The 50,883-nt window shown below is 71.8% G+C and carries 47 protein-coding genes (1 of these 47 only partly in view); 24 read left to right on the forward strand and 23 right to left on the reverse strand.

Annotated elements, in window-relative coordinates; genetic code table 11:
* Positions 1-142: the 5' end (the start) of an anthranilate phosphoribosyltransferase gene (trpD, locus tag ACFWBN_RS18390; RefSeq protein WP_385177807.1), read on the reverse strand. Its footprint begins 947 nt before the window's first position; 142 of the gene's 1,089 nt are visible here — the first part of the coding sequence; it begins with the start codon at positions 140-142; its stop codon lies off the left edge, out of view.
* A gap of 236 nt (positions 143-378) precedes the next feature.
* On the opposite strand from trpD, the gene ACFWBN_RS18395 reads away from it, so the two are divergent.
* Positions 379-1,722 carry a PLP-dependent aminotransferase family protein gene (locus ACFWBN_RS18395; protein ID WP_385177809.1) on the forward strand — a complete coding sequence of 448 codons (1,344 nt, stop codon included), beginning with the start codon at positions 379-381 and terminating at the stop codon, positions 1,720-1,722.
* On the opposite strand, the gene ACFWBN_RS18400 is transcribed toward ACFWBN_RS18395, so the two are convergent.
* Positions 1,700-2,284 carry an anthranilate synthase component II gene (locus tag ACFWBN_RS18400; RefSeq protein WP_385177811.1) on the reverse strand — a complete coding sequence of 195 codons (585 nt, stop codon included), beginning with the start codon at positions 2,282-2,284 and terminating at the stop codon, positions 1,700-1,702. The genes ACFWBN_RS18395 and ACFWBN_RS18400 overlap by 23 nt on opposite strands.
* Complete coding sequence (locus ACFWBN_RS18405) at positions 2,281-3,717, reverse strand: anthranilate synthase component I family protein (protein WP_385177813.1); 1,437 nt, start codon at positions 3,715-3,717, stop codon at positions 2,281-2,283. The genes ACFWBN_RS18400 and ACFWBN_RS18405 overlap by 4 nt, the downstream gene beginning before the upstream one ends.
* A 189-nt stretch (positions 3,718-3,906) precedes the next feature.
* Between ACFWBN_RS18405 and ACFWBN_RS18410 the strand changes: the two genes are divergently transcribed.
* Genes ACFWBN_RS18410 through ACFWBN_RS18425 form a run of 4 tightly spaced genes read left to right on the forward strand, consistent with a single transcriptional unit; the run spans position 3,907 to position 8,606 of the window.
* Entirely contained in the window at positions 3,907-5,232 is a 1,326-nt protein-coding gene (locus tag ACFWBN_RS18410) for a class II 3-deoxy-7-phosphoheptulonate synthase (RefSeq protein ID WP_385177818.1), read from the forward strand.
* Between the two features lie 29 nt (positions 5,233-5,261).
* Positions 5,262-6,416, forward strand: a complete 1,155-nt coding sequence (locus tag ACFWBN_RS18415) for an NAD(P)/FAD-dependent oxidoreductase (RefSeq protein ID WP_385177820.1) — start codon at positions 5,262-5,264, stop codon at positions 6,414-6,416.
* Positions 6,417-6,448: 32 nt separating this feature from the next.
* Positions 6,449-7,378 (forward strand): hypothetical protein, encoded by a 930-nt coding sequence (locus tag ACFWBN_RS18420; protein ID WP_385177822.1) that lies wholly within the window; start codon positions 6,449-6,451, stop codon positions 7,376-7,378.
* Between the two features lie 49 nt (positions 7,379-7,427).
* Positions 7,428-8,606, forward strand: a complete 1,179-nt coding sequence (locus ACFWBN_RS18425) for a cytochrome P450 (RefSeq protein WP_385177824.1) — start codon at positions 7,428-7,430, stop codon at positions 8,604-8,606.
* A 77-nt stretch (positions 8,607-8,683) separates the two neighbouring features.
* Here the strand turns inward: ACFWBN_RS18425 and ACFWBN_RS18430 are convergent, their stop codons facing one another.
* Complete coding sequence (locus ACFWBN_RS18430; RefSeq protein WP_385177826.1) at positions 8,684-9,433, reverse strand: DUF4344 domain-containing metallopeptidase; 750 nt, start codon at positions 9,431-9,433, stop codon at positions 8,684-8,686.
* Between the two features lie 282 nt (positions 9,434-9,715).
* Here ACFWBN_RS18430 and ACFWBN_RS18435 point away from each other — a divergent pair, with 282 nt between their 5' ends.
* The gene (locus ACFWBN_RS18435; RefSeq protein ID WP_385177828.1) at positions 9,716-12,925 is read left to right on the forward strand and encodes a tetratricopeptide repeat protein; all 3,210 of its coding nucleotides are present in this window, start codon (positions 9,716-9,718) and stop codon (positions 12,923-12,925) included.
* 237 nt (positions 12,926-13,162) lie between these two features.
* On the opposite strand, the gene ACFWBN_RS18440 is transcribed toward ACFWBN_RS18435, so the two are convergent.
* Together ACFWBN_RS18440 and mca are read right to left on the reverse strand one after the other, a co-directional pair.
* Entirely contained in the window at positions 13,163-13,387 is a 225-nt protein-coding gene (locus ACFWBN_RS18440) for a hypothetical protein (RefSeq protein WP_385177830.1), read from the reverse strand.
* Between the two features lie 2 nt (positions 13,388-13,389).
* Complete coding sequence (gene mca / locus ACFWBN_RS18445) at positions 13,390-14,271, reverse strand: mycothiol conjugate amidase Mca (RefSeq protein ID WP_385177832.1); 882 nt, start codon at positions 14,269-14,271, stop codon at positions 13,390-13,392.
* Positions 14,272-14,391: 120 nt separating this feature from the next.
* On the opposite strand from mca, the gene ACFWBN_RS18450 reads away from it, so the two are divergent.
* The 3 genes from ACFWBN_RS18450 (at position 14,392) to greA (ending at position 16,747) form a co-directional block, all read left to right on the forward strand.
* Positions 14,392-14,805 (forward strand): DUF4307 domain-containing protein, encoded by a 414-nt coding sequence (locus ACFWBN_RS18450; protein WP_385177834.1) that lies wholly within the window; start codon positions 14,392-14,394, stop codon positions 14,803-14,805.
* Between the two features lie 104 nt (positions 14,806-14,909).
* Positions 14,910-16,103, forward strand: coding sequence for a hypothetical protein (locus tag ACFWBN_RS18455; protein WP_385177836.1), 1,194 nt, complete (start codon positions 14,910-14,912; stop codon positions 16,101-16,103).
* A gap of 146 nt (positions 16,104-16,249) precedes the next feature.
* Complete coding sequence (greA, locus tag ACFWBN_RS18460; protein WP_385177838.1) at positions 16,250-16,747, forward strand: transcription elongation factor GreA; 498 nt, start codon at positions 16,250-16,252, stop codon at positions 16,745-16,747.
* Between the two features lie 83 nt (positions 16,748-16,830).
* Here the strand turns inward: greA and ACFWBN_RS18465 are convergent, their stop codons facing one another.
* The 3 genes from ACFWBN_RS18465 to ilvA form a co-directional block, all read right to left on the reverse strand.
* A complete protein-coding gene (locus tag ACFWBN_RS18465; RefSeq protein WP_385177840.1) occupies positions 16,831-17,697 on the reverse strand; it encodes an ABC transporter permease in 867 nt (288 codons plus the stop codon).
* Positions 17,694-18,716 (reverse strand): ATP-binding cassette domain-containing protein, encoded by a 1,023-nt coding sequence (locus ACFWBN_RS18470; protein ID WP_385177842.1) that lies wholly within the window; start codon positions 18,714-18,716, stop codon positions 17,694-17,696. The genes ACFWBN_RS18465 and ACFWBN_RS18470 overlap by 4 nt, the downstream gene beginning before the upstream one ends.
* A gap of 192 nt (positions 18,717-18,908) precedes the next feature.
* Positions 18,909-20,141 carry a threonine ammonia-lyase gene (gene ilvA, locus ACFWBN_RS18475; RefSeq protein WP_385177845.1) on the reverse strand — a complete coding sequence of 411 codons (1,233 nt, stop codon included), beginning with the start codon at positions 20,139-20,141 and terminating at the stop codon, positions 18,909-18,911.
* A 252-nt stretch (positions 20,142-20,393) separates the two neighbouring features.
* On the opposite strand from ilvA, the gene ACFWBN_RS18480 reads away from it, so the two are divergent.
* Genes ACFWBN_RS18480 through ACFWBN_RS18490 form a run of 3 tightly spaced genes read left to right on the forward strand, consistent with a single transcriptional unit; the run spans position 20,394 to position 21,655 of the window.
* Positions 20,394-20,915, forward strand: coding sequence for a MarR family winged helix-turn-helix transcriptional regulator (locus ACFWBN_RS18480; RefSeq protein WP_385177847.1), 522 nt, complete (start codon positions 20,394-20,396; stop codon positions 20,913-20,915).
* 57 nt (positions 20,916-20,972) lie between these two features.
* Positions 20,973-21,404: a sigma factor-like helix-turn-helix DNA-binding protein gene (locus tag ACFWBN_RS18485; protein ID WP_385177849.1), complete on the forward strand. Its 432-nt coding sequence runs from the start codon at positions 20,973-20,975 to the stop codon at positions 21,402-21,404.
* Entirely contained in the window at positions 21,401-21,655 is a 255-nt protein-coding gene (locus ACFWBN_RS18490) for a hypothetical protein (RefSeq protein WP_385177851.1), read from the forward strand. The genes ACFWBN_RS18485 and ACFWBN_RS18490 overlap by 4 nt, the downstream gene beginning before the upstream one ends.
* A gap of 126 nt (positions 21,656-21,781) precedes the next feature.
* Here ACFWBN_RS18490 and ACFWBN_RS18495 read toward each other — a convergent pair whose 3' ends face one another.
* Entirely contained in the window at positions 21,782-22,939 is a 1,158-nt protein-coding gene (locus ACFWBN_RS18495) for a cystathionine gamma-synthase (protein ID WP_385177853.1), read from the reverse strand.
* A gap of 87 nt (positions 22,940-23,026) precedes the next feature.
* On the opposite strand from ACFWBN_RS18495, the gene ACFWBN_RS18500 reads away from it, so the two are divergent.
* Entirely contained in the window at positions 23,027-24,139 is a 1,113-nt protein-coding gene (locus ACFWBN_RS18500) for a hypothetical protein (RefSeq protein WP_385177855.1), read from the forward strand.
* A gap of 109 nt (positions 24,140-24,248) precedes the next feature.
* Complete coding sequence (msrA, locus tag ACFWBN_RS18505) at positions 24,249-24,911, forward strand: peptide-methionine (S)-S-oxide reductase MsrA (RefSeq protein ID WP_385177857.1); 663 nt, start codon at positions 24,249-24,251, stop codon at positions 24,909-24,911.
* Positions 24,912-24,942: 31 nt separating this feature from the next.
* Here the strand turns inward: msrA and ACFWBN_RS18510 are convergent, their stop codons facing one another.
* Both ACFWBN_RS18510 and ACFWBN_RS18515 read right to left on the reverse strand, forming a co-directional pair.
* Positions 24,943-27,114: a sulfatase-like hydrolase/transferase gene (locus ACFWBN_RS18510; protein ID WP_385177859.1), complete on the reverse strand. Its 2,172-nt coding sequence runs from the start codon at positions 27,112-27,114 to the stop codon at positions 24,943-24,945.
* Positions 27,115-27,252: 138 nt separating this feature from the next.
* A complete protein-coding gene (locus ACFWBN_RS18515; RefSeq protein ID WP_385177861.1) occupies positions 27,253-28,299 on the reverse strand; it encodes an NAD(P)-dependent alcohol dehydrogenase in 1,047 nt (348 codons plus the stop codon).
* 214 nt (positions 28,300-28,513) lie between these two features.
* Between ACFWBN_RS18515 and ACFWBN_RS18520 the strand changes: the two genes are divergently transcribed.
* Positions 28,514-29,401 carry a helix-turn-helix domain-containing protein gene (locus ACFWBN_RS18520; RefSeq protein WP_385177863.1) on the forward strand — a complete coding sequence of 296 codons (888 nt, stop codon included), beginning with the start codon at positions 28,514-28,516 and terminating at the stop codon, positions 29,399-29,401.
* On the opposite strand, the gene ACFWBN_RS18525 is transcribed toward ACFWBN_RS18520, so the two are convergent.
* The 3 genes from ACFWBN_RS18525 to ACFWBN_RS18535 form a co-directional block, all read right to left on the reverse strand.
* Positions 29,398-30,357: a GNAT family N-acetyltransferase gene (locus tag ACFWBN_RS18525; RefSeq protein WP_385177865.1), complete on the reverse strand. Its 960-nt coding sequence runs from the start codon at positions 30,355-30,357 to the stop codon at positions 29,398-29,400. The genes ACFWBN_RS18520 and ACFWBN_RS18525 overlap by 4 nt on opposite strands.
* A gap of 139 nt (positions 30,358-30,496) precedes the next feature.
* Positions 30,497-31,765, reverse strand: a complete 1,269-nt coding sequence (locus ACFWBN_RS18530) for an Ig-like domain-containing protein (protein WP_385177867.1) — start codon at positions 31,763-31,765, stop codon at positions 30,497-30,499.
* 133 nt (positions 31,766-31,898) lie between these two features.
* Positions 31,899-32,201 (reverse strand): hypothetical protein, encoded by a 303-nt coding sequence (locus ACFWBN_RS18535; RefSeq protein ID WP_385177869.1) that lies wholly within the window; start codon positions 32,199-32,201, stop codon positions 31,899-31,901.
* Between the two features lie 146 nt (positions 32,202-32,347).
* On the opposite strand from ACFWBN_RS18535, the gene ACFWBN_RS18540 reads away from it, so the two are divergent.
* The gene (locus tag ACFWBN_RS18540) at positions 32,348-32,671 is read left to right on the forward strand and encodes a hypothetical protein (RefSeq protein WP_385177871.1); all 324 of its coding nucleotides are present in this window, start codon (positions 32,348-32,350) and stop codon (positions 32,669-32,671) included.
* Positions 32,672-32,742: 71 nt separating this feature from the next.
* On the opposite strand, the gene hutH is transcribed toward ACFWBN_RS18540, so the two are convergent.
* The 5 genes from hutH to ACFWBN_RS18565 form a co-directional block, all read right to left on the reverse strand.
* On the reverse strand, positions 32,743-34,284 hold the full coding sequence (gene hutH, locus ACFWBN_RS18545; RefSeq protein ID WP_385177917.1) for a histidine ammonia-lyase: 1,542 nt from the start codon (positions 34,282-34,284) through the stop codon (positions 32,743-32,745).
* Positions 34,285-34,640: 356 nt separating this feature from the next.
* Positions 34,641-35,756: a diguanylate cyclase domain-containing protein gene (locus ACFWBN_RS18550; protein WP_385177874.1), complete on the reverse strand. Its 1,116-nt coding sequence runs from the start codon at positions 35,754-35,756 to the stop codon at positions 34,641-34,643.
* 107 nt (positions 35,757-35,863) lie between these two features.
* On the reverse strand, positions 35,864-36,697 hold the full coding sequence (locus tag ACFWBN_RS18555; protein ID WP_385177876.1) for an enoyl-CoA hydratase/isomerase family protein: 834 nt from the start codon (positions 36,695-36,697) through the stop codon (positions 35,864-35,866).
* Positions 36,698-36,724: 27 nt separating this feature from the next.
* Positions 36,725-37,879, reverse strand: coding sequence for an adenylate/guanylate cyclase domain-containing protein (locus tag ACFWBN_RS18560; protein WP_385177878.1), 1,155 nt, complete (start codon positions 37,877-37,879; stop codon positions 36,725-36,727).
* Positions 37,880-38,092: 213 nt separating this feature from the next.
* On the reverse strand, positions 38,093-38,959 hold the full coding sequence (locus tag ACFWBN_RS18565) for a biotin--[acetyl-CoA-carboxylase] ligase (protein WP_385177880.1): 867 nt from the start codon (positions 38,957-38,959) through the stop codon (positions 38,093-38,095).
* Positions 38,960-39,101: 142 nt separating this feature from the next.
* Here ACFWBN_RS18565 and ACFWBN_RS18570 point away from each other — a divergent pair, with 142 nt between their 5' ends.
* The 4 genes from ACFWBN_RS18570 (at position 39,102) to ACFWBN_RS18585 (ending at position 41,801) form a co-directional block, all read left to right on the forward strand.
* Positions 39,102-40,688: an acyl-CoA carboxylase subunit beta gene (locus tag ACFWBN_RS18570; RefSeq protein WP_385177882.1), complete on the forward strand. Its 1,587-nt coding sequence runs from the start codon at positions 39,102-39,104 to the stop codon at positions 40,686-40,688.
* An 18-nt stretch (positions 40,689-40,706) separates the two neighbouring features.
* Entirely contained in the window at positions 40,707-40,916 is a 210-nt protein-coding gene (locus ACFWBN_RS18575; protein WP_385177884.1) for an acyl-CoA carboxylase epsilon subunit, read from the forward strand.
* A gap of 112 nt (positions 40,917-41,028) precedes the next feature.
* Complete coding sequence (gene mmpB, locus ACFWBN_RS18580; protein ID WP_285440800.1) at positions 41,029-41,160, forward strand: morphogenic membrane protein MmpB; 132 nt, start codon at positions 41,029-41,031, stop codon at positions 41,158-41,160.
* 20 nt (positions 41,161-41,180) lie between these two features.
* Positions 41,181-41,801 (forward strand): Maf family protein, encoded by a 621-nt coding sequence (locus tag ACFWBN_RS18585; protein WP_385177886.1) that lies wholly within the window; start codon positions 41,181-41,183, stop codon positions 41,799-41,801.
* Here ACFWBN_RS18585 and ACFWBN_RS18590 read toward each other — a convergent pair.
* Positions 41,782-42,255, reverse strand: coding sequence for a hypothetical protein (locus ACFWBN_RS18590; RefSeq protein ID WP_385177888.1), 474 nt, complete (start codon positions 42,253-42,255; stop codon positions 41,782-41,784). The two genes, ACFWBN_RS18585 and ACFWBN_RS18590, sit on opposite strands and share 20 nt — an antisense overlap.
* A gap of 375 nt (positions 42,256-42,630) precedes the next feature.
* Here ACFWBN_RS18590 and ACFWBN_RS18595 point away from each other — a divergent pair, with 375 nt between their 5' ends.
* Positions 42,631-44,394, forward strand: coding sequence for an acetyl/propionyl/methylcrotonyl-CoA carboxylase subunit alpha (locus ACFWBN_RS18595; protein ID WP_385177890.1), 1,764 nt, complete (start codon positions 42,631-42,633; stop codon positions 44,392-44,394).
* Between the two features lie 250 nt (positions 44,395-44,644).
* On the opposite strand, the gene ACFWBN_RS18600 is transcribed toward ACFWBN_RS18595, so the two are convergent.
* Both ACFWBN_RS18600 and ACFWBN_RS18605 read right to left on the reverse strand, forming a co-directional pair.
* Positions 44,645-45,595, reverse strand: coding sequence for a DeoR/GlpR family DNA-binding transcription regulator (locus ACFWBN_RS18600; RefSeq protein WP_385177892.1), 951 nt, complete (start codon positions 45,593-45,595; stop codon positions 44,645-44,647).
* A 175-nt stretch (positions 45,596-45,770) separates the two neighbouring features.
* Entirely contained in the window at positions 45,771-47,210 is a 1,440-nt protein-coding gene (locus ACFWBN_RS18605) for an NAD(P)H-quinone dehydrogenase (RefSeq protein WP_385177894.1), read from the reverse strand.
* A gap of 173 nt (positions 47,211-47,383) precedes the next feature.
* Here ACFWBN_RS18605 and ACFWBN_RS18610 point away from each other — a divergent pair, with 173 nt between their 5' ends.
* The 3 genes from ACFWBN_RS18610 to ACFWBN_RS18620 all read left to right on the forward strand — a co-directional run bounded on the left by ACFWBN_RS18610 (position 47,384) and on the right by ACFWBN_RS18620 (position 50,439).
* Positions 47,384-47,821 (forward strand): gamma-glutamylcyclotransferase, encoded by a 438-nt coding sequence (locus tag ACFWBN_RS18610; RefSeq protein WP_215148387.1) that lies wholly within the window; start codon positions 47,384-47,386, stop codon positions 47,819-47,821.
* Between the two features lie 124 nt (positions 47,822-47,945).
* Positions 47,946-48,752: a purine-nucleoside phosphorylase gene (locus ACFWBN_RS18615; RefSeq protein ID WP_360876639.1), complete on the forward strand. Its 807-nt coding sequence runs from the start codon at positions 47,946-47,948 to the stop codon at positions 48,750-48,752.
* Positions 48,753-48,786: 34 nt separating this feature from the next.
* On the forward strand, positions 48,787-50,439 hold the full coding sequence (locus tag ACFWBN_RS18620) for a phospho-sugar mutase (protein WP_385177897.1): 1,653 nt from the start codon (positions 48,787-48,789) through the stop codon (positions 50,437-50,439).
* The last annotated feature ends 444 nt before the right edge of the window (positions 50,440-50,883 follow it).

A 50,883-nucleotide genomic window follows, 5' to 3' on the forward strand; every position in this document is an offset into this window, starting at 1 on the left:
CATCGTCGGCGGCGCCACGCATGACCTCGCCCATGGCCCACTCCGTGTCGACTCCGGTGAGGTCGCGGCGGTCCGTGAGCGCCGAAAGAATACCCGCCCATCGTTTCCGAGTTGTGTCGGATGCGGTTGCCTGGCCGGTCATCGCTACTCCTTCACTGGTTATTCGTATGGAGCGTCGCAGCCGACAACGGCTTCGGACAAGTCCATTCCACTCTTTCGCGAGCAGACCAATTCCGCGCTGAAGAGAAAGCCGTCCCCGACCGAGGGTCCGCACCCAAGAAGTCGGATCTGCCGCGGGGATTTCGCGCCGGCCTAAAGGCCGGCCCCAACGGGGGAAGAATGCTACCTATCGCCATAAACCGGAAACTGCCGCTGTCCATGACCACGCAGATTCAGGCGGCCATCCGAGACCGGATAAAGGACGGGACCCTGCATCCGGGTGTCCGACTGCCATCGAGCCGGAACCTGGCCGGAGATCTCGGAGTCTCGCGCAGTGTCGTGGTCCAGGCCTACGAGGAGCTGGTCGCCGGAGGATATCTGCGGTCCACTCAGGGCTCGGGCACCACGGTGGCGACCCACCTGCCGCACCCCAACCGAGGCGCGGTCAAACCGGCCCGGCGCGCGGAGGCCCGCTACGACCTACGGGCCGACGCGACGAGCTCGGCGCTGTTCCCGTCCCGTGAGTGGCTGCGGGCCTACGAGTACGTGGGGCAGTCGATCGGCGGCGCCGGCCCCCGGCCGTATCCCCTCGGCATCCCGGAACTCCGGGAGGAACTCGCGGCCTACCTCGGCCGTTCGCGGGGGGTCCTGACGACCGCCGCCGAGGTCGCCATCACCTCGGACTTCGACCACACCGTCGACGTGGTGTGCCGTGTCCTGCACGACCTCGGGGTCGACCACATCGCCGTGGAGAGCCCCGGCGCGCCCTGGAAGGTCAGGATCGCCGAGCGGGCGGGGCTGCGGGTCAGCGGAATCCCCGTGGACGACGACGGCATCGACGTGGACGCCCTCGCCCGGTCCGGGGCGCGCGCCGTGCTGGTCACCCCGGTGTCGCAGGTGCCGACGGGCTCCGTGCTGTCGCCGGGGCGCCGGGACGCCCTGCTGCGCTGGGCGGCCGACGTGGACGGTTGGGTGATCGAGTACGACCGGGACGGGCATTTGTGGTTCGGCGTCAGCAGCGGTCCCCTCGCCCTCCAGCGGCACCGCCCGGAGCGGGTGATCTACGTCGGGACGACCGGGGCCATGCTCGGCTCGTGCATACAGCTCGGCTGGGTGGCGGCGCCCGACGTGGTGGCGGAGCGGCTCGGCCGGACACCGTTGGGCGTCCCGGACCCGCTCACTCAGCTGACGTTCGCCCACTTCATCTCGTCCGGCATGCTGGACCAGCACATCCGGGAGATCCGGACCGTCCTGCGCGCACGGCGCGCGGCGCTGCGGGACGCCGTCGAAAACAGCCTGCCGGGCGCCAAGATGACCGGCGAGCCGACGGGCATCCACGCCTACGTCCAGTTACCCCAGGGCGTCGACGACGTCCGCCTCGCCGCCCTCGCTCGGGCGAATTCGGTTCTCGTACATCCCGGCAGGCACTTCCAGTTCGGCCGCCGGTCGCCCTCGTCCGGGGTGGTGCTCGGCTACGGCGCGGTGCGCCGCAGCCTGCTCGCGGAGGCGGTCGGTGTGCTCGCCCGGGCCATGCGCCAGGTCACCGGGAAGCCGGTGTCCTGACGCCGGCCAGGAAGTTCGCCAACATGGTGAGGCCGTCGCCGGTGCTGATGCTCTCCGGGTGGAACTGCACACCTTCGACCGGCAGTTCGCGGTGGCGCAGTCCCATCGGGTAGCCGTCGTCGGTCGACCGTGCCGTGCACAGGAGTTCCGCGGGCAAGGGGTCGGCCACGACGATCGAGTGGTACCGGGTGACCGTCTGCCGGTCCGGCAGGCCGGCGAACACGCCCAGGCCGTCGTGGTCGATCACGCTCGTGCGGCCGTGCATGAGGTTGTCCGCGAGCCGGACCTCGCCGCCGAACGCCAACGCGATGGCCTGATGCCCGAGGCACACGCCGAGCAGCGGTACGTCACCGGCGAAGTGGCGTACCAGCTGCACGTGGCCGGAGTCGGCGGGGTGACCGGGCCCCGGTCCGAGGACCACGGCGTCCGGTCGCCACGCGGACAGCTCCTGTGCCGTGCGCGTACCGGAACGGACGACCTCGGTCTCCGCCCCCAGTTCGCGCAGGTACTGGTCGATGACGTGGACGAAACTGTCGAGGGCGTCCAACACCAGCACTCTCATGCCGGCTCCTTCCCGGTGAGCGCCCAGTGGGCGGCCCCCATCTTGGCCAGGGTCTCGTCCCACTCCCGCTCCGGCTCGGACAGGGCGACCACTCCCGCGCAACTCTGCGTGGCGTAGCGGTGGTCGCCCGGGGTGGGTTCGTGGTGCGTGATGGTCCGGATGCAGAGGGCGAACTCGGCCCACCCCTGGACGTCCACCAGACCGACGGCGCCCGCGTAGAGGCCGCGGCGCTCGGCCTCGATCTCGTCGATGATCTCCATGGCGCGCAGCTTCGGCGCCCCCGTCATGGTCCCGGCGGGGAACGTGGCACACAGCACGTCCCAGACGTCCCGGCCTGCGTCCAGTGTGCCGGTCACCGTGGACACCAGGTGGAACACGTGCGAGAACGCCTCGACCGCCATCAGGTCCGCCACCTCGAGGGTGCCGGGGCGGCAGACCCTGCCGATGTCGTTGCGGCACAGATCGACGAGCATCACGTGCTCCGCCTGCTCCTTGATGTCGGCCTGCAGTTCCTTGACCCGCCGCTCGTTGTCCGCTCCGGTCGGGTCCCGGCGCGTGGTCCCCGCGATGGGCCGCATGGTGATGTGGTCCTCGTCGAGCCGGAAGAGCAGCTCCGGGCTCGCGCCGATGAGTGTCGTCCCGGACTGTGTGAGCAGGTACATGTACGGCGACGGGTTGCGGTCGCTCAGGCGCCGGTAGACCTCTTCCGGCGTCAGTTCGCTGCGGACGTCGATGCGGTGACCCACCTGGATCTGGTAGATGTCCCCCACCCGGATGTGGTCCAGGCAGCGTTCCACCCAGCCCAGGAACGTCTCCCGGTCGACGGTGTCGTGCACCGCGAGCGGGACGGGCGCGGGCGGCACGGCGAGGTCGGTACCGGGGATGTCGCGCAGCGCCTCGTGCGGCAGCGGTTCGGGCAGTCCGGGACCCGTGGCGCGGAGCAGGACCGGCGGTCCGCCCTCGCGGCCGAACCGCAGGGTGTGCTGGAACAGGGTGAGGGTCAGGTCCGGCACGTCCGGTGGGGTGCGCCGCGGCGGCAGCTCCTCCATGTACGCGGCCGCGTCGTAGCCGACCGTGGTGAGGAAGCCGAAGGTGAATCCGCGGAGGTCGGTATGCACCCGGAACAGGCGCGTGGCCCGGCGGAGCATGTCCCAGGGGTCGGTCGTCGTCGGGCCGCAGCGGGCCCGCAGCAGGTCGGCCACCGGACCGCTGCCGCGCACGGTGACCCGGTCTCCGGTCACCGAGATCTCGGCGAGCCGGCCGAAGCCCACCACGGTGCCGATGCCCGCATGGGACCGGTCCGGGTGCAGGTCGTCGAGCAGGAAGGCCTCCTCGGCGCCGAGCCTTCGACACAATTCGGCATGCACGGCCAGTGCGTTCGCGGTTGTCTCCACGGGAATCGCAGTCACGGTAACGTCCAGTAATTCCGTCATCGCAGAGATGGCACACCTCCATTGTCAGCCGCAAAAGTAAACAAAATCTGAACACCCCAGATCGCCGGCGCTGCTCTGGAACTATGTCATCGGCCCGGACATGGTTGGCCAGACCAATGGCCACTCCATCGACCGGACCACTTGCGGAATTCATTGCGCCCCGCACGGAGACCGTGTTGGTCTGCGTTCATGACGAATTCCGACCTGCTCGTCTCCTGGCGCGACGCACCCGCGACGCACCAACCGAATTGGACGGACCGCGCCGCTCTGGAGGACGTGGTGGCCCGGCTGTCCGCCGCGCCCGGCCTGGTCACCCCCAGCGCATGCGACGGTCTGCGGTCGCGGCTCGCGGCGGCGGCCAGCGGCGAGGCGTTCGTACTGCAGGGCGGCGACTGCGCGGAGACGTTCGACGGCGTGACACCGGAAGCGGTCCGCAACAAGATCAAGACGTTGCTTCAGATGGCCGTCGTCTTCACCTACGCGGCCGCGACGCCGGTCGTGAAGATCGGCCGGATAGCGGGGCAGTACGCCAAGCCGCGGTCCAGTCCCTTCGAGACCCGGGGCGACGTCACGCTCCCGGTGTACCGGGGCGACGCGGTGAACGGCTTCGCGTTCGACCCACTGGCCCGGGTGCCGGACCCGGCCCGGCTCTGGCGGATGTACGAGGCCTCGCGGTCCACCCTGGACATCATGGCGGGCTGTGCGCGCGACGGTTACGCGGGGCTCGACCAACTGCACCGGTGGAACCGGGACTTCGTGGCGAGCTCACCGGCGGGCGCCCGCTACGAGGAAGTGGCCTACGAGATCGACCACGCGCTGCGGTTCATGCGCGCCTGCGGCGTCCAGCTCGACATGCTGCGTTCGGCCGACGTCTTCGCCAGCCACGAGGGCCTGCTGCTGGATTACGAGGACGCTCTCACCCGCCCCGACCCCGACGGCATCAGTTATGCCACCAGCGGGCACATGCTCTGGGCCGGCGAGCGCACCCGCGCCCCCGACGGCGCGCACATCGGCTACTTGAGGAGCATCTCCAACCCCGTCGGGGTCAAGCTCGGGCCGACGACGACGCCGCAGGAGGTCCGCTCCTACATCGACCTGCTCGACCCGGAGCGGCAGCCGGGCCGGTTGACCTTCATCACCAGGATGGGCGCGCGCGAGGTCCGCGACCGGCTGCCCGGCCTGATCCGCGCCGCGCGGGGCACCGGCGGCACACCGCTGTGGATCTGCGATCCCATGCACGGCAACACGTACGTGGAGCGGAGCGGCCGCAAGACCCGGCGCCTCGCCGACATCCTCGACGAAGTGCGCGGCTTCCTCGAGGTCCACCGTGCCCTTGGCACCCACCCCGGCGGCATTCACATCGAGTTGACCGGCGAAGACGTCACCGAGTGCATCGGCGGCGGGGACGAGGTCCTGGCCGCCGATCTGCACCACCGCTACGAGTCGACCTGCGATCCGCGGCTCAACCGCAGCCAGTCTCTCGACCTGGCCTTCGACATCGCCGAACTGCTGTGACCGCGCACGCCCGAAACATGGAGGGAACAGTGAAGACCGTAGGGGTCGTGGGGGCCGGCGTCATCGGCGCCTGCCTGGCTTTCAGTCTTGCCCAACGCGGAATGCGGGTGCACTGCGTGGAACGCGCGCAGCCCGGCGGCCTGACCACCGATGTCAGCTTCGCGCGGCTGAGCGCCTTTCAGCAGCCGACGTACGCACGGTTCGAGCTGAGTCACACCGGAATGATCGAACACCTCCGGTTCGCCGGGCAGTTCGACTCCGCCCCCTGGTGGCATCCCACCGGAAGTCTCGCCTGGGGCGACGACGAGGACGGCGGCGAGGGCGGCGGCGAGGGCGGCGGCGAGGGCGGCGGCGCGTCGTTCGCGGACGTGGCCCACCGCCTCAGCTCCTGGGGCTATCGGACGGTCTGGTCCGACGCGGCCCGGGTGAACCGCGAACGGGAGCCGGGCATCGCGTTCCCGCACGCCCGGACACCGGCCGTGCTGTTCCCGGACGAGGGCTGGATCGACGGGCCGAAACTGGTCTCCGAGATGCTCTCGGCGGCCGAGGACACCGGGCGCCTGACGCTGTGGAACGGCGCGGTGGACGGCATCGAGGTCCACGACGGAGAAGTGCGGGCCCTCCGCCTCGAATCCGGCGACCGCATCGAGGTCGACGCCGTCGTCAACGCCGCCGGGCCAGGGGCTCCCACGGTGGCCGCGACGCTCGGAACCGCCCCGCTCGAGGGCGTCGCGACGCGCAGCAGCCTCGTGATCGACCTGCTCACCGACGGCGATCCGGTGCGGCACGTCCTGCGCGGCGCACAGGCCCACGCCAGGTCGGCGGGGCCGGGGCGCGTGCGCGTGCGGTCCGACCAGGTCGATGCCCGCCTCCCGGACGCAATGCGGTCCGATCCCGGCGACGAGCTCGTCAAGGATCTGCTGGAGCGCGCGTACCGCACGGTTCCGGCGCTCGAGTCGGCCACCGTCGACCGGGTGCGCATCGGTACCGCCGTGTTCCCCGCGGACGGTTTTCCCAGCATCGGCGGGCTCTCCGCGGTCTCCGGCTACTACGAGGCCTTCGCCAACAGCGGTATCACCCTCGCCCCGTTCATCGGGCGGACCCTGGCCACCCACATTGCCACCGGGGAGATTCACCCGATGTGGGCCCGATGCTCTCCTGACCGATTGAGGACGGCATCGTAAACATACTGGAACCACCAATAAGGAGTGGGAACATGTCTGCATTTCCGGAGCTCCGGGAGCTGACCACGAGCTTCATATCCGAAGAGCCCCCAGAGATCCAGGAGATACGCACGGGAACCCTTCCCGAGCTGCCGGGGTCGTACGGCCAGTACTTCACCGCCTGGGATTTCTCGAACAGCATCATTCGCGACTACTCGATGAATCTCTACCAGTTGACGAAGATGGCGACGGACGAGAGCCTCTCCGTCGAGAACGTGCTGACGGTCTTCCGCACGCTGGACCCCATCTACAGCACCTTCCTCGGCTACAACGGGTTCCCGACCCTGGCGAAGTACGCCGAGCAGGTCGGGCAGCCCGCGGACAGCCGTGGCGAGCTCGTGGACAGGCTGGCCACGTTCACCGAATACGCGAACCGGCTCACGGCCTGGTCACACCACTACTTCCCGTGGGACCTGGGCGAGCACTACCGCTATCCCACGAACGATGCCGCGGTGGGGCCGGAGCACACCCCTGCGCCGGTCACCGTCGAGGATTCGCTCCAGCGGATTCCGGTCAGGCTCACCTGGCAGCCCCTGGGGGTGGAAGTCGAGGCCGAGCTCTACTGCGATCTCAATCAGCAGCTCTGCATGGACGTCCTCAAGTCCCTGCCGTTCACGGTCCTGCAGGACCACGCGGTCGTCAGCGGTGAATCCATGTACGCGTGGGCGCCCTTGGTGAGCGTGGCACCGACGCCGGTGCGCGAGCGCATCTGCGACGCGCCGGTCGGCCGGCTCAGGTTCAGCCAGGCGACGGGCAACAAGGTCATCGTCCAGTACGGGCCGACCTCGGAGACACTCAGCAGCCCTGTCCTCGGCAAGGTGATCGACAGCCACACCGACAGGCTCGCCGAGGTCGGAAAGGCCGTATGGGAAAGCACATTTCGCTCGAAGGAGCACATATGGCTCACGGTGGAACGTCTCTGATCACGGCCGGGTGGGACGGGACGTACAGCCAGTCAGAAAGGGTGAAGGCATGACGAGTTCGCCGAGCAAACCGACCAGGGACCTGCTGTTCCCCGAACTGGGCGACTCCGTTGAATCGCGGATCGCCTGGTTCCAGCACATGCAGAAGAATGAGCCGATGCGCTTCCGCCCGGAATACAACCTGTGGGAAGTGTTCCGGTACGACGACGTACAACACGTACTCAAGAACCCCACCGACTTCTCGGTGACCAACAAGACCCACATGGGCCTGCCGTTCTCCTTCGGCCGAGCCGACATACCGGACCACCGCTATCTGCGAGGGTTCGTGGCACGCTCGTTCCAACCCGGCAGCATCGAAAAGATGGCGCCGGAATTCACGGCCATGGTCGACTCGCTCCTGGAGCCCGCGCGCACCTCCGGAAGGATGGAGCTGCTCGGCGAGCTCTGCTATCCGATCATGGAGCGTGCCGTTGCCCACATGTTCGGCCTCCAGATCCCCGGCGCCGACCGTTTCCGGGAATGGTCCGACCAGATGTTCGGCCAGCTCATCGGGGTCCGCTCCCCGGACCACGCCGACGTGGTCGACCTGTTCAAGGAGCAGCTCGACGACCGCAAGCGCGACCCGCGAGACGACCTCATGAGCGAGCTGCTCGCGGAGCGGCGCAAGGACGGCCGGCTGGCCGAGGAAAAGATCATCCACATGTGCCTTGACCTGGCGACCGCCGGCAACGCACCCATGGCCCTCATGCTGTCCTACGCCTTCGACCGCTTCTGCCGGGACCCGGAGTTCTTCCAGACCCTGCGGCGCGACCCCTCACTGATTCCGGGGGCCATCGAGGAGATCCTGCGCTTCGACTTCTCGTGGTTCAACCTGTGGCGCACGGCCCGGCACGACACCGTACTGGGCGGCCATGAGATCAAGGCCGACCAGTACGTGGTGGTCTGGGACTCGTCGGCCAACTTCGACGAGAACTACTTCCCCCAGGCCGACCGATTCGACATCAGGCGCTCCCCCAACCCCCACATGACCTTCGGGCAGGGCATGTACATCTGCCTCGGCCTGCCCCTGGTGCGCACACTGGGGCGCGTCGTGCTGGAACGCGTCGTCGCCACCTTCTCCGACATGCAATCCGACCCGGAGAACCCCATGCGAACCCTGGACCGGATGAAGGACTACATCGTCTCCCTCGACGTGGTCCTGACGCCGGCGAAGGTGGCCGCCCCCTGACACACGGCCCGGATTCCCGGGCCGAGCAGGCCGCTTGCGCCGGCACGGAAGAACGGCGCGAGCGGCCTGCGCCCGGATCAGTGCCGAAGGAGCGGGGCCAGGTCGCGGGTCCAGGTGTCGCGGGTGCGGGTCCAGGTGGCGGCGCAGTCGGCGCGGGCCGGGGTGGCGAGGTCCGGGTGGCGGGCGGGGGCGGCGCCGTAGACGGCGCAGCGGTGGGATGCGGCGCGGGCGGCGGGCGGGGCGTGTTCGTCCGTGGGGTCGGGGATGGGGTCGGCCGCGGCCGCCGCGTCGTAGGAGCGGGCGGCGGTCAGGAGGGTGTTCTCGCCCTCGGCTTGGCCGCGCACCAGCATCACCTGGGCGAAGCCGTCGGCGGCGTCCTCCTCGGCGCGGTCGTCGAGGGTGAGGTGGAGGGCGTCCGCGAGGGCGTGGCCCGCCTCGTGGTGGATCGTCTCCCGGACGATCTCGGCGAGGTCCTCGTCCGGCCGCCCGGAGCCGGAGCGCTCGATCAGCTCGCGTTCCTCGGTCAGGTCGTCGTAGCAGAGCTCGATGCGGCGTTCCCCGGGGTCGTAGCCGGTGCCCTCGCCGTCGCAGGAGCGGGCGACGACCTCGACGCGGTGCGGCAGGTCGACGTACGCGTTGAGGTCGGCGAGGACGGATTCGGCGAGCGCCCGGTCCTTCAGGAAGCGCTGGTGCTTCCGGTCGGCCGCCGCGGGCTCCTCGTAGCGGAGGACGAATCCCCTGTCGCGGGCGGGCGGCTGCTCCGCGCAGCCGGTCGCGAGCAGGAGGAGCGCGGCCGCGCACGCCGCCCTGCGGCGCCCGGCGGTCACGCCCGGGTGCAGACGTAGGTGCTGGTGCTGCCGCTCGGTTCGATGTGGCGGATGCGGAGCGTGTTGCGCCGGCCCATGAGCCGTGCCGCCGTGCGGATCCCTCGTACCGTCACCGGTCCCCCGTTCCTGCCCAGTGGATCAACAAGGGACGACTATAGGCGGGTTGCGAGCCCGGTCACCAAGGGCCAACTCCCTCTGAACTAGCTCAGATTCCCTCGCGCTCGTGCGCGTCCCGACGGACACTTGGGGCACGTTGCCGGAGCTCTCCGAGGGGGATTGCCGATGCGGGACAGCCATCGCAGTGAGGCCGAGCGGCTGTTGGGGCGGGCCGTGGACGAGGAGGCCCGGCGCGCGGCGGCGGGAGCGCCGGTCGACAAGGCCGCGCTGCTGGCACGGGCCGGTGAGGCGCTGGATTCGCTCGCCGCGAGCGCGGCGCCGGAGTACGAGGCGTACGTACGGGCCCTGGACGAGGCGGCGGCCGGGGAGCAGTCGCTCGGTGAGGCCTTCCGGCGCGGCAACTCCTCAACGGCCTTGCTCGTCGCGGCGGTTGCGGCGGCAGCGGCCGTCGGGGCGGATCTGGCGCTCGGCGTGGCGGCCGGTACGGCACTGGCCGCGGGGGCGGTGGCGGGCGTCGCGGGGGCGGTGGCCACGGTGGCGAAGGTGACGGCGCTGCACCTGCCGGCCGCGAACCGGCGGGCCGGGGAGCGGGGCAGGCCGGGCGGGCCCGAGCAGCTGAAGCTGCAGTGGCTGTCGGCGCTGGAGGTGCGCGGCATACGGCCCTTCCTGGAGCAGCAGCGCGCGGTGGCCGCGGCGGCGCGGGCGCCCAGAACCGCGGCGCGGACCGCGCCGCCGCTGCGCGGGACGGACCGGAGCGCGGAGGCCCGGCGGCGCAGCGTGCTGGAGCAGTCCTTCGGTCAACTCCCGGATCCGGCCGGTCCGTTCGTGGGCCGGAAGGCGGAGCTGACCCGGATCGCGCAGTGGGTGCAGGCGGCCCGGGCCAGTACGGAGACCCGCCCGGTGGTGGTGGTGCTGCACGGCGAGCCTGGGGTGGGCCGGACGGCGCTGGCGCTGCGGACGGCGCACGGGCTGCGGGACCAGTTCCGGGGCGCGTGCGTGGTGGACCTGCGGGGCGGGGACCCGGGCGGTGCGCCGCTGTCGACGCGGGAGGCGCTGCTGCACCTGCTGAACCGGCTGGGCGCGCCCCGCGAGCAGCTGCTGTTCCGCGAGGGGTCCTCGGCGGACCAGCAGGTGCGGCGGCTGGGCGAGCTGTACCACCAGCACCTCCAGGGGCTGCCGGTGACGGTGGTCCTGGACGACGCGGTGGACGCGGCGCAGGTACGGATGCTGGTGCCGGGGCGTTCCGAGAGCCTGGTGCTGGTAACGGCGCGGGAGCCGCTGGAGCTGCCCGCGGATCTGGCGGCGTGGGTGTACCAGCTGCCGGTGGAGCGGTTGGCGGAGGCGGAAGCGGCGGAGCTGGTCCGGGCGGTGGCCGCGCCGGAGTCGGAGGTCGGCGCGGCAGCGGTGTCGGCCGCCGTGGAGCTGGGCGGCGGGCTCCCGCTGGCGCTGCGGATGCTGGCCGCGCCGGCCCGCGGGGGCCGGGTCCCGGCCGCCGGGGCGGACGGGCACCCGGTGGAGCGCGCCCTGCGGGCCGCCGATGCCCGGCTGCCCGCGCCCGCCCGTCGGCTGCTGCGGCGGCTGCCGCTGGCCGGGCGGGCCTCCCTCGGCGCCGCGGCCGCGGCCGCGCTGGCCGACGTACCGGAGCAGGCGGCGCTGCGCGCGCTGGAGGAGCTGTGGGAGGCCGGGCTGATCGAGCGGGTGCGCGGGCAGCGGTTCCGCATGCACGACGCGGTGCGCGCGTACGCCGCGGCCCGGCTGGCGGCCGAGGAGGACCGGGCGGAGGCCGCAGCGGCCCACGAGCGGCTGATCCGCAACTACGCGCAGCTCGCGGACTCGGTGATCCGGATGGTCGACGGGAAGATGTCGACGCGGGCCAATCAGTTCGGCGGCCACGGTTTCACCTCGCTGGACGCGGCGCTGCGCTGGCTGGACGATGAGTCGAGCTTCATCACGGCGGCGCTGCGGCATTCGGAGGGCGTGGACCAGCAGGCGGTGCTCGACCTGCTGGGGGCGCTGTGCGACTTCTGCCTGCTGCGCGGTGACCTGTACCGGCTCGGCGAGATCGACGAGCTGACCCAGGCGGTGGCGGCCGGCCGGCAGGGCGAGCAGGGGCGCCTGGTGCGGTCGGTGCAGTGGCGTACGGGTATCGCGGCGCGCCAGCTGGGCGAGCTGGACAAGGCCCGCACCACGCTGACCTCGGTGGTGGACGGCTACATGGAGGCGCACCAGGAGGCGGGGGCGGCGATGGCCCTGGTCTCGCTCGGGATCACCCTGCACCACCAGGGGAGCCTCCCGGAGGCGGCGGCCCGCATCCGCGAGGCGCTGGTGCTGCAGGAGCCGGCGGAGCTGGCGGGCGACCGGGCGTGGGGGCTGCACGCGCTGGCGGCCGTGGAGCGGGACCTGGCGCACCTGGCGGAGGCGATGTCCCTGCTGGAGCGGTCGCTGGCCCTGCACCGGGAGAGCGAGAGCGTGCACGGCGAGGCGTGGGCGCACTTCCAGCTGGGTCAGGTCTACCTGCGGGTCGGCGACGTGCCGCGGGCGGAGGCGGAGCTGCGCCTGGCCCTGGACCTGTACGGGCGTACGCGCGACGACCGCGGCGAGGCGTGGGCGCTGACCCAGCTGGGCCGGGCCCGGGTGGTGGACGGGGATCCGGGGCGGGCGCTGGAGCGGCTGCGGGAGGCGCTGGCCCGGCACCGGGAGGCGGAGGACGCGCGCGGCGAGGCGTGGACGCTGTACTACCTGGGGCAGGCCCTGGAGGAGGGCGGCGAGCGCGACCAGGCGGTGCGGGAGCTGGAGCGGGCCCGCACGATGTTCTCCCGGATGCGGGACGTGTACGGGCTGGCGCACGCCCGGCACCACTCGGGCCGGGTGACCCGCGACCAGCGCGCCGCCCAGACGGGGAACCTGAAGAACTCCGGCTTCGCCCGCCAGCTGCTGGTGGACGCGCGGGCGGACTTCCGGCGGATCGGGCTGGCGCACGGCGAGGCGTGGACGTGCCTGGAGCTGGCGGTGGTGGACGCGGGCAACGGCCGGGTCTCGCAGGCGGTGGGCCTGTGCGAGGAGGCGGTGCGGCTGTTCATCTCGTACGGGGACCGGCGCGGGGAGGACTGGGCCCGATTCCTGCGGTGCACGATGCTGCCGTACGAGGTGACGTCGCCCCCGGAGGAGGCGCGGGCGGAGCTGGCCCGGCTGGCGCAGGCGCCGCATCCGGCGCGGGACGGGCGGCTGGAGGACTGCCTGGAGAGCTACGGGGTGATCCTGGGCCGGGGCGTGGACCCGGCGGAGGGCTGGCAGGCGTGGCGGCTGGGCCTGGTCCCGAATCTCCACTCGCGGGAGATCATGGGCGTGCCCTTGCCTCCGGCCGACCCGGCGTAGCGGATACGGAGCTCAAAGGCTCGGGGCTCCGCCCCGCACCCCGCGCCTCAAACGCCGGCGAGGCTGGATGTGCCTCCGGCGGCGCCTCAAACGCCGGCGGGGCTGAAATTGCCCTGCGGGCAATCCAGCCGCGCCTGGCGGGCGGCAGCAGCCAAAATCCAGCCCCTCCGGCGTTTGAGGAGCGGGGTCTGGGGCGGAGCCCCAGGAGCGTGCCCGCGCCTCAAGGACGGCGGGGGCCTAAGGGGCCCGGGTGGCTTCCGCGCCGGCGGGGCCCGGCTCCGGGGCCTCCTCGAAGTCGACGCGCCCCATGTGCCGGCTCATGGACTTCATCAGGCCCCACACCCCGAGGGCGAGGGCGGCGAAGACGATGAAGCCCAGGATTCCCGGGGTCACCTTGTTCTTGTCGAAGGTGTCCCCGGCCAGCGGGAGGAGCTGGGCGATTGCTGCTTGCGTAGCGCTCATAGCTACGCATTCTCCCGGATGCCCGCGAAGAGGTCGGACTCGGGGAGGGAGGTGTCGACGAGCGACTTCGCGAGCTCGTACTCCTCGGTGGGCCAGACCTCCTTCTGGATCTCCATCGGAACGCGGAACCAGCCGCCGTCCGGGTCGATCTGCGTGGCGTGCGCGACGAGCGCCTTGTCACGGATCTCGAAGAAGTCCGCGCACGGGACGTGCGTGGTCAGGGTCCGCTCCTTGCGCTCGAACTCCTTCCACCGCTCCAGCCACTCCCCGTAGGGGGAGTCCATGCCGCGCGACAGCAGCGCCTCGTGCAGGGCGATGGTGCGCGGCTTGTTGAAGCCCTGGTTGTAGTAGAGCTTCTGCGGCTGGTACGCCGGGCCGAACTCGGCCTCCGGGAACTTGTCGGTGTCGGCCGCCCCGTCGAAGGCCACCATCGAGATCTTGTGGGTCATGATGTGGTCGGGGTGCGGGTAGCCGCCGTTTTCGTCGTAGGTGGTGATGACCTGCGGCTTGAAGGCGCGGATCTTCTTCACCAGCTCGCCGGCGGCCTCGTCGACGTCCGCGAGGGCGAAGCAGCCCTCGGGGAGCGGGGGCAGCGGGTCGCCCTCCGGCAGGCCGGAGTCGACGTATCCCAGCCACTCCTGCTCGATGCCGAGGATCTCGCGGGCCTCGTCCATCTCCTTGGCGCGGACCTCGTGGATGTTCTCCTCGATGTACTTGTCGCCCTGGAGCTTGGGGTTCAGGACCGAGCCGCGCTCGCCTCCGGTGCAGGTCACGACCAGTACGGGCACCCCCTCGGACACGTACTTGGCCATGGTGGCCGCGCCCTTGCTCGACTCGTCGTCGGGGTGGGCGTGGACGGCCATCAGTCGAAGCTGCTCGGTCAAGACGGGATCCTCTGCGATTCGGCGCGACGGTCGGCCTCTATATTGACCGAATCGGGGCACGGAAAATTCCGGGGGTGGGTCCGCGGGAATCCGGCCCCCGTCTCTGGGAAGGAACGATCGATGAGCGCGGTACGCGAAGGCCTGCGCGAGGGCCGTTACGGCCGGTCGGCGGACGAGCGCGCGGACCGGAAGCTCAAGATCGTCGGGTCCGTGCTCGGCGCCGCGCTGCTGGGCATGGTCGGCTGGATCGGCTGGGACTACGTCGCCGGCCAGAGCGTCAGCGCCGAGGTGATCAAGTTCCAGGTGGTCTCGGACACCGAGGTGAAGGTGCACCTGGAGGTCCGCAAGGAGTCCTCGGTCACCGGGGTGTGCACGCTGAGCTCGCAGGACAAGGAGCACGGCGAGGTGGGCCGCGCGGACTTCACCTTCGCGCAGCGCCAGGGCCGGGTGGACGAGATGGTCTCCCTCAAGACGACCGGCCGGGCCACGATGATCGAGCTGGTGGGCTGCCAGCCGGCGGCCGGCGCCCGCTGAAAGCAGAGCAGGGGCCTTCCCCGCGGCTTTGGGCATGATCATGACCAGGCCTAGCATGTGCACGCCATCCCCCCGTGCCGTGCTCAGCCGAGGAAAAGCCACTCATGCGCCTCAAGCGGATACTCACCGCGCTCACCGCCCTCGCCTCGCTCACCCTGCTCACGACCGCCTGCGAGGACTCCTCCGGCCCGCCCGTGGACACGGTCCCCGGGGCGACCGCCGCGGCGACCGCGGCGGCGGCCGGAAAGGGCTCGCTGGCCGAGGCCCAGGCCTACGTACAGAAGTTCGCCTCCTGTGAGGACATGGGGACCGACCCCAAGGACAGCCGGTTCCCGCTGACGGACTTCACCACCGTCGGCCAGTGGTCGGTGACCGAGCGCGGCGTGTGTTCGGACAAGACCGAGCACGGCGAGATCGTCTTCTACATGCCCTCGGACATGAAGGCCTTCCAGCAGGGCTACCTGGACCGCACCAAGGAGCGGATCGCGGCGGGCGAAGGAACGTACGGCCTGTTCAGCCGCGTGATCATCGGCAAGAACTTCGTGATCACCCCGACGAAGACCCGTACCGCCGTCGCCCTCGTCGAGTCCGACCTGCGCGTCCTCAGCTGCAATCCCTCCTTCTTCCCGCCGGACGGCTACAAGCGGGAGAAGGCGCTGGTGGAGGGCTGCGGGCTTTCCGACTTCGTCAACAGCACCGACGGCAAGGGCAGCAAGAACCACGAGGTCCCGCACGACCCCGCCACGGAGGGCCCCGAGAAGCCCGGCCAGCCCGCCACGGGCAGCCTGGGCCTGCCGAGCGCGGGCAGCCTCGCCGAGCTGAAGAAGATGGTCCACCCGCACACCGTCGACTGCACGAACATGTCCACCGAGGACGCCGCGGTCGAGTCCATCGACTACCAGCCGGTCGTCAAGGGCGAGCACCACTCCTGGGGCGTCGAGGTCCGGGCGGTCTGCGGCACCCTCGGCGGGGCGCAGCGCGCGCACAATCTGAACTGGCTGGACCTGGTCTCCGACATGAAGACGCTCCAGACCAGGGCCAAGGCGGCGCAGCTGGCCGACCTGAAGGACGACGGCCGGCTCAAGGCCACCGCGAGCAAGCTGCTGGTCGGCAAGAACATCGCCGTGGAGACCAACAGCCCGTCGGTCCGGCTCGGGCTCTACCAGTTGCAGTTCCTCTACCTGAACTGCGAGCCCGGCTTCACCACCGCGCCGGCCGGCTTCCGGCTGGAGCCGTCGCTCGTCGAGGGCTGCGTCCTGACCAATTTCGAGCGCGACAATCAGCCCGGGGGGCGCTGAGGGTCATCGGTGGGGGGCCTCCGCGTCACCCCTGATGACACACTTCATACACATGACGTCCTCCCCCTTTTCCTGCCGAATTGTTAGGCTCGTGGTTTCGCCCGCCGCTGGCGGCTTGTAGTCCCCTGTACCGACGAGGAGCACCCGTGACCCAGACGAGCGAAAGCGTCACCTGGCTGACCCAGGCGGCGTACGACCAGCTGAAGGCAGAGCTGGACTACCTCTCTGGTCCCGCACGCACGGAGATCGCCACGAAGATCGCAGCCGCCCGCGAGGAGGGCGACCTGCGCGAGAACGGCGGTTACCACGCGGCCAAGGAGGAGCAGGGCAAGCAGGAGCTCCGCGTGCGCCAGCTGACCCAGCTGCTGGAGAACGCCAAGGTCGGGACCGCGCCCGCGTCCGACGGCGTGGTGGCCCCCGGCACTCTCGTCAAGATCGCCTTCGACGGCGACGAGGACGACACCATGGAGTTCCTCCTCGCCTCCCGTGAGTACGCGTCCTCGGACTTCGAGACGTACTCCCCGCAGTCCCCGCTGGGCACCGGCGTGATGGGCAAGGCGATCGGCGAGGACGCCGAGTACGAGCTGCCGAACGGCAAGAAGGCCTCGGTCAAGATCCTCGACGTCAAGCCCTTCACCGGCTGATCACCCCTGATCACCGTTTTTCTCACGCACGACGATGCCCGGCCGGGTTCCGCTTCCGGCCGGGCGTCTTCGTGCGTACGGGCCTACGCGGTCGCCGAGCGGTACTTGCGGACCGAGAGGGTCCGGAAGACCGCGATGATCAGCAGCGACCAGAGGATGGACGCCGGCACCGGGTGCTGCATCGGCCAGGCCGCCGGCGCCTCGTACCCGGGCGGCAGGTTGCCGAAGAGCTCGCGGGCCGCCTGGACGGTGGCGCTGAACGGGTTCCACTCCGCGATGTGCCGCAGGAAGGTCGGCATGTTGTCGGAGGGGACGAAGGCGTTCGAGATGAACGTCAGCGGGAAGAGCCAGATCAGCCCGCCCGAGGTGGCCGCCTCCGGGGTGCGCACCGACAGGCCGATCAGTGCGCCGATCCAGGAGAAGGCGTAGCCGAGCAGGAGCAGCAGGGCGAAGCCGGCGAGCACCTCGCCGATGGTCGTGTGGGTGCGCCAGCCGACCAGCAGCGCGACCAGGGCCAGGACGACGAGGGTCAGGGTGGTCTGGACGAGGTCGGCGAGGGTGCGGCCGGTCAGGACCGCGCCGCGCGCCATGGGCAGCGAGCGGAAGCGGTCGATCAGGCCCTTGTGCATGTCGTCCGCGATGCCCGCGCCCGCTCCGGCCGTGGCGAAGGTGACGGTCTGGGCGAAGATGCCGGCCATCAGGAACTCGCGGTAGGCGGCGGGCGAGGTGTTGCCGCCGACGCTGATGGAGCCGCCGAAGACGTAGCTGAAGAGGACGACGAACATCACCGGCTGGATCACGCCGAAGATGATCATCTCGGGGATCCGGGACATGCGGATCAGATTCCGCTTGGCGATCACCAGGGAGTCGCTCACGCCCTGGACGATGCCGCCGCGCGGGCGGGGTGCGGCCAGTTCCGGGCTCGCGGAGGTGGTGGTCGTGGTGGTCACTTCGCCTTCTCCTTCCGCGCCGCCCTGCGGCCCCTGGGGTCGGCGTCGGCGGGGCCGTCGCCGTTCTCCTCCGCCGCCAGCTCGGCCGCGTGGCCGGTCAGGGAGATGAACACGTCGTCGAGGGTGGGCCGGCGCAGGCCGATGTCGTCGATCTCGATGCCCCGGCCGTCCAGTTCGCGGATCACCTCGGCGAGCAGCTTGGCGCCGCCCGACACGGGCACGGTCAGCTTGCGGGTGTGCTCCTCGTAGGTGGTCTCGCCCTTGCCGAAGCCGGCGAGCACCTCGCGCGCGGTGGGGATGTGCTCCCGCTCGTGGACGACGACCTCCACGCGCTCGCCGCCGGTGCGGGCCTTGAGCTGGTCGGAGGTGCCGCGGGCGATGACCTTGCCGTGGTCGACCACGCAGATGTCGTGCGCGAGGTGGTCGGCCTCCTCCAGGTACTGGGTGGTGAGGAGGAGGGTGGTGCCGCCGGCGACCAGTTCCTGGATGATCCCCCACAGCTGCTGGCGGTTGCGGGGGTCGAGTCCGGTGGTGGGCTCGTCCATGAACATCACGGGCGGGCTGACGACGAGGGCGGCCGCGAGGTCCAGGCGCCGGCGCATGCCGCCGGAGTAGGTCTTGGCGGTGCGGTCGGCGGCGTCGGAGAGGTTGAAGCGCTCCAGGAGTTCGGCGGCCCGGGCCTTCGCCGCCTTGGCCTTCATCTGGTAGAGCCGGCCGACCATCTGGAGGTTCTCACGGCCGGTCAGGTACTCGTCGACGGCGGCGAACTGGCCCGACAGGCCTATCGCGCGCCGGACCTCGTTGGGGTGCTTGAGGACGTCGATGCCGGCGACTACGGCCTTGCCGCTGTCGGGCCGGAGGAGGGTGGTCAGGACGCGCACGGTCGTGGTCTTGCCCGCGCCGTTGGGGCCGAGCAGGCCCAGGACGGTGCCTTCGGGGACATCGAGGTCCACGCCGTCCAGAGCCCGTACATCGCCGAAGGTCTTGACCAGACCTTCGGCGTAGATCGCGCCTGGCATAGGGATTCTCCCAGTGTTTTCGGGTGTTTCCTAGGCAAATCTTATGGTCGCCGGACGAGCCTCGCCCGGCCGAACGGCGGACACGCCTCTGCCTCCCCGTCGCCCGGGGCGCACGTTATCGCGTTATATCGCGTGCCGCCACGGGAACGCGGTGACCACTTCCGCCCACGGCCGGCCGGCGCCGACCGCCGGCTAACCCATCACCCTGTACCCCGCGTTGTGCAGCGACCGCGCGACCTCCTTGCAGTGCTCCGGGCCCTTCGTCTCCAGGTGCAGCTCCACCTCCACCTCGGTGAGCCCGAGCCGCGGGTCGGTCCGGACGTGGCTCACGTCCAACACGTTCGCATCCACCACTGACAACACCCCCAGGAGCCCGGCCAGGGCCCCCGGCCGGTCGGCCACGCGCAGCCGCAGCGAGAGGTACCGGCCCGCCGCCGCCATGCCGTGGCGCAGGATCCGCTGGAGCAGCAGCGGATCGATGTTCCCGCCGGACAGGACGGCCACCACCGGGCCGCCGCCGTACAGTTCGGGCTCGCTCAGCAGCGCGGCGACCGTGCTGCACCCGGCCGGCTCGACCACCAGCTTGGCCCGCTCCAGACAGAGCAGCAGGGCGCTGGAGAGGGCGTCCTCGGAGACCGTGCGCACGTCGTCGAGGAGCTCGCCGATGATCCTGAAGGGGATGTCGCCGGGGCGGCCGACCTTGATGCCGTCCGCCATCGTGTTCGGGTTGTCGATCGACACCGGGTGCCCGACGAGCAGCGAGGGCGGGTAGGCGGCCGCGCCCGCCGCCTGGACGCCGATCACCTTGACGTCCGGCCGCAGCGCCTTCACGGCGACCGCGACGCCGGCCGCGAGACCGCCGCCGCCGATGCCGACGAGGATCGTGCGCACCTCGGGGCACTGCTCCAGGATCTCCAGGCCCACCGTGCCCTGGCCCGCGATGATGTCGCGGTGGTCGAAGGGGTGGATGAACACCGCCCCGGTGCGGTCCGCGTAGTCCTGGGCGGCGGCGAGGGTCTCGTCGACGACCGTCCCGTGCATGCGCACCTCGGCGCCGTACTCCTGGGTCGCGGCCACCTTCGGCAGCGGCGCCCCGACGGGCATGAACACCGTGGAGCGGACCCCGAGGAGGGAGGAGGCCAGGGCCACGCCCTGCGCGTGGTTGCCCGCGCTGGCCGCCACGACGCCGGCGGCCCGCTGCTCGGGGCGCAGCCCGGCGATGCGCACGTAGGCGCCGCGCAGCTTGAAGGAGCCGGTGCGCTGGAGGTTCTCGCACTTGAGGTGGACCGGGGAGCCGGTGAGCGAGGACAGGTGCCGGCTGCCCTCCATCGCGGTGACCCGGGAGACGCCGGACAGCATCTTCTGGGCTCCCCGGATGTCGTCGAGGATGACCTGCGGGACGGGCTGGGGCACGCGGTAGTTCATGCGGCCAGTCTCGCAGCCCGCGCGCGGCCCGGCTCGGGGCGACGGGAGGGGGTGCGGAGGGGGATGTGGAGGGGGGGCTGGAGTGGGGTGCGAAAGGGGGCGCGGAAGGGGCGAAATCTCGCCATCCGGGACGGCGGTGGAGCGGCCTCACGAACGGGCCGTATCAGTTCTTGTACGAGGCGTACGAGCCGCCGCACGGCCGCGTACTCTGTCCCCCATCCTTGTCGGACCACGCGAAGAGAGCCCACGGCCATGCCTTCCACCCAGGCCAATTCCGACCTGCCCGCGGCGGCCGAAGCGCCCGCCGGAGGCGGTCTCCTCGACGCGCTCCAGCACCAGGTGGCGGTTTTCGCCCGACGTGCCGAGCAGACCCGCCTGGGCGGTGTGGGCCAGGCCCGCAACTCGATGGACCGCGCCGCGTACCTCCTCCTGAACCGGCTCGACCTGCAGGGCCCGATGGGCGTCAAGGCGCTCGCCGGCGGCATGGGCATCGACTCCTCCACCGTGACCCGGCAGGTCGCGCCGCTGGTCGACAGCGGCCTGGTCAAGCGCACCTCGCACCCGGAGGACGGGCGGGCCGTGGTGCTCGCGCTGTCCCCGCGGGGGCTGGCGCGGCTGGAGGAGGTCCGCTCTTCGCGGCGCGAGCTGATGGCGCGCGTGACGGAGGGCTGGAGCGCGCAGGAGCGCGAGTCCTTCACCGCGCTGCTGACCCGCTTCAACCTGTCGCTGTCGGAGCTGATGGCGGCCGTCGCGGAGGCCGGCCCGGCGTCCTGAGCCGGGCCCGTCCGACCTCTTGACCCGGCCACTCCCGCTGCCCGCACTATGTGGGCTATGCGGGAGGTCGACCACGGGGGCCAACAGGCGGTCCCTTACGCGGAGTTCGAGGCCTTCGTCGCGGGCGCGGCGGGGCGGCTCCTGCACGTCGCGGTGCTGCTGACCGGTGAACCGGAGCCCGCGCGGCGGCTGTTGGCGGGCGCGCTGGCCCGTACGTACGCCAATTGGCGGCGCCTGCGCGGCGACGACCCGTACGACTTCACCCGCCAGGAGCTGTGCACCGCCTTCGCCCGCACCGGGTGGCGCCACCACGGGGGCACCGGGGTACTGGCCCGGCTGAGCCCGCAGGAGCGGCTGGTGCTGGTCCTGCGGATCTACGAGGGGGTCGCGGAGGAGGTCACGGCGGCGCAGCTGGGGCTGCCGGCGGAGCGGGTACGGGTGCTGTGCAATCGGGCCGTGGCGGCACTCCGCTCCCGGGAGGCGGCGTGAGCGGGCTCCCGGACCGGAAGGAAGCGCAGGTCAGGCGGCTCCTGGAGACCCCGTACCCGGCGGTCCCGGCCGACCTTGCCGCGGGCGCGGCGGCCCGCGGCGCCCGCCTGCTGCGCCGCCGCCGGGTGCTCCGCCGGTTCGGCTGGGCCGTCCTCTTCGCGGCGGCGGTGGCCTTCACGGTCTGGGCCTCCCTGACCCGCCCTTGGGCCGTGCCACCGAGCGGCATCTCCCCACCGCTGGAGGGCTGGTAGCCCGTCCCGCGTGCGCACCGCCGCTGCTGGGGCTCCGCCCCAGACCCTCCCCCAGACTCCGTCCGGGGGGACCCCCACGCCTCAAACGCCGGCGGGGCTATGAATAGCCCCGCCGGGGAGCAGCGGCTAGCCCAGCGCCTGCGTCAGGTCCGCCAGGAGGTCGTCGGCGTTCTCGATGCCCACCGACAGGCGAATCAGGTCCGCCGGAACCTCCAGCGCCGAGCCCGCCACCGACGCGTGCGTCATACGGCCCGGGTGCTCGATGAGGGACTCGACGCCGCCCAGGGACTCGGCCAGGGTGAAGATCTTGGTGCGGCCGCAGACCGCGACGGCCTCCGCCTCGCCGCCCAGGACGCAGAAGGACACCATGCCGCCGAAGTTCCGCATCTGCTTGGCCGCCACCTCGTGCCCCGCGTGGTCGGGCAGCCCCGGGTAGAGGACCTTGTGCACCTTGGGGTGGCGGGTCAGCATGTCCGCGATCTTCGTCGCGTTCTCGAAGTGCCGGTCCATGCGGACGGCCAGCGTCTTGATGCCCCGCAGCACGACCCACGAGTCGAACGGCCCGGCCACCGCGCCCATCGCGTTCTGGTGGTAGGCCAGCTCCTCGCCGAGCGCCGCGTCCGCGGTGACCAGCGCACCGCCGACGACGTCCGAGTGCCCGCCCATGTACTTCGTCAGCGAGTGCACGACCACGTCCGCACCCAGCGCCAGGGGCTGCTGGAGGTACGGCGAGGCGAAGGTGTTGTCCACGACCAGCTTGGCACCGGCCGTGCGCGCGATGTCGGCGACGACGGCGATGTCGGTGATGCCGAGCAGCGGGTTGGACGGGGTCTCGACCCAGATGACCTTGGTCTTCGGGGTGAGGGCGGCCCGCACGGACTCCGGGTCCGACGTGTCGGCCACCGACCACTCCACGCCCCAGCGGGAGACGACCTTCGCGAAGAGGCGGAAGGTGCCGCCGTACGCGTCGTTCGGGATGACCACGTGGTCGCCCGGGGAGAGCAGCGTACGCAGCAGGCAGTCCTCGGCGGCGAGGCCGGACGCGAAGGCGAGGCCGCGGCGGCCGCCTTCGAGCGCCGCGAGGTTCTCCTCCAGCGCGGTGCGGGTCGGGTTGCCGCTGCGGCTGTACTCGTAGCCGCCGCGCAGTCCGCCGACGCCGTCCTGCTTGTACGTGGATACCTGGTAGATCGGGGGTACGACCGCGCCGGTCTGCGGGTCCGCCGTGTTGCCCGCGTGGATCGCGCGGGTCTCGAAGCTCTGGTGCTCGTGGCTGTCGTCGCTCATGGTCAGAGCCTAAGCCCCGCCTGGGCTGCGCTCCTCTCGTGGCCCGCCATTGGCCTGCGGACCCCCGAGTCTGGTTCGCTTGGCGTTATGGAGATTATCTGGGTCGTGATGGGGTTCGCCCTGCTCGCCGCCATGACCGTTTCGTTCGTACGGGCCCGGCGCGGGGGCGGCGGCATCCGCCAGGTCGCGCCCGGCAGCCCCGACGCCGCCGACCCCGCGAACTACGGGTTCGACCGCCAGGAGGACCTGGACATCCGCATCCCGGGTCCCGACAACGACCTGATGGACGCCCTCGACAACGTCCGCCGCACCGGACAGTGGCAGGCGGCCTCGCAGCTGCTCGCCGGGACCCCGAAGGAGGGCGAGCAGCGCTGGCAGCGCGTGCAGGCCTTCGGCGGAGCCGCGGCGCTGGAACTCGTCCAGCAGCCGGGTGTCGGCGCGCAGTGGCTGAAGGCCTGGCGGCTGGAAGCGGAGAAGGACGCGGGCGGCGCGCAGGTGCACGCGGAGCTGCTGGTGCAGCAGGCGTGGCGGGCCTCGGGCGGTGTCGGCTCCGCCGACCACCGGATCATCCTGGAGGAGGCGCGGGAGGCGTGCCGCAAGGCGGCGCTGCTGTCGCCGGGCGACCCGGTCCCGTACATCACGGAGCTCGCGGTCGCGCGGGGCCTGGCCTACCCGGAGGCGGAGTTCGACGAGCTGTGGGCGAAGGTCATCGACCGGGCGCCGCAGCACATGGGCGCGCACCTGGCGGCGCTGCACTACTGGTGCGAGAAGTGGCACGGCTCGCGGCAGAAGGCCGACGCCTTCTCGCACGCGGCGGCGGCCCGCGCCCCGCAGGGTTCGCTGCTGGCGGCGCTGCCGCTGTTCGCGCTGTACGAGAACCTGCCGGACGTGATCATGACCGGGGGCTTCTACCGGAGCGAGTCCGTGACGCGGGCGGTCGAGGGCGCGCTGTACGCGGTGCACACGGCGCGGCAGGACGACCCGATGCTGGCGCACGTACGGCACCTGCTGCTGCTGTTCCTGGTCAACATGGAGCGCTGGGCGGAGGCGATGGAGCAGGTGCGGCACGTGGACGGGTACGTGGGCGCCCTGCCGTGGTCGGCCTCGGAGGACCCGGCGGCGCAGTACGCGATCTACCGGGCGCTGGCGGTGGCCGGGTACGAGGCGAACGGCGGCTCGCCGGCGACGCTCCCGCACTGACGGCGGCGGCGACGGCGACGGCGGCGGCGGCCCGGCGGGGCCGGTCGGGGAATCCCGGGGTGGCGTTCGCCGTTATCGGGAGACCACGGAGACCATCAGGAGGGAATCCATGTTCTCGTACCGCCGCACGCCCGAGCTTCCCACCCGCGAGGAGGCCCTGAAGGGCCGCGCGGAGCCGCTCTTCGGGCTGCCCGCCGTCCACACGGTGCTCGGCAACCCCCTCGCGGGTCCCTACCCCGCCCACCTCCAGGTCGCCGACTTCGGGCTGGGCTGTTTCTGGGGTGCCGAGCGCAAGTTCTGGCAGACCCCGGGGGTGTGGACCACCCTGGCCGGCTACCAGGGCGGTTTCACCGAGAACCCGACCTACGAGGAGGTCTGCTCGGGCCTGACCGGCCACACGGAGGTCGTCCGCGTGGTCTTCGACCCGTCGCTCGTCTCCTACGCGACCCTCCTCAAGGTCTTCTGGGAGTCCCACGACCCCACCCAGGGCTTCCGCCAGGGCAACGACGTCGGCACCCAGTACCGCTCGGCGATCTACACCCACTCCCCCGACCAGCAGGCGACGGCGGACGCCTCCCGCACGGCCTACCAGCAGGTCCTGGCCTCCTCGGGCTACGGCGACATCACCACGGCCGTCCTCCCGGCGGCGGACCGCCCCTTCTGGCCCGCTGAGGCCCACCACCAGCAGTACCTGGACAAGAACCCGGGCGGCTACTGCGGCATCGGCGGCACGGGCGTCTCCTGCCCGATCGGCGTGGCCGCGGCGGAGTGACCTCCGGGCCGGGCTCCGGCCTCGTAGGGCCTCAGACCACCGTCACGTGGGCGCGGGCCCACGAGGTGTGGTCGAAGGAGGAGCGGGCGTTGGCGTCCTCGACCACCAGGTGGAGGAGGCGGACGCCCGTGACGTCGAGGTCGATGGCCGTGGGACCGCCCGCGCCCGTGAGGGTGGCGGTGGTGAGGAGGGTGCGGCCGTCGCCGCGGACGATGGCGCGGGTGGCTCCGACCGAGGACTGCTTCGTGGAGAAGTCGTCGATGCCGACGAGCGCCGTGAAGCGGGAGGCCCGGCCGCCGAGGTGGTAGACGATCTCCGAGGGGGCGTGCACTCCGAGGCCCTTGGCGTACGTCACCCCGCCGAAGGCGATCGGAGTGCCGTCGCCCGCCGCCTGCTTTCCGTTGGAGCGGTCGAGCTCCACCGGGCCCCAGCCGTTGGCGGCCGAGACCCACGGGAGGTCGCTGAGGTAGCTGTCCTGCGCGGGCGGGGCCGGCAGGGGCGTGTAGCGGGTGGGCGCCGTGAAGCGTAGGGACGACGAGGTGGTGGCCTGCGGAACGATCAGGGCGGGCGCCGTCGAGGGCGGGGTCACCTTCCACGTCGTCGTCAGGGACTCGCCCGGGGCGAGGGAGGGCGCGGTCGTCGCGGTCGTCGCCGTGGCCGTCCAGCCCGACGGGACCGGGAGGGTGACGCGTACGTCGGGCCAGGGGCGGGTCGTACCGTTCGAGACGGTCGTGGTGACCGTGGCGGCCGACGCGTCCACGACCGCCGTCAGGCCCCACGGGCGGCGCACGTACGTGTCCGACCAGGAGGCGCGGAGCAGGGCGGTGAGGGAGGAGACCACCGACGGGTTCTTCGCCGCCACGTCGTTCTTCTCGGCGAGGTCCGTCGTCAGGTTGTAGAGCTCGAACTCCCACTTCGAGTCCGCCACGGTCCGGTCCCGCGCCGGGGCGAACCGTACGGCCTTCCACTGGTCCTTGCGGATCGCTTCCGCCACCTGCTTCGCCCGGCCGCCGTCCGCCGTGTTCGCCCGGCTGGTGACGCCCTGCTCGTCCCGGTACCAGTACAGGTGGTTGTGGATCGGGGCGAGTGCGGGGGCGCCGTTCAGGACCGGGGCCGCCGAGAGGCCGTCGATGTCCGAGGGGGCCGGGGCGCCGCCCGCCAGCTCGGCGAGGGTGGGCAGCACGTCGTACAGAGGGGTGGGGCGGGCGCTGGTGGTGCCGGCGGCGATCCGGCCCGGGGCCCAGGCGATGAGCGGGACGCGGACGCCGCCCTCGTACAGGTTGCGCTTGTAGCCGCGCAGGGGGCCGTTGGCGTCGAAGAGGTCGGGGTTCACGCCGCCTTCCTCGTGCGGGCCGTTGTCCGAGGCCACCAGGACGACCGTCCGCTCCGCGATCCCGTGCGCCTTGAGCCGGTCCACCACCGCGCCGACCTGGGCGTCGAGGAGGCTGATCTGCGCCGCGTGCGCCTTGTTGGCCTGTGTCCACGACTGCGAGGCGTACGCGCCGACGTCGGGGATGTCGCTGGGTGCGTGCGGGAGGTTCGGGGCCAGGAAGAGGAGGAAGGGGTCCGGGCCGGCCGCGTGGGCGTCGATGAAGCCGAGGGCGCGCTCGGCGATCGCGGTGGGGGCGAACGTGCCGGTCGGGACCGTCTCCTTGGCATCGTCGTGCCAGAGGTACGTCGGGTAGTACTCGTGGGCGTGGGTGTGGTCGATGTACCCGTAGAACTCGTCGAAGCCCCGCGCGCCCGGGTGGCTCGGCTGATCCCCGGCCTCCGGTCCGAAGCCCCACTTGCCGAAGAGGCCCGTACGGTAGCCCCGCGCCCGGAGCACCTCCGCGAAGGTGGTGTCCCCGGCGCCGAGGCTGCCCTGGCCGCCGCTGGAGGGGTTGGCCCGGACGGCGGCGTGGCCGGTGTGCAGGCCGGTGAGCAGGGCGGCCCGGGAGGGCGCGCAGACGGCCGCCGCGGAGTAGGCGTCGGTGAACCGGAGCCCCTCGGCGGCGAGTCGGTCGAGGTGCGGGGTGGTGATGAGCTTCTGGCCGTACGCTCCGAGGTCGCCGTAGCCCAGGTCGTCGGCCAGGATCACCACGAGGTGGGGCGGAGCGGCGGCCTCGGCGGCCGACGCCGCCGCGGGCGCGGGCAGTTGGGGAAGGGCGGCGAGGCCCACGGCGGCCGCGGATCCGGCGAGGAAGTGACGGCGGCTGGGCATCGCGAACTCCTGTACTGCTACGGGCGGCTGGTCGGTGTGGTGATCATCCGCAATCACGGGCCGCCGATGCCATGGACGCGGCATGAAGAACACGTGACACCGATTACCGGATCGGCCCGGCCCGCCGCCCCGGCCCGGTCAGATGGTCGAGGCGTCGATCACGAAGCGGTAGCGGACGTCGCCCGCCTGCACCCGCTCGTACGCCTCGTTGACCTGGTCCACGCCGATCACCTCGATCTCCGCGCCCAGTCCGTGCTCGGCACAGAAGTCCAGCATCTCCTGGGTCTCGGCGATGCCGCCGATCATCGACCCGGCCAGGGTCTTGCGGCCGACGATGACGGAGAAGAGGTTGAGCGAGACCGGCTCCTCCGGGGCGCCGACGTTCACCAGTGCGCCGTCGACCTTCAGCAGGCCGAGGTAGGCGTCCAGGCCGATCGGCGCGGAGACGGTGGACAGGATCAGGTCGAAGCTGCCGCGCAGCTCCTCGAAGGTGGTCTCGTCGTCCGTGGCGTAGTAGTGGGAGGCGCCGAGCCGCAGGCCGTCCTCCTTCTTGCCCAGCGACCGGGACAGTACGGTCACCTCGGCCCCCAGCGCGGCCGCGATCTTCACGCCCATGTGTCCGAGACCGCCGAGGCCGACGATGGCGACCTTCTTGCCGGGGCCCGCCTGCCAGCGCCGCAGCGGGGAGTAGAGGGTGATGCCGGCGCACAGCAGCGGCGCGGCGGCGTCGAGGGCGAGGCTGTCGGGGATGCGGACGGTGTAGTTCTCGTCGACGACGACGTGGGTGGAGTATCCGCCGTACGTGGGCTCGCCGTTCCTGTCGAGGGCGTTGTAGGTGCCGGTCATGCCCTCGGCGCAGAAGTGCTCCTGGCCGGCCAGGCAGTACGCGCACACGCGGCAGGAGTCGACGAAGCAGCCGACGCCCACCCGGTCCCCGACGGCGAACCTGGTGACGCCCGGGCCGACTTCGGCGACGACTCCGGCGATCTCGTGCCCGGGGACCATGGGGTAGATGCCTTCGCCCCAGCCGTCGTGGACCTGGTGGATGTCGGAGTGGCAGATGCCGGCGTACTTGATGTCGATGAGGACGTCGTGCTCGCCGACGGGGCGGCGCGGGACGGTGGTGCGCTCCAGCGGGGCCTTGGGGGCGGGGGCGGCGTAGGCGGCGACCTGGGTGACGGACATGGGGGTGCTCCTCGGCGGTGACGCTGGTTCTCGTGGTGAGGGGGTGACGGCCGCCGCGGTGCGAAGGGCATCCGTGCCGCGGTGGCGGTGCCCAGCCTGTCCGGCCGGACGGCACCCACCCAGCCCCCTGTCCTGCCTAGGACTGGCGAACCTACCCCTGGCGGGGTCAGGAACAAGCCGGCCCGGCGGCCCGCCGCCCGGCGATACTGGCGCCATGGACCAGGTTGATCACGGAGCGTGCCTCGGCGAGTTCCTCCGCTCCCGCCGCGCGCGGCTGCGCCCCCAGGACGTGGGCCTGCCGGAGTACGGGCGCCACCGGCGCGTCCCCGGGCTGCGCCGCGAGGAGCTGGCGCAGCTGGCGGGGGTGTCGGTCGCGTACTACACGCGCCTGGAGCAGGGCGCCGGGCACAACGCCTCGACGGAGGTCCTGGAGGCGATCGCACGGGCGCTGCGGCTGGACGCGACGGAGCAGGCGCACCTGATGCACCTGGCGCGCCCGAACACCCGCAGGCGCCGCCAGAACACCCGCCCCCAGCAGGTCCGGCCGGAGCTGCGGACACTGCTGGACGCGATGGACGGCGTACCGGCGTACCTCGTGGGGCGGCGCCAGGACGTCATCGGCTGGAACCGGCTGGCGGCCGCGGTGTTCGGGGACTTCGGGGCGCTGCCGGCGCAGGAGCGGAACCTGGTGCGGCTGGTGTTCCTGGACCCGGCCACGGCCGAGCTGTACGCGGAATGGGAGTGCCGGGCCTGCGAGGTGGTGAGCAATCTGCGCATGTACGCGGGCCGGCACCCGGACGACGCTCAGCTGACGGCTCTGGTCGGGGAGCTGTCGGTGAAGAACGAGGAGTTCCGGCGGCTGTGGGCGGCCCACACGGTGGCGGACAAGACGCACGGGGTCAAGAAGCTGCGGCATCCGCTGGTGGGCGCGCTGGACCTGCACTTCGAGACGCTGACCCTCCCGGGCGACCCCGAGCAGTGCCTGGTCACCTTCCACCCGGCACCGGACTCGCCGTCAGCGGACGCCCTGCGCCTGCTGTCGTCGTGGACGCAGCAGGAACCGGTGCCCGCACCCCAGACCTCAAGCCACAACCAGGGCTAGGGCTGGAGCTTCAGCTGGAAGACGGCCGCATCGCGCTCCCACCGGTAGCCCAGGGCCTCGTTCACCGCCCGCATCGGGGTGTTCTCGTCGGCCACCGTCGTTCCGATCTGCCGCAGGGCCGGGTACCGCCCGGCGGCCTCCGCCTCCATGCGGCGCTTCACCGCCCGGCCGAGGCCGTGGCCCCGGTGGGCGGGGACGACGGCCGTGTCGTACTGGAGGGCGCGCGCGCCCGAGGGGTCCGGCAGGACGAGTTCCGTGTACGCCGCGACCTCTCCGGCGGGGGTGACCGCGGCGACCGTGGTCATCTCCCCGCCCCGGTCCAGCACCAACTGCTGCGCCGCGTGCAGCCGCTGCGCCGTCCAGGACTTGATCTGCCCGTCCGTGTCCCCGCTCGGTGCGTCCTCCATCGCCCCGTGGGCCACGGCGGCCGCGCCGGCCCAGTCGTCGGGCACCAGGCCGTGCCAGGTCAGCAGTTCGTAGCCGGGCGTGGCCGGGACCTCGGCCTGCTCCGCTCCGCCGATCTCCCGCACGTACCAGGCCATGGGCAGCACGTTCTCGAAGCCGAGGGACTCGGCGAAGGCCTGCCCCGGGCCGCCGAGGTCCACTTCGGCGGCCACCGAGGTCCGGTCCTCGGCGAGCAGTTGCTCGCGGATCCGCTGCCACAGGGCCGTACCGACACCCCGGCGGCGCGCGTCGGGGCGTACGGCCAGGAGGTCCAGGAACGCGGTGTGGGTGTTGCCCTCGTCCGTGAACAGGATCAGCGCCGCGACGCCCTCCTCGGCCGCCCAGTACACGCTCCGGCCCCGCGCGGGCGCCACGCGCAGCCGCCCGGCGACCTCCACCCGGGTCGGAGCGGGCACCTCCGGCAGGTCGGTGCGGTGCGCGGCGGCGACGACCGCGGCCCAGGCGTCGACTTCGGTGTCGGTCGGGGGTACGGACAGTTCGTTGATCATCATGCCCCGGACCCTAAGCGATCACGGTCGTGTCCGTACCTGGCCAGGAGGACGGAGGACGGAGGGCGAAAGACGGACGGCGGGGAGCCCGTGAGGGCTCCCCGCCGTCCGTCTTCGTCAGGAGGTCGGGCCGTGCGGCGGGTCAGACGGCCGCGCCGGCCTTCCACTCCGCCCAGCTCATGTTCCAGCCGTTGAGGCCGTTGTCCGGCTTGATGGTCTTGTCCGGGGAGTTGACGACGGTGACCACGTCGCCGATGAGCGAGTTGTCGAAGAACCAGGCGCCCGGCTGGTTCGGGTCGTTCGCACCCTTGGCGTCGTTCAGGCCGACACAGCCGTGGCTGGTGTTCACGCTGCCGAAGACCGAGTCCGAGCCCCAGTAGTTGCCGTGGATGAAGGTGCCGGAGGTCGACAGGCGCATCGCGTGCGGTACGTCCTTGATGTCGTACTCGCCCTTGCCCTCTTCGTTCTTGAAGCCGACGGTGGAGCCGTCCATCCGGGTCTCCTTGAACTTCTCGGAGATCACCATCTGACCGTTGTAGGTCGGGTTCTCCGGGGAGCCCGCCGAGATCGGGATGGTCTTGAGGACCGCGCCGTCCCGGGTGACCGTCATCTTCTTGGTCTTGGTGTCGACCGTGGAGACCTGGCTGCGGCCGATCTTGAAGGTGACCGTCTTGTTCTGGACGCCCTGGACGCCGGGAGCGCCCTGGACGCCCTCCAGCGCCAGCTTCAGCGTGACGGTGGAGTTCGCCTGCCAGTACTGCTCCGGGCGGAAGTCCAGCCGCTGCGCGCCGAACCAGTGGCCGACGACTTCCTGGCCGCTGCTGGAGGTGACCGAGATGGCGGCCTGGACGGCCTTCCGGTCCTGGATCGGCTTGTTGAAGGTGATCGAGACCGGCATGCCCACGCCGACGGTCTGACCCTCGTCCGGTATGAACGAGCCGACGAAGCTGTTCTCCGGGGAGACCGTGGTGAAGGAGGCGTTCTCGTGCGCCTCGCGGCCGTCGGCGTCCTTCGCCGTCGCCGACAGGGCGTACTTGGTGGAGCGCTTCAGCGCTCCGTCGGGCTTCCAGCTCTTGCCGTCGGCCGCGATCTTGCCGGCCACGGCAGTGCCTTCGGAGGTCTTCAGCTCGACGCTCGTGAGGGTGCCGTCGCTGACGGCGACGTTCGTCGCGTCGTTGAGGCCGACGTTGGTGGCGCCGTCCTTCGGCGTGATGGCTATTCGGGCCTTGGAGGCGTCCTTGGCCGCCGCCGCGTCGACATCCGCCTGGGACTTTCCGGTCTCCGACGCGGCCGGCTTCCCGCCGTCCCCGTCACTGCAGGCCGAGAGCATCAGTACACCGCCGAGCACGGCGGACACGGCCACCAGGGACCTTCTCCGCCGCTTGCTGTCCGTCCTCACACGCCACTCCATCGTTGCCGGAAATCCCGGGGCTGCCGTCCCGGGATTGGCCGGGCAGGGGGAAGCATCCCCCTGCCTCGTCCTGACAACGCGTTAACGTCGCGGATCGGTTCCACATTCCGTTGGGATGTGGGCAACCACACGGTCAGGCGTTGTCGGTCTCTTCGTCGAAGTCCCCATCTTCCTCGCCCAGGTCCCACTCCATGGACTCGGGGTCGTATTCCACGGGCTCGCTGCTCCAGGAGGCCTGCGCCAGCTCCACGCCGGGGATCTCCGCGACCAGGTCGGTGGGGTCGACCAGGTAGGCCAGGGCCTCCGATTCGTCCTCGCGGACGGCCGACTCGGCGTGGCCGCGCTCCTCGTCCGGCATGAACTCGTCGGCCTCGATGTGTGCGAGGGCGGCTCCGGTCAGTGCATCCGGATCCGGAACCTCCAGTACCAAATCCACCCGAAGGCGTACGAATCGTGATGTCTCAGAAGGGTTCATACGACGGAGCGTAAGCCCGAGGAACCCCCGACTTTCCCACGACCCGCCCCTTTCCGTAGCATCACCGCACACGGCCAATTCGCTGCTGCCACAAGGGGGATCGCACCGTGTCCGCACGCCGTCCGCTGCTCACCGCTCTCGGAGCGACCACCCTCCTCGGCGCCCTCTGGTTCGTACCCTCGGCCAACGCCACCGCACCAGGGGCCTCGCACGGCCACTCCGGCGCGCCCGCCGCCGCGAACAGCGCGGGCGCAGAGAGCACCGCGCCCGACGCCGAAGGCGAGGCGCAGACGGGCTCCCGGCCGGTTCCGCTCTCGCTCGCCGACACCGGCTCGATCGACACCACCCCGTACCTCCTGGGCGGTACGGTCTGCCTCGGCATCGGGGCCGGCTTCGTCACGTTCTCGGTACGCCGCTCCCGCGCGCTGTAGGGCCCCGCGCCACGCGGAAAGGGCCGCCCCGGTCGGGACGGCCCTTTCGCACACCTTGCCTGCGGGCGGGGTCAGGCCAGCGGGCCCGTCACGCCCTCCACCGCGGCGACGAGCGCGCCCGTACGGACGAACTCGTCGGCGGCGGCCAGGTCAGGGGCGAGGAAACGATCCGGCCCGGGACCCTGCACACCCGCCGCGCGGGCGGCCTCGATCGCGGCCAGGCTCGCCGGGGCCGCGGTGAGCCCGTGGCGCAGCTCGATGGCGCGGGTTGCCGCGTACATCTCGATGGCGATGATCCGGGTCAGGTTGTCGACGGCGGTACGGAGCTTGCGCGCGGCCGACCAGCCCATCGAGACGTGGTCCTCCTGCATGGCGGAGGAGGGGATCGAGTCGGCGGAGGCAGGCACCGCGAGCCGCTTCATCTCGCTGACCAGGGCGGCCTGCGTGTACTGGGCGATCATCAGACCGGAGTCCACGCCGGCGTCGTCCGCGAGGAACGGCGGCAGGCCGTGCGAGCGGTTCTTGTCGAGCAGCCGGTCGGTGCGGCGCTCGGCGATGGACCCCAGATCCGCGGCGGCGATGGCCAGGAAGTCCAGGACGTACGCGACCGGGGCGCCGTGGAAGTTGCCGTTGGACTCCACGCGCCCGTCGGGCAGCACCACCGGGTTGTCGACCGCGGCGGCCAGCTCCCGGGAGGCCACCAGGGCGGCGTGCGCCATGGTGTCGCGGCCCGCGCCGGCGACCTGCGGGGCGCAGCGCACGGAGTAGGCGTCCTGCACGCGCGGGGCGGACTCCTCCTGGAAGTGCCCGGTGAGCCCGGAGCCCTTCAGCACGGCGGCCATGTTGGCGGCGGAGGCGCCCTGGCCCGGGTGCGGGCGGATGGCGTGGAGCTCGGGCTGGAGGACCTTCTCGGTGCCGAGCAGCGCCTCCAGGGTCAGCGCGGCGGTGATGTCGGCGGAGGTGTAGAGCCTGCCGAGGTCGGCGAGGGCCATCACCAGCATGCCGAGCATGCCGTCGGTGCCGTTGAGGAGGGCGAGGCCCTCCTTCTCGCGGAGCTCGACGGGCTCGATCCCGGCCTCGGCGAGCAGCTCGCCGGCGGGCCGGACGACCCCGTCAGGACCCTCCGCGTCCCCCTCGCCCATGAGCGCGAGCGCGCAGTGGGAGAGCGGCGCGAGGTCGCCGGAGCAGCCGAGGGAGCCGTACTCGTGGACGACGGGGGTGATCCCGGCGTTGAGCACGTCGGCCATGGTCTGGGCGACGGAGGGGCGCACGCCGGTGTGCCCGGAGGCGACGGTCTTGAGCCGCAGGAACATCAGCGCGCGGACGACCTCCCGCTCGACGCGCGGGCCCATGCCGGCGGCGTGCGAGCGGACGATGTTGCGCTGGAGCTGGGCGCGCAGCTCGGGGCTGATGTGCCGGGAGGCGAGGGCACCGAAGCCGGTGGACACCCCGTAGACGGGCTCGGGCTTGGCGGCGAGCGCGTCGACGATCTCGCGGGCACGGGCGAGCGCGTCGAGGGCCTCGCCGGACAGCTCGACCCGCGCGTTGCCGCGGGCGACGGCGATGACGTCCTCGGCGGTGGTCCCGGACGTCCCCACCACGACAGTGTGCATATCCATATTCAGCACCCTACGGATTGAATCGCTTCATGTCACCCCTTCCAGGGGCGGGGTCTTCGGGGCGGCACCTCCGCTCGGCGCGGGGCCCTGCGGGCTCCGCCCGCACCCGCGCCTCAAACGCCGGCGGGGCTGGATCCGGCCGCTGCCGTCACGCCGGAGGCGCTGGAATTGCGCTACGCGCACTTTCCGGCGGACGCCGGCCAAAATCCAGCCCCTCCGGCGTTTGAGGAGCGGGGTTCGGGGCAGAGCCCCGGTTCTTGACGGGCGGACGACGGCCCAGGGACGCCAAACCAGCCCCGCCGGCGTTTGAGGCGCGGGGTCTGGGGCGGAGCCCCAGGACGTGGGGGGGGTCACTGCCGGCCCCGGAAGCGGCGGCGTTCGCCCGAGGCGGCTTCGGCCGCAGCGTCGGCCAAGCGCACCACCGCGGTGTCGCGCCCCGCGACAACCGGCTTGGGGGAGCGCGCCGCCTTCGCCTTGTACTGCGCCGCATCGGCGAGCCGGAACAGCCTCCGCGAGGACTTCACCAGCCCGATCGGATCTCCGGTCGACGCCACCCCGCAGGCCACCCCCTCCCCCAGCTCCAGCTCCGCGGCCCGCGTGCACAGCTCCTCGGTGACCCGTACCACCTCGTCCGCCGTCGGCCCGACCCCGACCAGGCAGAACTCGTCACCGCCCAGCCGCGCGACCAGCGCCCCCGGCAGCATCGCCCCGCACAGGCTCAGCACCGACCCGAAGCGCTCCAGCAGCCGGTCGCCCATGGCGTGGCCCAGGGTGTCGTTGACCTTCTTCAGGCCGTTCAGGTCGCAGACGACCAGGCTGACCACGGCCCCCGTCCGCCGGTGCTCCTCCAGGGCCTCGTCGAGCCGCATGTCGACGGCCCGCCGGTTCGCGAGCCCGGTCAGCGGGTCGGTGAAGGCGAGCCGCCGGGCCTCCTCCAGCCGCTCGTTCTGCGCGAGCCCGGCCGCGACCACGGCGGCGAGCACGGTCGCGAACTCGGCGTCGTCCTCGTCGAAGTCGGGCAGCCCCTCGTCCCGGGCGACGTACAGCTCGCCCCAGGCCCGCCCGCTCAGCACGATCGGCGCGACCACGCAGGTGCCGCGCCCGCGCCGCCGCAGGGCCTCGCCGCGCCGGCCCGGCCGGTCGCCGACGGCGTTCTCGACCCAGGCGTGCGGGCCGCCGCCGCCCGCCCACCGTTCGTGCAGGAACTCGGTGATCTCGGGGAAGTCGTGCACCGGATAGGACTCGTCCTCGGGGAACTCCACCTCCCCGGGCCGCCGCTCCCCCTCGTTCACGAGCACCCGCAGGCGCCCCCGCTCCCGTTCCCACGCCGAGATCGCGGCGAACGACCCGTCCATCGCCGTCCGCGCCCCCCGCGCGGCCGCACGCACACTGTCCCGCGGCGCGTTGGCCGCGGCCATCGCCTGCGCGAGGCCCACCACGGCTCGCAGCCGCCCGTCGACTCCCATCACCCCAGGTTAGGGAGTTTTGTCTGATTTGGTGACAATTGGCGCGACTTTCAGTGGCGACAAGATCACAAGGGGTGACCGGCGGTGGTCCGCCGCCCCCGCCGCCCCTACTGCCCCGGCCAGTTCGGCTTGCGCTTCTCGTTGAACGCCGCCACGCCCTCCGCCCGGTCCCCCGAGAAGGCCACCGTCCGCCAGGCCGCGTCCTCGATCTCCAGACCGGCCGCCAGGTCCATCCCGTGCCCCAGCCGCAGCGCCCGCTTGGCCGCCCGCAGACCCACCGGGGAGTTCGCCGCCATCCGGGCCGCCAGCACCAGCGCCTGCTCCCGGTCCCCGCCCGCCGGAACCACCGAGTCCACCAGACCCAGGGACAGCGCCTCGGCCGCCTCCACCCGGCGCGCCGTGAAGATCAGCTCGGCCGCCCGCGCCGCGCCCACCCGGCGCGGCAGCAGCTGCGTGCCCCCGCCGCCCGGGATCACGCCCACCGACACCTCGGGCAGGCCCACCACGGCCGTCTCGTCGGCGACGATCACATCGCAGGCCAGGGCCAGCTCGAAGCCGCCGCCCAGGGCGAAGCCGTGCACGGCGGCGATCGTGGGCATCGGCAGCTCCAGCACGCCCCCGTACGCACCCCGCGTGGTCGGCCGCTGTCGCACCAGCTCGGCGTCCGACAGCGAGTTCCGCTCCTTGAGGTCCGCACCGACGCAGAACGCCCGTTCCGCGGTGGAGGAGAGCACGACCACCCGTACGGAAGGATCGGCGGCCAGCGCGGCGCACGCGGCGCCGATGTCGCGCGCCATGGCCGTGGACACCGCGTTCATCGCCTTCGGGCGGTCCAGGGCCAGCTCCACGACCCCGTCGTCACCGTGCCGGCGCACCGAAACGAACTCCGACTCGAACGCAGACGCGGAGGCAGAGACGGCTGCGGACTCGGACTCGGACATAGGACAGACCCTCCCGGTTAACGAACGTTACCCGGGGATCTTAGGCTTGCGCCGCGTCAGCGACCAGGGCTCCACGACACCCAGCCCGCGCACCGGCCGCTGCCACATCGGCTGGAGCGCGAAGCGGTACCCGCCGCCGCCCTCCTCCGACTCGGCCTCCTTCTCCGAGACCGGCGCGGCGCCGGTCCGGCCCAGCTCCTCGGCCATCGCCCCGTCCACCAACACCGCGTCCTTCGGCGCTATGGACGTCAACCGGCTCGCGAGGTTCACCGTGGTCCCGAAGACATCGCCCATCCGGGTCGTCACGGTGCCGAAGGCGATCCCGACCCGCAGCTCGGGCATCTGCGCGTCGGCCTCCATCGTCTCGATGAGCCGCAGCGCGATCTCGGCCGCCGTCGCCGCGTCGTCGGCGCAGTACAGGACCTCGTCGCCGAGGGTCTTGATCAGCCGGCCGCCGTGCGCGGCCACCAGGTCCGCCGAGGTCGTCTCGAAGGACTCGACCAGCTCGCCGAGCTCCTCCTCCTCCAGCCGCCGCGTCAGCCGGGTGAAGCCCACCAGGTCGGCGAAGCCCACCGCGAGCCGCCGGTCGACCATCTCCTCGTCGTCCGCCGCCTGCACCACGCGCCCGGTGGCGGCCGCCAGCTGGCGCCGCCACACGTAGACGAGGAACTCCTCCAGCTCGGGCAGCAGCAGCTCCACGAGGGGGTACGTGACCTCCGTACGGGTCATGCCCGGCTCCGGCGGCTCCGTCAGCCCCTCCAGGAAGGAGTCGATCTGCCATTCCGCCAGCCGGGCCGTGGTCTGCCCGGTGGACCGGGCCACCTGCACCGCCATCGGCTCGGACAGCAGCCCGGCCTCCACCAGGCCGGCGAGCCGGCGCAGCGCCAGTACGTCGGCCTCCGTCAGCGCCTTGGCCTGGCCGATGTCGGCGAAGCCCATGGCCCGCCAGAAGCGGGAGGCGAGCTCCATCGAGACCCCCGCGCTACGGGCGGCCTGGAAGGGCGTGTACCGGCGCTCGGCGCCGAGGATCAGCTGCTCCAGCCGGATCGCGAGGGGGTCCGCCGTCGGCTGCGCCGTGTGGTCGACCTCGTGGTGGGGGTGGTGCTGATCGCGCCCGATGGGGGTGCCGGGACCGGTGGGCCCGTGGGCGGACGCGCTGGACGTAGGGTCGTCGACGGTCAAGGGCCGCCTCCTGTCCATTCCGTGCGCAATGCCCTGTCGAACCGGTTGATCACCACGAGCACCGGGATCGCCTAAACCATACGGCAGGTGTGCCGTAGCTCACTCCCCCTCCCCGCGGAATTCGGCCCCGCCGGCGTTTGGGCCGCCGGGGGCTCGGGGGCGGAGCCCCCGCGGCGGCGCCGCACCCGAGCCCGATCGGCGAGAACCCCGTGGTCAGTGGACGGACCGCAGGTGGACCACGTCACCCGCACCGACCGCCTCGTGCGCCCCTTCGGCCGTACGGATCACCAGGCGGCCGTCGGTGTCGACCGCTTCGGCCGTTCCGGTGAGAGTGCGGCCGCCGGGGAGCTCCGCGCGGACGTGCCGGCCGAGGGTGGCGCAGCCGGCCGCGTAGGTCTCCTGGAGGCCGCTGGCGGCGGGGTCGCCGCCGGCCGCGCGCCAGTTCCCGTACCACTGCTCCAGGGCCCGCAGTACGGCCCTCAGCAGCGGGTCCCGGTCGGTCACGGCGGCCTTGGCCAGGGCGAGGGACCCGGCGGCCGGCACCGGCAGCTCGTCCTCGGTCAGGGTGACGTTGAGGCCGATCCCGATGACCACGCCGTCGGCGACCCGCTCGGCGAGGATCCCGCCGGTCTTGCGCTCCTCCCCGTCCACGCTGACCAGCAGGTCGTTGGGCCACTTGAGGGCGGTGTCCACGCCCGCCGCCCGGGACAGCCCGGCCGCGGTGGCCACCCCGGCCAGCAGGGTCAGCCACCCCCACCGCTCCTGGGGCACGGCCTCGCCCGGCTTGAGCAGGACGGAGAAGAACAGCCCGGACCGGGCGGGCGCGACCCAGCTCCGGTCGAGCCGCCCGCGCCCGGCGGTCTGCTCCTCGGCGACGAGCACGGCCCCCTCGGGCAGCTCCGCGGCCCGCGCGGCGAGATCGGAATTGGTCGACCCGGTGGCGGCCACCACCTCCAGGGAGGTCCACAGACCTCCCTCCACGACCAGGGCCCGCTGAAGGCCGGCGGCATTGAGGGGCGGCCGGTCCAGGCTCGACCAGCGTCCGTCGGAAGCACCTGCTGAAGCATCTGATGGCGTCATGCAACCCACAGTAGGTGTGTCAAACGCCGCACTGCCGAGCGCCATGCCCGCCGATACGCTACGCACCAGTAGCCAGCCGTAGTCATTCAATTGACCAGGCAGTTGACATGCAGTTGACACCACGCAGGGAGCCGCGACCCCGATGTCACAACCGTCAGAGCCGATCGACATGCACACCACCGCGGGCAAGATCGCGGACCTGCAGCGCCGCATCGACGAGGCCACCCATGCCGGATCCGCGCGGGCCGTGGAGAAGCAGCACGCCAAGGGCAAGCTGACGGCGCGTGAGCGGGTGGCCCTGCTGCTGGACGAGGGCTCGTTCGTCGAGCTGGACGAGCTCGCCCGGCACCGTTCCACCAACTTCGGGCTGGAGAAGACCCGCCCGTACGGCGACGGCGTCGTCACCGGTTACGGCACCGTCGACGGACGCCCGGTCGCGGTGTTCTCGCAGGACTTCACCGTCTTCGGCGGCGCCCTCGGCGAGGTCTACGGCCAGAAGATCATGAAGGTCATGGACTTCGCGCTGAAGACCGGCTGCCCGCTCATCGGCATCAACGACTCCGGCGGCGCCCGCATCCAGGAGGGCGTCAGCGCGCTGGGCATGTACGGCGAGATCTTCCGCCGGAACGTGCACGCCTCCGGCGTGATCCCGCAGATCAGCCTGATCGTCGGGCCCTGTGCGGGCGGCGCCGTGTACTCGCCCGCCATCACCGACTTCACGGTCATGGTCGACCAGACCTCGCACATGTTCATCACCGGCCCGGACGTCATCAAGACGGTCACCGGCGAGGACGTCGGCTTCGAGGAGCTGGGCGGGGCGCGCACGCACAACAGCACCTCCGGCGTCGCGCACCACATGGCGGGTGACGAGAAGGACGCCATCGAGTACGTGAAGTCCCTGCTCGCCTACCTTCCGTCGAACAACCTCTCCGAGCCGCCCGCCTTCCCGGAGGAGGCGGACACCGAGGTCAGCGACCTCGACCGCGAGCTCGACGTACTGATCCCGGACAGCGCGAACCAGCCGTACGACATGCACACCGTGATCGAGCACGTGCTCGACGACGGCGAGTTCCTGGAAACGCAGTCGCTCTTCGCGCCGAACATCCTCACCGGCTTCGGCCGGGTCGAGGGCCACCCGGTGGGCATCGTCGCCAACCAGCCGATGCAGTTCGCCGGCTGCCTGGACATCGACGCCTCCGAGAAGGCGGCGCGGTTCGTCCGTACGTGCGACGCCTTCAACGTCCCGGTGCTGACGTTCGTGGACGTGCCGGGCTTCCTGCCGGGCACGGACCAGGAGTACAACGGAATCATCCGGCGCGGCGCGAAGCTGATCTACGCGTACGCGGAGGCGACCGTGCCCCTGATCACCGTCATCACCCGCAAGGCCTTCGGCGGCGCGTACGACGTCATGGGCTCCAAGCACCTGGGTGCCGACCTGAACCTGGCGTGGCCGACGGCCCAGATCGCCGTCATGGGCGCACAGGGCGCGGTGAACATCCTGCACCGGCGCGACATCGCGGAGGCGGAGAATGTGGAGGAGACCCGCGCACGGCTCATCGCCGAGTACGAGGACGCGCTGCTCAACCCGTACACGGCCGCCGAGCGCGGTTACATCGACGCGGTGACCATGCCGTCCGAGACCCGGGCGCACGTGGTGAAGGGGCTGCGGCAGCTGCGCACCAAGCGGGAGTCCCTGCCCCCGAAGAAGCACGGCAACATCCCCCTCTAGCCCCTCCAGGAGGTCTCTGTGGTGATCAAGGTCGTCAAGGGCAATCCGACCCCGGAGGAGCTGGCCGCCGCACTGGCGGTGGTCCAAGCGCGCGCGGCGGCGCTGGCCTCCGCGCCGTCGGGCGCGCCCCGGGTCGCGGACGAGTGGTCGACGCCGGCCCGGGTGGCACGGCGCCGGCTGCCGCGGCCGGGGCCGCGCGCGTGGGGTCGTACGTACTGGCCCGGCTAGGTCCGGCCGCACCCGGGTCAGACCCCGGAAACGGAATATGGCGCGAACGGACGGTGGCGCCTGAGTACCCGTACTCAGGCGCCACACGCGCCCGCGGGGACAGGATCGGGGCATGCTCTGGTCCGATCCGAAGAACGAGCCGCCGAAGGACATGCGCGACGCGCAGGCGATGATCCGGCGGATGACCGTAGTGCTCGCCCTCGCCATGCTCGTCGTGGTCTACGTCCTGGGCGTGGGCTTCTAGGGCGCCCCTACGATGGCCCCATGACCGTCACTCCGCTGCCCGCGAACGGGCGCAAGCTCGTCCTCGCCTCCGCCTCCCCCGCCCGGCTGAACCTGCTGCGGCAGGCCGGGCTCGCCCCCCACGTGATCGTCAGCGGGTTCGACGAGGACGCCCTGAACCACGACGAGCCGGCCGCCCTGGCCCTCGCGCTGGCCGAGGCGAAGGCGGCCGTCGTGGCGGCCCTGGACGAGGCCGCGGGCGCGCTGGTGATCGGCTGTGACTCCGTACTGGAGCTGGACGGGGAGGCGCTGGGCAAGCCCGCGGACGCCGAAGAGGCCACCGCGCGCTGGAAGTCGATGCGCGGGCGGTCCGGGGTCCTGCGCACGGGGCACTGCGTGATCGACACGGCGGACGGCCGTCAGGTCTCGGCGACGGCCTCCACGACGGTCCACTTCGGCGAGCCCACGGACGCGGAGGTGGCCGCGTACGTGGCGAGCGGCGAGCCGCTGCACGTGGCGGGCGCGTTCACCCTGGACGGGCTGTCCGCGCCGTTCATCGAGGGCATCGACGGGGACCCCGGCAACGTGATCGGGCTGTCGCTGCCGCTGCTGCGCTCCCTGCTGGGCGAACTGGGCGTGTCCATCACGGACTTGTGGGCTTGAGCTCCCCGAGCGGCGGAGGCGGCGTGTCCCGTACGTCGCCGCCGTCCGCGGCTCCGTTCCCGCGCCGCCCGGCGTAGAGCGTCAGGGTCAGTACGAGCAGGCACAGGATCAGCATCATCACCGCGAAGGCGCCCCAGCCGACCAGGGCGACGGTGAGGACGCCGAGCACCCCGTGGGTGACCGCGGCGGAGACGAGCACGACGCGGGCGAAGCGGCCGGGCTCCCGGTCGCGTATCGCGGCGAGGGCGGTGAGCACGGCGCACAGGAGCAGGAAGGCCCCCATGCCCGCCCCGAGGGCGTAGGTTGCCTTGGACATGACATCCGGATCGCTGCCCGCGATGGACATCGACTGGTTCGCCGTGGTCCTGCCCAGCACGATGTGGACGAGCACGAGCACGGCCGCTTCCGCGACAAGCACGATCGCGGCCAATCCGGCCACGAGTCTGCGCAGCACGACGTACCCACCCCCCACGCGTCACAAGCCTGTTCGACGCCTGGAGGCTACTAACGGGTAAACGTGCGGACAAGGGGTCCGGGCGGCTTCGTTACGGTAGGACTCCCGCACGGCGATCAAGCAAGGAAAATGTGGGCCGTTCGTAGGGACTCGACAAAGAATCACCCGGGCCCGCTGACCGGCCGGACAGAGACCTTGGCTACATGACGGGGTTACTGTGCAGTCGGGGATCCCCCTGACCTGGGGCGCCATAAGGGTTTCCCGGTCGACGGGACCTCGCATCACACTCTGTGTGGGCAAGGTCACCACTGGGGAAGGGTCGAAAGGCCGTGTGGGCTGTCCCTAAACTCAGCTTGTTTCAAGGAGGGAGCCATCGTGCGCAAGGTGCTCATCGCCAACCGTGGCGAAATCGCTGTCCGCGTTGCTCGGGCCTGCCGGGACGCCGGGATCGCGAGCGTAGCCGTCTACGCCGACCCGGACCGGGACGCTCTGCACGTCCGCGCGGCCGACGAAGCTTTCGCGTTGGGCGGTGACACCCCGGCCGCCAGCTACCTGGACATCTCCAAAGTCCTTCAGGCCGCAGCCGACTCCGGTGCGGACGCCATCCATCCCGGATACGGCTTCCTCTCCGAGAACGCCGACTTCGCCCAGGCCGTACTCGACGCCGGCCTGACCTGGATCGGCCCGCCGCCGCAGGCCATCCGGGACCTCGGTGACAAGGTCGCCGCCCGTCACATCGCCCAGCGGGCCGGCGCGCCCCTGGTCGCCGGCACCCCGGACCCCGTGTCCGGGCCCGACGAGGTGGTCGCGTTCGCCAAGGAACACGGCCTGCCCATCGCCATCAAGGCCGCCTTCGGCGGTGGCGGCCGCGGCCTGAAGGTCGCCCGCACCCTCGAAGAGGTGCCGGAGCTCTACGACTCCGCCGTCCGCGAGGCCGTCGCCGCCTTCGGCCGCGGCGAGTGCTTCGTCGAGCGCTACCTCGACAAGCCGCGGCACGTCGAGACCCAGTGCCTGGCCGACTCCCACGGCAACGTGGTCGTCGTCTCCACCCGTGACTGCTCGCTCCAGCGCCGCCACCAGAAGCTGGTGGAGGAGGCCCCGGCGCCGTTCCTCTCCGAGGCCCAGAACGCGGAGCTGTACGCCGCGTCCAAGGCGATCCTGAAGGAAGCCGGCTACGTCGGCGCCGGCACCGTCGAGTTCCTCGTCTCCGCCGACGGCCTGATCTCCTTCCTGGAGGTCAACACCCGCCTCCAGGTCGAGCACCCGGTCACCGAAGAGGTCTCCGGCATCGACCTGGTCCGCGAGATGTTCCGCATCGCCGACGGCGAGGAGCTCGGCTACGGGGACCCGGTCCTGCGCGGTCACTCCATCGAGTTCCGCATCAACGGCGAGGACCCGGGCCGCGGCTTCCTGCCGGCGCCCGGCACGGTGACGAAGTTCGCCGCGCCGTCCGGCCCGGGTGTCCGCCTCGACGCGGGCGTCGAGTCCGGCTCGGTCATCGGCCCGGCCTGGGACTCCCTGCTGGCCAAGCTGATCGTCACCGGCGCCACCCGCGAGCAGGCGCTCCAGCGCGCCGCCCGCGCGCTGGGCGAGTTCGAGATCGAGGGCATGGCCACGGCCATCCCGTTCCACCGCGCCGTCGTCACCGACCCGGCCTTCGCCCCCACCGACGGCAGCCCCTTCACCGTCTACACCCGGTGGATCGAGACCGAGTTCGTCAACGAGATCCCGGCGTTCGTGTCCCCGGCGGCGGAGGACACCGAGGACGAGCCGGGCCGCGAGACGGTCGTCGTCGAGGTCGGTGGCAAGCGCCTGGAGGTCTCCCTCCCGTCGTCGCTCGGCATGACCCTGGCCCGTACGGCCGCCGCGGGCGGCGCCAAGCCGAAGCGCCGCGCGGCCAAGAAGTCCGGCCCGGCCGCCTCCGGCGACACCCTCGCGTCCCCGATGCAGGGCACGATCGTCAAGGTCGCGGTGGAGGAGGGCCAGCGCGTCGAGGAGGGCGAGCTGGTCGTCGTCCTGGAGGCGATGAAGATGGAGCAGCCGCTCAACGCGCACCGCTCCGGCACCATCGTCGGCCTCACGGCCGAGGTCGGCGCCTCCCTCACCTCGGGCGCCACCATCTGCGAGATCAAGGACTGACACCCTCAGCCATGGCAAAGGCCCCGCCCGGGTTCACCCGGGCGGGGCCTTTGGCGCTTCCCCGGCAACGGCGCCGCACCTGTAGGACGGCGGGGCCATATCCAGCCCCGCCGGCGATTGAGGCGCGGGGGTCCGGGGGCCGGCCCCCGGCAACGGCGCCGCACCCGCAGGACGACGGGGGCACATCCAGCCCCGCCGGCGATTGAGGCGCGGGGTCTGGGGCGGAGCCCCAGGAAGCGGCCCGCAGCGGCTAGCGGCGCCGCATGTCCGCGACCCGCGCCCGCTCCCCCGCAGCCTGCTGCTCCAGCATCCCGGCAGACGCACTGCGCAGCTGACCCGTGGGCCCACCCCGCCTCTGCACCGGCAGCGGAGAATCCCGGCGCGGCCGCCGACCCTGCATACCGTCCGCCGCGGCCGCAGAGGGGCCCGCGACCGTGATCTGGACACCCTGGTCCGCGAGGGCCTGGAGCTCCGTGGCCGCCCGGTCGTCGTGCGGCGGCGGCTCGTCCGTCACCAGACGGGTCATCACATCGGTCGGCACCGTCTGGAACATGGTGTCGGTGCCGAGCTTCGTGTGGTCGGCCAGCACCACCACCTCCGCCGCCGCCTGCACCAGCGCCCGGTCCACGCTCGCGGAGAGCATGTTCGAAGTCGACAGCCCGCGCTCGGCGGTCAGCCCGCTCCCCGACAGGAAGGCGCGGGAGACCCGGAGCCCCTGGAGGGACTGCTCGGCGCCGCTGCCCACGAGGGCGTAGTTGGACCCGCGCAGGGTGCCGCCGGTCATCACGACCTCGACCCGGTTGGCATGGGCCAGTGCCTGCGCCACCAGCAGGGAGTTGGTGACGACGGTCAGTCCGGGCACCCGGGCGAGCCGGCGGGCCAGCTCCTGGGTCGTGGTGCCCGCGCCGACGACGACGGCCTCGCCCTCTTCCACGAGGCCGGCCGCCACGTCGGCGATGGCGGTCTTCTCCGCCGTCGCGAGATGGGACTTTTGCGGAAAGCCGGACTCCCGCGTGAAACCGCCCGGCAAGACCGCACCGCCGTGTCGGCGGTCGAGGAGTCCTTCTGCCTCCAGTGCCCGCACGTCCCGCCGTACGGTCACTTCGGAGGTCTGGACGACGCGGGCGAGCTCCCGGAGCGATACCGCTCCGTTGGCCCGCACCATTTCGAGGATCAATTGGCGACGTTCTGCAGCGAACACGAAACTGACAGTAACCCCAACGACCGTCTACTTTCAGCTCCTTGCGCCGGAATACCGAAGTTGTCCATACGGCGGGGCGACTAGTGGTATACGCGGCCGGAGAGTTGCGTGAACGGCCGGCCACGAAACCGCGCCCCGCCCCAAACCCCTTACGGTATGCGGCGGTTCGGGCCGATTACGCCTCCCCGGCGGCCTTCCGCGTGTGCAGCTGGCGCGCCACCTCGGCGATCGATCCCGACAGCGAGGGGTACACGGTGAACGCGTTTGCGATCTGCTCGACCGTCAGGTTGTTGTCGACGGCGATCGAGATCGGGTGGATCAGCTCGCTCGCACGCGGCGAGACGACCACGCCGCCCACCACGATCCCCGTGCCCGGACGGCAGAACAGCTTCACGAAGCCGTCCCGGATGCCCTGCATCTTGGCGCGCGGGTTGCGCAGCAGCGGCAGCTTCACCACGCGGGCGTCGATCTTGCCGGCGTCCACGTCGGCCTGGGTGTAGCCGACGGTGGCGATCTCGGGGTCGGTGAAGACGTTCGAGGACACCGTCTTGAGGTTCAGCGGGGTCACCGCGTCACCGAGGAAGTGGTACATCGCGATGCGGCCCTGCATGGCGGCCACGGAGGCCAGCGCGAAGATGCCGGTCACGTCGCCGGCCGCGTACACGCCGGGCGACGACGTGCGCGAGACCTTGTCGGTCCAGATGTGCCCGGACTCCTTGAGCCGGACCCCGGACTCCTCCAGGTTCATGTCCTTGGTGTTGGGGATCGCGCCGACCGCCATCAGGCAGTGGGTGCCCGTGATGACCCGGCCGTCGGACAGGGTGACCTCGACCCGGTCGCCGACGCGCTTGGCGGACTCGGCGCGGGAGCGCCCCACGACGTTCATGCCGCGCCGCCGGAACACGTCCTCCAGCACGGCGGCGGCGTCGGGGTCCTCGCCCGGCAGCACGCGGTCGCGGGAGGAGACCAGCGTGACCCGGGACCCGAGGGCCTGGTACGCGCCGGCGAACTCGGCGCCGGTCACACCGGAGCCGACCACGATGAGCTCCTCGGGGAGCTCGTCGAGGTCGTAGACCTGGGTCCAGTTCAGGATCCGCTCGCCGTCGGGCATGGCGTCCGGGATCTCGCGGGGGTGGCCGCCGGTCGCGATCAGCACGGCGTCGGCGGTCAGGATGGTCTCGGTACCGTCGGCGGCGGTGACGATGACGTCCCGCGTGCCGTCGATGCCCTGCGGCCCGCCGAGCTTGCCCCGGCCCCGTACGACGCGGGCGCCGGCCCGGGTCACGGAGGCGGTGATGTCGTGCGACTGGGCGAGGGCGAGGCGCTTGACGCGCCGGTTCACCTTGCCGAGGTCGACGCCGACGACGCGCGCGGCCTGCTCGATGTGCGGGGTGTCGTCGGCGACGACGATGCCGAGCTCCTCGTACGACGAGTCGAAGGTCGTCATGACCTCGGCGGTCGCGATGAGGGTCTTCGAGGGCACGCAGTCGGTGAGCACCGACGCCCCGCCCAGACCGTCGCAGTCCACGACGGTCACCTCCGCACCGAGCTGGGCCCCTACCAGGGCCGCCTCGTACCCGCCGGGTCCGCCGCCGATGATCACGATCCGGGTCACGAAAACTCCGCCTCACGTCTACCCGGTCGGCTGCCGTCCCGGCCGGTGGTCCGGGGGGTCTCCCCGGGGGATGCATTCCGTGCCCCATTGTCCCGCACGCTTCAAGGTGCTTCGCCCCCGGTCCCGCCATCCGGGCACGCGTGCACGGGCGCCCCTCCCGTACCCTCGACCTCATGTCGCTCTACGCCGCGTACGCCGGCAACCTCGACCCGCGGCTGATGACGCGCCGCGCACCCCATTCGCCGCTGCGCGGCACGGGCTGGATCAACGACTGGCGGCTGACCTTCGGCGGCGAGCAGATGGGCTGGGAGGGCGCGCTGGCGACGATCGTCGAAGCCCCGCGCCACCAGGTCTTCGTCGCCCTCTACGACATCGCTCCGCTGGACGAGGACTCGATGGACCGCTGGGAGGGTGTCGGGCTCGACATCTACCGCCGGATGAGGGTGCGCGTACACACGCTCGACGGCGAGGAAGCGGCCTGGGTGTACGTCCTGAACGGCTACGAGGGCGGCCTGCCGTCGGCGCGCTACCTGGGCGAGCTCGCCGACGCCGCCGAGTCCGCGGGCGCGCCGCACGACTACGTGATGGAACTCCGCAAGCGACCCTGCTAGCCGCGCCGCGCACGGGCTCGAACACCCGTCGGGGACGATTCGGCGGAAACGACAAGGCAACGATCCGAACACCGTGAGCTGCGCCATCTACGCGCGTAGGGATTGAGCGGCTACGCTCGTCTGCGTGAACGCATCTGTTACCGATCCCACCGCTGCCGCCGACGCCGCCGCCGCCCGCCTGCGTGAGCTGACCGGCGCCGAGACCCACGATGTCGCCCTCGTCATGGGCTCCGGCTGGGCCCCCGCCGCCGAGGCCCTGGGCGCCCCCGAGGCCGAGTTCCTCGTCACCGAGCTGCCCGGGTTCCCCCCGGCCGCCGTCGAAGGACACGGCGGCAAGGTCCGTTCGTACAAGATCGGCGACAAGCGCGCGCTGGTCTTCCTCGGCCGGACCCACTACTACGAGGGCCGCGGCGTCGCCGCCGTCGCCCACGGCGTCCGCACCGCCGTCGCCGCGGGCTGCAAGACCGTCGTCCTGACCAACGGCTGCGGCGGCCTGCGCCAGGGCATGCAGCCCGGCCAGCCGGTCCTGATCAGCGACCACATCAACATGACGGCCACCTCGCCGATCATCGGCGCGAACTTCGTCGACCTGACCAACCTGTACTCGCCGAAGCTGCGCGCGATGTGCAAGGACATCGACCCCTCCCTCGAAGAGGGCGTCTACGTCCAGTTCCCCGGCCCGCACTACGAGACCCCGGCCGAGATCAACATGATCCGCGTCATGGGCGCCGACCTGGTCGGCATGTCCACGGTGCTGGAGGCCATCGCCGCCCGTGAGGCCGGCGCCGAGGTGCTCGGCATCTCCCTGGTCACCAACCTGGCGGCGGGCATCTCCGGCGAGCCGCTGAACCACGAAGAGGTGCTCCAGGCCGGCCGCGACTCGGCCGCGCGCATGGGCAAGCTGCTGACCCAGGTCCTCGCCCGCATCTGAGGCACGGGCACGTACGAGAGCTAAGGCGGAAGTAGTGCAGGAACAGGCACAGGACGACCTGATCACCCGGGCCCAGGCCTGGCTGGCGGAGGACCCGGACCCGGAGACGGCGGACGAACTGTCCGCGCTCATCGCGGCGGGCGACACGGCGGAGCTCGCGGACCGGTTCTCCGGCACGCTCCAGTTCGGCACCGCCGGACTGCGCGGCGAGATCGGTGCCGGCCCGATGCGGATGAACCGTTCCGTGGTCATCCGGGCCGCGGCGGGCCTCGCGGCCTACCTGAAGGCCCAGGGCCACGCCGGCGGTCTGGTCGTCGTCGGCTACGACGCGCGCTACAAGTCCACGGACTTCGCCCGTGACACCGCGGCCGTCATGACCGGCGCCGGCCTGCGCGCGGCCGTACTCCCCCGCCCCCTCCCCACGCCCGTCCTCGCGTACGCCATAAGGCACCTGGGCGCCGTCGCCGGCGTCGAGGTGACCGCGAGCCACAACCCTCCCCGGGACAACGGCTACAAGGTCTACCTCGGCGACGGCTCCCAGATCGTCTCCCCGGCGGACACGGAGATCGCGGCGCAGATCGCGGCGGTGGAGAAGCTGGCCGACGTACCGCGCCCGGAGTCCGGCTGGGAGGACCTCGGCGACGAGGTCCTGGAGGCCTACCTGGCCCGCACGGACGCCGTCCTGACCCCCGGCTCCGCCCGGGGCGTGCGCACCGTCTACACGGCCATGCACGGCGTCGGCAAGGAGGTCGTGATGGCGGCCTTCGCCCGGCACGGCTTCCCGACGCCGGTCCTGGTCGCCGAGCAGGCGGAGCCGGACCCGGCGTTCCCGACGGTCGCCTTCCCCAACCCGGAGGAGCCGGGCGCGATGGACCTGTCCTTCGCGAAGGCCTCCGAGGTCCACCCCGACATCGTGATCGCGAACGACCCGGACGCGGACCGCTGCGCGGTGGCGGTCCCCGACAACGGCGGCTGGCGGATGCTGCGCGGCGACGAGGTCGGCGCGCTGCTGGCGGCCCACCTGGTCCACAAGGGCGCCCAGGGCACCTTCGCGGAGTCGATCGTCTCCTCCAGCCTCCTGGGCCGCATCGCGGAGGCGGCGGGCGTCGGCTACGAGGAGACCCTGACGGGCTTCAAGTGGATCGCCCGCGTGGAGGGCCTGCGCTACGGCTACGAGGAGGCGCTCGGCTACTGCGTGGACCCCGAGGGCGTCCGCGACAAGGACGGCGTCACGGCCGCCCTGCTCGTCGCCGAACTGGCCTCGGAGCTCAAGGAGCAGGGCCGCACCCTGACCGACCTGCTGGACGACCTGGCGATGGCCCACGGCCTGCACGCCACGGACCAGCTGTCGGTCCGCGTCTCGGACCTGTCGGTGATCGCCTCGGCCATGGCCGCGCTCCGCGCGGAGCCGCCGACCTCCCTGGCGGGCCTGCGCGTCACGTCGGCGGAGGACCTGTCGCAGGGCACGGACAAGCTCCCGCCCACGGACGGCCTGCGCTACTACCTGGACGGCGACTACAAGGCCCGCGTGATCGTCCGCCCGTCGGGCACGGAGCCGAAGCTGAAGTGCTACCTGGAGGTCGTGGTCCCGGTGGCCGAGGCCTCCGACCTGGCCCCGTCCCGCACCCGCGGCCAGGAAATCCTGGACGCGATCAAAAAGGACCTAGCGGTGTCGATGGGCATCTAACCCAGCCCACCCCCGACGGCCCCCCGAGCTGGCTCTGGGGGCCGTCGTCGTCCCCGGAGCCCTTCCCCACTCCCCTGCCGCACAACGAGGACGATGCGGTCAACATGTGGTGCGGGCACCAACCCCAGACGGCCGCCGGACGCCAAGCCGTGCGAAGCGCGTAGCGATCTGCCGCGCCCGCGGCTCCGGATGGGCCTCTCACCGCTGTTCGGTGCAGGTAGAGCGGCCCCCGACCCGGAACGGGTGGCATATGGGCCCGGGCGCTGGTCCGGATGGACCGGGAACCGAGCCCGCCCCTCCCTGATCTCCCCATGCGCATGTCTCCGACCCGTGCCGTTCTTTTGGGGGCTTCCCGGCAGTCTTCGTATTTCCGTGGCGGGACGGCCTGTCAAGGGTGGCCGAAGGCCATCGCGAAGCGACGCGACCGCAGGGAGCGCCCTTGAC

The sequence above is a fragment of the Streptomyces sp. NPDC059989 genome (assembly GCF_042736975.1).
In the GTDB taxonomy this organism is placed as follows: Bacteria; Actinomycetota; Actinomycetes; order Streptomycetales; family Streptomycetaceae; genus Streptomyces.

What these genes read in the sequence shown, in the direction of transcription:
- ACFWBN_RS18405 (WP_385177813.1), bottom strand. Translation starts at nt 3,717, where the DNA reads ATGACGGAATTACTGGACGTTACCGTGACTGCGATTCCCGTGGAGACA.
- ACFWBN_RS18400 (WP_385177811.1), bottom strand. Translation starts at nt 2,284, where the DNA reads ATGAGAGTGCTGGTGTTGGACGCCCTCGACAGTTTCGTCCACGTCATC.
- ACFWBN_RS18515 (WP_385177861.1), bottom strand. Translation starts at nt 28,299, where the DNA reads ATGTCCGTCACCCAGGTCGCCGCCTACGCCGCCCCCGCCCCCAAGGCC.
- ACFWBN_RS18520 (WP_385177863.1), top strand. Translation starts at nt 28,514, where the DNA reads ATGGACCAGGTTGATCACGGAGCGTGCCTCGGCGAGTTCCTCCGCTCC.
- hutH (WP_385177917.1), bottom strand. Translation starts at nt 34,284, where the DNA reads ATGCACACTGTCGTGGTGGGGACGTCCGGGACCACCGCCGAGGACGTC.
- ACFWBN_RS18510 (WP_385177859.1), bottom strand. Translation starts at nt 27,114, where the DNA reads ATGCCCAGCCGCCGTCACTTCCTCGCCGGATCCGCGGCCGCCGTGGGC.
- ACFWBN_RS18525 (WP_385177865.1), bottom strand. Translation starts at nt 30,357, where the DNA reads ATGATGATCAACGAACTGTCCGTACCCCCGACCGACACCGAAGTCGAC.
- ACFWBN_RS18455 (WP_385177836.1), top strand. Translation starts at nt 14,910, where the DNA reads ATGCGCCTCAAGCGGATACTCACCGCGCTCACCGCCCTCGCCTCGCTC.
- ACFWBN_RS18570 (WP_385177882.1), top strand. Translation starts at nt 39,102, where the DNA reads ATGTCACAACCGTCAGAGCCGATCGACATGCACACCACCGCGGGCAAG.
- ACFWBN_RS18530 (WP_385177867.1), bottom strand. Translation starts at nt 31,765, where the DNA reads ATGGAGTGGCGTGTGAGGACGGACAGCAAGCGGCGGAGAAGGTCCCTG.
- ACFWBN_RS18485 (WP_385177849.1), top strand. Translation starts at nt 20,973, where the DNA reads ATGCGGGAGGTCGACCACGGGGGCCAACAGGCGGTCCCTTACGCGGAG.
- ACFWBN_RS18610 (WP_215148387.1), top strand. Translation starts at nt 47,384, where the DNA reads ATGTCGCTCTACGCCGCGTACGCCGGCAACCTCGACCCGCGGCTGATG.
- ACFWBN_RS18555 (WP_385177876.1), bottom strand. Translation starts at nt 36,697, where the DNA reads ATGTCCGAGTCCGAGTCCGCAGCCGTCTCTGCCTCCGCGTCTGCGTTC.
- mmpB (WP_285440800.1), top strand. Translation starts at nt 41,029, where the DNA reads ATGCTCTGGTCCGATCCGAAGAACGAGCCGCCGAAGGACATGCGCGAC.
- ACFWBN_RS18420 (WP_385177822.1), top strand. Translation starts at nt 6,449, where the DNA reads ATGTCTGCATTTCCGGAGCTCCGGGAGCTGACCACGAGCTTCATATCC.
- ACFWBN_RS18450 (WP_385177834.1), top strand. Translation starts at nt 14,392, where the DNA reads ATGAGCGCGGTACGCGAAGGCCTGCGCGAGGGCCGTTACGGCCGGTCG.
- ACFWBN_RS18550 (WP_385177874.1), bottom strand. Translation starts at nt 35,756, where the DNA reads ATGGGAGTCGACGGGCGGCTGCGAGCCGTGGTGGGCCTCGCGCAGGCG.
- ACFWBN_RS18585 (WP_385177886.1), top strand. Translation starts at nt 41,181, where the DNA reads ATGACCGTCACTCCGCTGCCCGCGAACGGGCGCAAGCTCGTCCTCGCC.
- ACFWBN_RS18410 (WP_385177818.1), top strand. Translation starts at nt 3,907, where the DNA reads ATGACGAATTCCGACCTGCTCGTCTCCTGGCGCGACGCACCCGCGACG.
- ACFWBN_RS18470 (WP_385177842.1), bottom strand. Translation starts at nt 18,716, where the DNA reads ATGCCAGGCGCGATCTACGCCGAAGGTCTGGTCAAGACCTTCGGCGAT.
- ACFWBN_RS18435 (WP_385177828.1), top strand. Translation starts at nt 9,716, where the DNA reads ATGCGGGACAGCCATCGCAGTGAGGCCGAGCGGCTGTTGGGGCGGGCC.
- msrA (WP_385177857.1), top strand. Translation starts at nt 24,249, where the DNA reads ATGTTCTCGTACCGCCGCACGCCCGAGCTTCCCACCCGCGAGGAGGCC.
- ACFWBN_RS18565 (WP_385177880.1), bottom strand. Translation starts at nt 38,959, where the DNA reads ATGACGCCATCAGATGCTTCAGCAGGTGCTTCCGACGGACGCTGGTCG.
- ACFWBN_RS18440 (WP_385177830.1), bottom strand. Translation starts at nt 13,387, where the DNA reads ATGAGCGCTACGCAAGCAGCAATCGCCCAGCTCCTCCCGCTGGCCGGG.
- ACFWBN_RS18480 (WP_385177847.1), top strand. Translation starts at nt 20,394, where the DNA reads ATGCCTTCCACCCAGGCCAATTCCGACCTGCCCGCGGCGGCCGAAGCG.
- ACFWBN_RS18395 (WP_385177809.1), top strand. Translation starts at nt 379, where the DNA reads ATGACCACGCAGATTCAGGCGGCCATCCGAGACCGGATAAAGGACGGG.
- ACFWBN_RS18425 (WP_385177824.1), top strand. Translation starts at nt 7,428, where the DNA reads ATGACGAGTTCGCCGAGCAAACCGACCAGGGACCTGCTGTTCCCCGAA.
- ilvA (WP_385177845.1), bottom strand. Translation starts at nt 20,141, where the DNA reads ATGAACTACCGCGTGCCCCAGCCCGTCCCGCAGGTCATCCTCGACGAC.
- ACFWBN_RS18495 (WP_385177853.1), bottom strand. Translation starts at nt 22,939, where the DNA reads ATGAGCGACGACAGCCACGAGCACCAGAGCTTCGAGACCCGCGCGATC.
- ACFWBN_RS18500 (WP_385177855.1), top strand. Translation starts at nt 23,027, where the DNA reads ATGGAGATTATCTGGGTCGTGATGGGGTTCGCCCTGCTCGCCGCCATG.